At 60.2% G+C, this 54,048-nt stretch carries 58 protein-coding genes, 2 tRNA genes and 2 pseudogenes (2 of these 62 only partly in view); 38 read left to right on the forward strand and 24 right to left on the reverse strand.

Annotation, left to right across the window (positions count from 1 at the left end):
- Positions 1 to 488, forward strand: partial view of a methyl-accepting chemotaxis protein gene (locus PspCFBP13508_RS08025; protein ID WP_137214145.1) — the final stretch only. 1,654 nt of this gene lie to the left of the window's left edge; the window shows 488 of its 2,142 coding nt (coding positions 1,655-2,142); its start codon lies off the left edge, out of view; its stop codon occupies positions 486 to 488.
- 205 nt (positions 489 to 693) lie between these two features.
- Here the strand turns inward: PspCFBP13508_RS08025 and PspCFBP13508_RS08030 are convergent, their stop codons facing one another.
- From PspCFBP13508_RS08030 to PspCFBP13508_RS08040, 3 genes are read right to left on the reverse strand one after another with little or no spacing between them, the layout of a single operon-like run.
- Positions 694 to 1,317 carry an SOS response-associated peptidase gene (locus PspCFBP13508_RS08030; RefSeq protein ID WP_016773240.1) on the reverse strand — a complete coding sequence of 208 codons (624 nt, stop codon included), beginning with the start codon at positions 1,315 to 1,317 and terminating at the stop codon, positions 694 to 696.
- A gap of 35 nt (positions 1,318 to 1,352) precedes the next feature.
- The gene (locus PspCFBP13508_RS08035; protein WP_016773239.1) at positions 1,353 to 1,613 is read right to left on the reverse strand and encodes a DUF2007 domain-containing protein; all 261 of its coding nucleotides are present in this window, start codon (positions 1,611 to 1,613) and stop codon (positions 1,353 to 1,355) included.
- Between the two features lie 9 nt (positions 1,614 to 1,622).
- Entirely contained in the window at positions 1,623 to 1,805 is a 183-nt protein-coding gene (locus PspCFBP13508_RS08040; RefSeq protein ID WP_137214146.1) for a CPXCG motif-containing cysteine-rich protein, read from the reverse strand.
- A 141-nt stretch (positions 1,806 to 1,946) separates the two neighbouring features.
- On the opposite strand from PspCFBP13508_RS08040, the gene PspCFBP13508_RS08045 reads away from it, so the two are divergent.
- A complete protein-coding gene (locus PspCFBP13508_RS08045) occupies positions 1,947 to 3,110 on the forward strand; it encodes a 1-acyl-sn-glycerol-3-phosphate acyltransferase (protein ID WP_174823868.1) in 1,164 nt (387 codons plus the stop codon).
- Between the two features lie 97 nt (positions 3,111 to 3,207).
- Here PspCFBP13508_RS08045 and PspCFBP13508_RS08050 read toward each other — a convergent pair whose 3' ends face one another.
- The gene (locus PspCFBP13508_RS08050) at positions 3,208 to 3,486 is read right to left on the reverse strand and encodes a hypothetical protein (RefSeq protein ID WP_137214147.1); all 279 of its coding nucleotides are present in this window, start codon (positions 3,484 to 3,486) and stop codon (positions 3,208 to 3,210) included.
- A 193-nt stretch (positions 3,487 to 3,679) separates the two neighbouring features.
- Here PspCFBP13508_RS08050 and PspCFBP13508_RS08055 point away from each other — a divergent pair, with 193 nt between their 5' ends.
- On the forward strand, positions 3,680 to 3,886 hold the full coding sequence (locus PspCFBP13508_RS08055; protein WP_016770662.1) for a hypothetical protein: 207 nt from the start codon (positions 3,680 to 3,682) through the stop codon (positions 3,884 to 3,886).
- A 551-nt stretch (positions 3,887 to 4,437) separates the two neighbouring features.
- On the opposite strand, the gene PspCFBP13508_RS08060 is transcribed toward PspCFBP13508_RS08055, so the two are convergent.
- Positions 4,438 to 5,022: a YajG family lipoprotein gene (locus PspCFBP13508_RS08060; protein ID WP_024014276.1), complete on the reverse strand. Its 585-nt coding sequence runs from the start codon at positions 5,020 to 5,022 to the stop codon at positions 4,438 to 4,440.
- Between the two features lie 205 nt (positions 5,023 to 5,227).
- On the opposite strand from PspCFBP13508_RS08060, the gene PspCFBP13508_RS08065 reads away from it, so the two are divergent.
- Both PspCFBP13508_RS08065 and mqo read left to right on the forward strand, forming a co-directional pair.
- Entirely contained in the window at positions 5,228 to 5,461 is a 234-nt protein-coding gene (locus PspCFBP13508_RS08065) for a hypothetical protein (protein WP_137214148.1), read from the forward strand.
- Between the two features lie 704 nt (positions 5,462 to 6,165).
- Entirely contained in the window at positions 6,166 to 7,674 is a 1,509-nt protein-coding gene (gene mqo, locus PspCFBP13508_RS08070) for a malate dehydrogenase (quinone) (RefSeq protein ID WP_024014277.1), read from the forward strand.
- A 150-nt stretch (positions 7,675 to 7,824) separates the two neighbouring features.
- Here the strand turns inward: mqo and PspCFBP13508_RS08075 are convergent, their stop codons facing one another.
- The 4 genes from PspCFBP13508_RS08075 to PspCFBP13508_RS08090 all read right to left on the reverse strand — a co-directional run bounded on the left by PspCFBP13508_RS08075 (position 7,825) and on the right by PspCFBP13508_RS08090 (position 9,754).
- Entirely contained in the window at positions 7,825 to 8,112 is a 288-nt protein-coding gene (locus tag PspCFBP13508_RS08075) for a PA4642 family protein (protein WP_137214149.1), read from the reverse strand.
- Positions 8,113 to 8,175: 63 nt separating this feature from the next.
- Positions 8,176 to 8,655 (reverse strand): hypothetical protein, encoded by a 480-nt coding sequence (locus PspCFBP13508_RS08080; protein ID WP_130910479.1) that lies wholly within the window; start codon positions 8,653 to 8,655, stop codon positions 8,176 to 8,178.
- A gap of 63 nt (positions 8,656 to 8,718) precedes the next feature.
- Positions 8,719 to 9,192, reverse strand: a complete 474-nt coding sequence (locus PspCFBP13508_RS08085) for a WbuC family cupin fold metalloprotein (RefSeq protein ID WP_137214150.1) — start codon at positions 9,190 to 9,192, stop codon at positions 8,719 to 8,721.
- Positions 9,193 to 9,196: 4 nt separating this feature from the next.
- Entirely contained in the window at positions 9,197 to 9,754 is a 558-nt protein-coding gene (locus PspCFBP13508_RS08090) for a hypoxanthine-guanine phosphoribosyltransferase (RefSeq protein WP_016773231.1), read from the reverse strand.
- A 164-nt stretch (positions 9,755 to 9,918) separates the two neighbouring features.
- Between PspCFBP13508_RS08090 and upp the strand changes: the two genes are divergently transcribed.
- Complete coding sequence (gene upp, locus PspCFBP13508_RS08095; protein WP_090286199.1) at positions 9,919 to 10,557, forward strand: uracil phosphoribosyltransferase; 639 nt, start codon at positions 9,919 to 9,921, stop codon at positions 10,555 to 10,557.
- Positions 10,558 to 10,559: 2 nt separating this feature from the next.
- Entirely contained in the window at positions 10,560 to 11,834 is a 1,275-nt protein-coding gene (locus PspCFBP13508_RS08100; protein WP_016773229.1) for a uracil-xanthine permease family protein, read from the forward strand.
- 104 nt (positions 11,835 to 11,938) lie between these two features.
- Here PspCFBP13508_RS08100 and hemH read toward each other — a convergent pair whose 3' ends face one another.
- A complete protein-coding gene (gene hemH / locus PspCFBP13508_RS08105) occupies positions 11,939 to 12,964 on the reverse strand; it encodes a ferrochelatase (protein WP_137214151.1) in 1,026 nt (341 codons plus the stop codon).
- Between the two features lie 13 nt (positions 12,965 to 12,977).
- Positions 12,978 to 13,880, reverse strand: a complete 903-nt coding sequence (locus PspCFBP13508_RS08110) for a TIGR01777 family oxidoreductase (RefSeq protein WP_137214152.1) — start codon at positions 13,878 to 13,880, stop codon at positions 12,978 to 12,980.
- A 197-nt stretch (positions 13,881 to 14,077) separates the two neighbouring features.
- Between PspCFBP13508_RS08110 and PspCFBP13508_RS08115 the strand changes: the two genes are divergently transcribed.
- The 12 genes from PspCFBP13508_RS08115 to PspCFBP13508_RS08170 all read left to right on the forward strand — a co-directional run bounded on the left by PspCFBP13508_RS08115 (position 14,078) and on the right by PspCFBP13508_RS08170 (position 24,201).
- Positions 14,078 to 15,064, forward strand: coding sequence for an NAD(P)/FAD-dependent oxidoreductase (locus tag PspCFBP13508_RS08115; protein WP_130909546.1), 987 nt, complete (start codon positions 14,078 to 14,080; stop codon positions 15,062 to 15,064).
- Complete coding sequence (locus PspCFBP13508_RS08120; RefSeq protein WP_130909547.1) at positions 15,061 to 15,276, forward strand: TIGR02450 family Trp-rich protein; 216 nt, start codon at positions 15,061 to 15,063, stop codon at positions 15,274 to 15,276. Before PspCFBP13508_RS08115 ends, PspCFBP13508_RS08120 begins: the two co-directional genes overlap by 4 nt.
- Positions 15,277 to 15,491: 215 nt before the next feature.
- Entirely contained in the window at positions 15,492 to 16,454 is a 963-nt protein-coding gene (locus PspCFBP13508_RS08125; protein WP_041479992.1) for a DUF523 and DUF1722 domain-containing protein, read from the forward strand.
- Entirely contained in the window at positions 16,454 to 17,395 is a 942-nt protein-coding gene (locus PspCFBP13508_RS08130; protein ID WP_137214153.1) for a MerR family transcriptional regulator, read from the forward strand. The genes PspCFBP13508_RS08125 and PspCFBP13508_RS08130 overlap by 1 nt, the downstream gene beginning before the upstream one ends.
- 16 nt (positions 17,396 to 17,411) lie before the next feature.
- On the forward strand, positions 17,412 to 18,857 hold the full coding sequence (gene phrB / locus PspCFBP13508_RS08135) for a deoxyribodipyrimidine photo-lyase (RefSeq protein WP_137214154.1): 1,446 nt from the start codon (positions 17,412 to 17,414) through the stop codon (positions 18,855 to 18,857).
- Positions 18,850 to 19,272, forward strand: coding sequence for a nuclear transport factor 2 family protein (locus PspCFBP13508_RS08140; protein WP_137214155.1), 423 nt, complete (start codon positions 18,850 to 18,852; stop codon positions 19,270 to 19,272). The genes phrB and PspCFBP13508_RS08140 overlap by 8 nt, the downstream gene beginning before the upstream one ends.
- Positions 19,269 to 20,051 carry an SDR family NAD(P)-dependent oxidoreductase gene (locus PspCFBP13508_RS08145; RefSeq protein ID WP_137214156.1) on the forward strand — a complete coding sequence of 261 codons (783 nt, stop codon included), beginning with the start codon at positions 19,269 to 19,271 and terminating at the stop codon, positions 20,049 to 20,051. Before PspCFBP13508_RS08140 ends, PspCFBP13508_RS08145 begins: the two co-directional genes overlap by 4 nt.
- Entirely contained in the window at positions 20,048 to 21,295 is a 1,248-nt protein-coding gene (locus tag PspCFBP13508_RS08150) for an FAD-dependent oxidoreductase (RefSeq protein ID WP_137214157.1), read from the forward strand. Before PspCFBP13508_RS08145 ends, PspCFBP13508_RS08150 begins: the two co-directional genes overlap by 4 nt.
- Positions 21,292 to 22,107: a DUF1365 domain-containing protein gene (locus PspCFBP13508_RS08155; protein WP_137214158.1), complete on the forward strand. Its 816-nt coding sequence runs from the start codon at positions 21,292 to 21,294 to the stop codon at positions 22,105 to 22,107. Before PspCFBP13508_RS08150 ends, PspCFBP13508_RS08155 begins: the two co-directional genes overlap by 4 nt.
- The gene (locus PspCFBP13508_RS08160) at positions 22,094 to 23,359 is read left to right on the forward strand and encodes a cyclopropane-fatty-acyl-phospholipid synthase family protein (RefSeq protein ID WP_137214159.1); all 1,266 of its coding nucleotides are present in this window, start codon (positions 22,094 to 22,096) and stop codon (positions 23,357 to 23,359) included. The genes PspCFBP13508_RS08155 and PspCFBP13508_RS08160 overlap by 14 nt, the downstream gene beginning before the upstream one ends.
- Complete coding sequence (locus tag PspCFBP13508_RS08165) at positions 23,352 to 23,843, forward strand: DUF2878 domain-containing protein (protein ID WP_137214160.1); 492 nt, start codon at positions 23,352 to 23,354, stop codon at positions 23,841 to 23,843. Before PspCFBP13508_RS08160 ends, PspCFBP13508_RS08165 begins: the two co-directional genes overlap by 8 nt.
- A gap of 52 nt (positions 23,844 to 23,895) precedes the next feature.
- Positions 23,896 to 24,201, forward strand: a complete 306-nt coding sequence (locus PspCFBP13508_RS08170; RefSeq protein ID WP_024014290.1) for a YkgJ family cysteine cluster protein — start codon at positions 23,896 to 23,898, stop codon at positions 24,199 to 24,201.
- Positions 24,202 to 24,334: 133 nt separating this feature from the next.
- Here PspCFBP13508_RS08170 and PspCFBP13508_RS08175 read toward each other — a convergent pair whose 3' ends face one another.
- The 6 genes from PspCFBP13508_RS08175 to hemA all read right to left on the reverse strand — a co-directional run bounded on the left by PspCFBP13508_RS08175 (position 24,335) and on the right by hemA (position 29,694).
- Positions 24,335 to 24,853: an acyloxyacyl hydrolase gene (locus PspCFBP13508_RS08175; protein WP_024014291.1), complete on the reverse strand. Its 519-nt coding sequence runs from the start codon at positions 24,851 to 24,853 to the stop codon at positions 24,335 to 24,337.
- Positions 24,854 to 24,964: 111 nt separating this feature from the next.
- A complete protein-coding gene (gene murI, locus PspCFBP13508_RS08180) occupies positions 24,965 to 25,756 on the reverse strand; it encodes a glutamate racemase (RefSeq protein WP_137214161.1) in 792 nt (263 codons plus the stop codon).
- Entirely contained in the window at positions 25,749 to 26,504 is a 756-nt protein-coding gene (locus PspCFBP13508_RS08185; protein ID WP_137214162.1) for a molybdopterin-synthase adenylyltransferase MoeB, read from the reverse strand. Before PspCFBP13508_RS08185 ends, murI begins: the two co-directional genes overlap by 8 nt.
- On the reverse strand, positions 26,498 to 27,328 hold the full coding sequence (gene prmC, locus PspCFBP13508_RS08190; RefSeq protein ID WP_137214163.1) for a peptide chain release factor N(5)-glutamine methyltransferase: 831 nt from the start codon (positions 27,326 to 27,328) through the stop codon (positions 26,498 to 26,500). Before prmC ends, PspCFBP13508_RS08185 begins: the two co-directional genes overlap by 7 nt.
- Positions 27,329 to 28,411: a peptide chain release factor 1 gene (gene prfA / locus PspCFBP13508_RS08195; protein WP_016773210.1), complete on the reverse strand. Its 1,083-nt coding sequence runs from the start codon at positions 28,409 to 28,411 to the stop codon at positions 27,329 to 27,331.
- The gene (hemA, locus tag PspCFBP13508_RS08200; protein WP_016773209.1) at positions 28,408 to 29,694 is read right to left on the reverse strand and encodes a glutamyl-tRNA reductase; all 1,287 of its coding nucleotides are present in this window, start codon (positions 29,692 to 29,694) and stop codon (positions 28,408 to 28,410) included. Before hemA ends, prfA begins: the two co-directional genes overlap by 4 nt.
- 182 nt (positions 29,695 to 29,876) lie before the next feature.
- Between hemA and PspCFBP13508_RS08205 the strand changes: the two genes are divergently transcribed.
- The 8 genes from PspCFBP13508_RS08205 (at position 29,877) to ychF (ending at position 36,799) form a co-directional block, all read left to right on the forward strand.
- Positions 29,877 to 31,601 (forward strand): tetratricopeptide repeat protein, encoded by a 1,725-nt coding sequence (locus PspCFBP13508_RS08205; RefSeq protein WP_024014295.1) that lies wholly within the window; start codon positions 29,877 to 29,879, stop codon positions 31,599 to 31,601.
- Positions 31,602 to 31,604: 3 nt separating this feature from the next.
- Positions 31,605 to 32,222 carry a lipoprotein insertase outer membrane protein LolB gene (lolB, locus tag PspCFBP13508_RS08210; protein ID WP_130909558.1) on the forward strand — a complete coding sequence of 206 codons (618 nt, stop codon included), beginning with the start codon at positions 31,605 to 31,607 and terminating at the stop codon, positions 32,220 to 32,222.
- 3 nt (positions 32,223 to 32,225) lie between these two features.
- Complete coding sequence (ispE, locus tag PspCFBP13508_RS08215; RefSeq protein WP_137214164.1) at positions 32,226 to 33,077, forward strand: 4-(cytidine 5'-diphospho)-2-C-methyl-D-erythritol kinase; 852 nt, start codon at positions 32,226 to 32,228, stop codon at positions 33,075 to 33,077.
- A 37-nt stretch (positions 33,078 to 33,114) separates the two neighbouring features.
- Positions 33,115 to 33,189, forward strand: a tRNA-Gln gene (locus PspCFBP13508_RS08220).
- 45 nt (positions 33,190 to 33,234) lie between these two features.
- Positions 33,235 to 34,176: a ribose-phosphate pyrophosphokinase gene (locus tag PspCFBP13508_RS08225; RefSeq protein ID WP_003171603.1), complete on the forward strand. Its 942-nt coding sequence runs from the start codon at positions 33,235 to 33,237 to the stop codon at positions 34,174 to 34,176.
- 141 nt (positions 34,177 to 34,317) lie between these two features.
- Positions 34,318 to 34,920, forward strand: coding sequence for a 50S ribosomal protein L25/general stress protein Ctc (locus PspCFBP13508_RS08230; RefSeq protein ID WP_110602994.1), 603 nt, complete (start codon positions 34,318 to 34,320; stop codon positions 34,918 to 34,920).
- A 171-nt stretch (positions 34,921 to 35,091) separates the two neighbouring features.
- Positions 35,092 to 35,676, forward strand: a complete 585-nt coding sequence (gene pth / locus PspCFBP13508_RS08235; protein ID WP_016773203.1) for an aminoacyl-tRNA hydrolase — start codon at positions 35,092 to 35,094, stop codon at positions 35,674 to 35,676.
- A 22-nt stretch (positions 35,677 to 35,698) separates the two neighbouring features.
- Entirely contained in the window at positions 35,699 to 36,799 is a 1,101-nt protein-coding gene (gene ychF, locus PspCFBP13508_RS08240; RefSeq protein WP_016773202.1) for a redox-regulated ATPase YchF, read from the forward strand.
- A gap of 182 nt (positions 36,800 to 36,981) precedes the next feature.
- Here ychF and PspCFBP13508_RS08245 read toward each other — a convergent pair whose 3' ends face one another.
- On the reverse strand, positions 36,982 to 38,199 hold the full coding sequence (locus PspCFBP13508_RS08245) for an MFS transporter (RefSeq protein WP_137214165.1): 1,218 nt from the start codon (positions 38,197 to 38,199) through the stop codon (positions 36,982 to 36,984).
- A gap of 434 nt (positions 38,200 to 38,633) precedes the next feature.
- Here PspCFBP13508_RS08245 and PspCFBP13508_RS08255 point away from each other — a divergent pair, with 434 nt between their 5' ends.
- Both PspCFBP13508_RS08255 and PspCFBP13508_RS08260 read left to right on the forward strand, forming a co-directional pair.
- Positions 38,634 to 40,691, forward strand: coding sequence for a methyl-accepting chemotaxis protein (locus PspCFBP13508_RS08255; RefSeq protein WP_137214167.1), 2,058 nt, complete (start codon positions 38,634 to 38,636; stop codon positions 40,689 to 40,691).
- A 115-nt stretch (positions 40,692 to 40,806) separates the two neighbouring features.
- A tRNA-Met gene (locus tag PspCFBP13508_RS08260) sits at positions 40,807 to 40,883 on the forward strand.
- A 202-nt stretch (positions 40,884 to 41,085) separates the two neighbouring features.
- Here the strand turns inward: PspCFBP13508_RS08260 and PspCFBP13508_RS08265 are convergent.
- Positions 41,086 to 41,280, reverse strand: a pseudogene (locus tag PspCFBP13508_RS08265) (DNA-binding protein); the annotation flags it as partial.
- Between the two features lie 398 nt (positions 41,281 to 41,678).
- Between PspCFBP13508_RS08265 and PspCFBP13508_RS08270 the strand changes: the two are divergent.
- From PspCFBP13508_RS08270 to PspCFBP13508_RS27610, 7 genes and pseudogenes are all read left to right on the forward strand, one after another.
- A complete protein-coding gene (locus PspCFBP13508_RS08270) occupies positions 41,679 to 42,926 on the forward strand; it encodes an S-type pyocin domain-containing protein (protein ID WP_137214168.1) in 1,248 nt (415 codons plus the stop codon).
- Between the two features lie 6 nt (positions 42,927 to 42,932).
- The gene (locus PspCFBP13508_RS08275) at positions 42,933 to 43,208 is read left to right on the forward strand and encodes a bacteriocin immunity protein (RefSeq protein WP_130910067.1); all 276 of its coding nucleotides are present in this window, start codon (positions 42,933 to 42,935) and stop codon (positions 43,206 to 43,208) included.
- A gap of 97 nt (positions 43,209 to 43,305) precedes the next feature.
- Positions 43,306 to 43,572, forward strand: a complete 267-nt coding sequence (locus PspCFBP13508_RS08280) for a bacteriocin immunity protein (protein ID WP_241669500.1) — start codon at positions 43,306 to 43,308, stop codon at positions 43,570 to 43,572.
- Positions 43,569 to 43,838: a bacteriocin immunity protein gene (locus tag PspCFBP13508_RS08285; protein ID WP_076564114.1), complete on the forward strand. Its 270-nt coding sequence runs from the start codon at positions 43,569 to 43,571 to the stop codon at positions 43,836 to 43,838. The genes PspCFBP13508_RS08280 and PspCFBP13508_RS08285 overlap by 4 nt, the downstream gene beginning before the upstream one ends.
- Before the next feature lie 50 nt (positions 43,839 to 43,888).
- Complete coding sequence (locus tag PspCFBP13508_RS08290; protein ID WP_137214169.1) at positions 43,889 to 44,137, forward strand: bacteriocin immunity protein; 249 nt, start codon at positions 43,889 to 43,891, stop codon at positions 44,135 to 44,137.
- A 218-nt stretch (positions 44,138 to 44,355) separates the two neighbouring features.
- Entirely contained in the window at positions 44,356 to 46,188 is a 1,833-nt protein-coding gene (ggt, locus tag PspCFBP13508_RS08295; protein WP_137214170.1) for a gamma-glutamyltransferase, read from the forward strand.
- A 156-nt stretch (positions 46,189 to 46,344) separates the two neighbouring features.
- A pseudogene (locus PspCFBP13508_RS27610) lies at positions 46,345 to 46,494 on the forward strand (transcriptional regulator); the annotation flags it as partial.
- A gap of 5 nt (positions 46,495 to 46,499) precedes the next feature.
- On the opposite strand, the gene PspCFBP13508_RS08305 reads toward PspCFBP13508_RS27610, so the two are convergent.
- From PspCFBP13508_RS08305 to PspCFBP13508_RS08320, 4 genes are all read right to left on the reverse strand, one after another.
- Positions 46,500 to 47,132, reverse strand: a complete 633-nt coding sequence (locus PspCFBP13508_RS08305; RefSeq protein WP_137214171.1) for a LysE family transporter — start codon at positions 47,130 to 47,132, stop codon at positions 46,500 to 46,502.
- Between the two features lie 73 nt (positions 47,133 to 47,205).
- On the reverse strand, positions 47,206 to 47,805 hold the full coding sequence (locus PspCFBP13508_RS08310) for a flavin reductase family protein (RefSeq protein WP_130910071.1): 600 nt from the start codon (positions 47,803 to 47,805) through the stop codon (positions 47,206 to 47,208).
- Positions 47,806 to 47,965: 160 nt separating this feature from the next.
- Positions 47,966 to 49,282, reverse strand: coding sequence for a PAS domain-containing methyl-accepting chemotaxis protein (locus PspCFBP13508_RS08315; protein WP_130929605.1), 1,317 nt, complete (start codon positions 49,280 to 49,282; stop codon positions 47,966 to 47,968).
- Between the two features lie 114 nt (positions 49,283 to 49,396).
- A complete protein-coding gene (locus PspCFBP13508_RS08320; RefSeq protein ID WP_130910073.1) occupies positions 49,397 to 50,710 on the reverse strand; it encodes an MFS transporter in 1,314 nt (437 codons plus the stop codon).
- A gap of 343 nt (positions 50,711 to 51,053) precedes the next feature.
- Between PspCFBP13508_RS08320 and PspCFBP13508_RS08325 the strand changes: the two genes are divergently transcribed.
- On the forward strand, positions 51,054 to 52,472 hold the full coding sequence (locus PspCFBP13508_RS08325) for a TIGR00366 family protein (RefSeq protein ID WP_016773194.1): 1,419 nt from the start codon (positions 51,054 to 51,056) through the stop codon (positions 52,470 to 52,472).
- A 60-nt stretch (positions 52,473 to 52,532) separates the two neighbouring features.
- On the opposite strand, the gene PspCFBP13508_RS08330 is transcribed toward PspCFBP13508_RS08325, so the two are convergent.
- On the reverse strand, positions 52,533 to 52,823 hold the full coding sequence (locus PspCFBP13508_RS08330; RefSeq protein WP_042609686.1) for a nucleotidyltransferase domain-containing protein: 291 nt from the start codon (positions 52,821 to 52,823) through the stop codon (positions 52,533 to 52,535).
- Between the two features lie 217 nt (positions 52,824 to 53,040).
- Here PspCFBP13508_RS08330 and PspCFBP13508_RS08335 point away from each other — a divergent pair, with 217 nt between their 5' ends.
- Positions 53,041 to 54,048, forward strand: partial view of a hypothetical protein gene (locus PspCFBP13508_RS08335; RefSeq protein WP_137214172.1) — the 5' portion only. It continues 165 nt past the right edge of the window; 1,008 of the gene's 1,173 nt are visible here — the first part of the coding sequence; its start codon is at positions 53,041 to 53,043; its stop codon lies off the right edge, out of view.

The raw sequence follows: 54,048 nt of genomic DNA on the forward strand, positions 1-54,048 counted from the left end.
GCATCGCTGAACAGACCAATCTGCTGGCACTGAACGCGGCAATCGAAGCCGCCCGGGCCGGCGAGCAGGGTCGCGGTTTTGCCGTGGTTGCGGATGAAGTGCGCAATCTGGCGCAGAAAACCCAGAAGGCCACTGAAGAAATCCAGAGCATGATCCAGCAGTTGCAACAGGGCACCCGCGATGTGGTGCGTGTGATGGAAGACAGCCAGAACCGCACCGACGAAAGCGTGCAGCACGCGGCGAAAGCGGCCGAGGCGCTGGAGACGATTACCCAGGCCGTGTCGGTGATCAACGACATGAACACGCAAATCGCCAGTGCGGCAGAAGAGCAAAGCGCAGTGGCCGACGACATCAACCGCAATGTGATCAATATCGGTCAGGTGGCGAATGAAGTGGCGGGCGGTGCGGATGAGTCGAGTTCGGCGAGCGCCGGGTTGACCAAACTGGCGGAACAGCAGCGGCGGTTGATCAATCAGTTCAAGGTCTGAAAGATCAAGAGCCCCTCACCCTAGCCCTCTCCCGGAGGGAGAGGGAACCGATTGGGGGATGCTTCAAAAGTTCGTCGATCTGCAGGTCCTCGCTGAATCCATAATCGACTGGTTCTTTCAGATCGATGTCTGACGCGAGACACCTCGGTCGGCTCCCTCTCCCTCCGGGAGAGGGCTGGGGTGAGGGGCTTTTGATCCACGCAAATCAAGCCGGGGTCAAACACTCCGGCCCGTTCAACTTCGGATCATTCACCAGATTCGCCAACACCCGCTCGCGCAGCGCCGCCGGTTCACTGGCGAGCAAACCCTGCAACACATGCAGCGGCGTCTCGGGATCGAGCCATGCCGCCTGCCCCGCTTCATCAAGAATCAACGGCCGCCGCTGACTCGCCGCCGACTGAGTAATCACCGCCGTGCTCAGCCAGACCTGCTCCTGCACCGGATACGCTTCCCAGATCGCCGCGAAAAACAACGACGAGCCCTCCCCCGGCGTTAACCAGTACGGCCGCTTGCGCTGGGTGCCGCGCCATTCGTAAAAGCCGTTGGCCGGCAGCAGGCAGCGACGCAAGCGCAAGGCCTCACGAAACATCGGCTGTTCTGCGACGGTTTCGGCGCGGGCATGGGCCGGGGTCTTCGACAGATCGGTCAGCCACGGCGGCGTCAGCCCCCAGCGCGCACGGGCCAAGGTGCGCTGGCCGTCTTCTTCGGCACGCAGCATCAGCACCGAGTCATTCGGGGAAATGTTCCACTGCGCCTGTTGATCGGCGGGAAAACCTGGCAGGGCCGCGAAGTCGCGGTTCCAGCGAAACAGGGCATAACGTCCACACATGGGGCAACACGACTCTGAATAAAACGAAGGCCAGCCTAACAGACCAGCGTGCCGGGAAAGCTTTCCGGTTCGTCGCCGGGCAGCGGCAGCGCGGCATTGTACGCGGTGATCAACTCGCGGGCGTATTCGGCCTGATCGTTATCCACCGACAGCCAGAGCAGGCCGAAGATCGGCAATTCACCCGCACCGCCCACCAGATCACGGCCGATCAGATGCGCCTCGATCCCCTCAGTGGCAAGCATGCCCTTGAGCATTTCGCCCTCCATCAGGTTCGCCGGTTCGTAGATGCGCTGCATACGCGGCCCTCACTCGTTTTCGCTGAAGACTTCCAAGTGCCACTCTTCTTCATGTACCTGCAGGACAAAGGTGATCGGACGACAGCACACCTGGCAGTCTTCGATATACGTTTGATCGCCGCCGGACAAATCCAGCGTGGTCTCGACTTCCTCACCGCAATACGGACATTCATAGCGTGCATTTTCCAGCATCGCGGTCTCCCCAGTGACTTGTGCGTATAATCGCCGGTCTATTTGCAGGGCTATTTTTGTCTGGCTACTTTTCAGACCGTGCCCCGCGGGTTTTCGATCAAACCCTTTACTTACCCTAGCCGTTTCCAACAAGAGAGCATGATGGGCGAATTCGATGCCATCCGACCTTACGACGACAGCGAAGTACCTGCGGTACTGGCAAGGCTGCTCGGCGACAAGGCGTTTCTAGATATCCTCACCCACTTCCGCTTCCCGCGTTTTGCCGGTGCCTTCGGCTGGATGCTCAAACCTCTTATAGCCCATCGGCTGCGTCGTGAGTTTGCCGACGTGAATTCCGTGGCTACCTTACAGGACAAAGTCGAGTTCTACGTCGACCACACCATCGAGCGCGCCACCGACGGCGTGACCTATACCGGTGTCGAGCAATTCAAGTCCGGCAGCGCCTACCTGTTCATCGCCAACCACCGCGATATCGTCATGGACCCGGCCTTCGTCAACTACGCCGTGTACCACGCCGGCCTGCCGACACCGCGCATCGCGATTGGCGACAACCTGCTGCAGAAGCCGTTTGTCAGTGACCTGATGCGCTTGAACAAGAGCTTTATCGTCCACCGCTCGATCACCGGCCGTCGCGAGAAAATGGCTGCTTATCAGTTGCTGTCGGCGTACATCAACCACTCGATCCGCAACGATTGCGCGTCGATCTGGATTGCTCAGGCGGAAGGTCGGGCGAAGGACGGCGACGACCGCACCGAGTCGGCGATCCTCAAGATGTTTCACATGAGCCGCAAGGACGAGCCGTTCGGCGAAGTGATTCGTTCGTTGAACGTTACCCCGGTGTCGATCAGCTATGAATACGACCCGTGTGACCAGGCCAAGGCCCGCGAACTGTACATCCGCGCCACCACCGGCACCTACGCCAAGGCGCCGGGCGAGGATGACGTGAGCATCGCGAAGGGCATCACCGGTTACAAGGGTCGGGTCCACGTGAATTTTGCCGCGCCGATCACCGAGGTGTTTGAAGACACCAAGCAATTGGCGATCGAAATGGACAAGCAGATTCTCGGCGGCTACCGGTTGTTCCCGGTGCATTACCTGGCGTACGCGCAGTGGGCGGATGCCGATCCGCAACTGAATGTGCCGAAAGCGGCCGAGGTGTTCCCGGCTGACGAACTGGCCAAGGCGCAGGATGAGTGGCAAAGCCGATTGGATGCCTGCCCAGCTGAGCATCGGCCGTACCTGGTGCTGCAATATGCGACGCCGGTGCGTAATCAATACCGGGTCAAGGCTGGGTTGCCGCTGTAAAGCAACAGCAAGATCAAAAGATCGCAGCCTTCGGCAGCTCCTACATGGGAATGATGTACATCCTGTAGGAGCTGCCGAAGGCTGCGATCTTTTGCTTTCAGAAGCGCGTGCTGATCCAGGAGACGATCAGAGCAAGCCCCAGGCAGGCAAAACCAAAACGATAGAAGAATCGGTTCATGCGCAACGTCGCCCAATCGAGGATCGGCTCGGCATTCGGCTGCGCCTGGCGCTGGGCGGCGAGACTGGCCTGGGCGCGTTGCTCACGGCGGCGGGTCGCGTGCAGCAGCCAGCTGCCCGGAAAGGCCAGCAGCAAGGCCAGCAGGTTGATCAACTTGGCGGGATGGGCGGCAAACAGCGTCATCAAGTGCAGCGACATCACAGACCTCGAACTTAACCGGTGTGGCAGACGCCAGACCGACGACCGCGGCGCGGATTCTACCCAAACCGGCCCACCCTGCCCCAGCCTTTGCGACAAATAACCTGACAATCGACCGATGGCTGTCCTGTGTCATGGCATCGTCACGTGGATGCTTCACCCTGCGCGCCTCGAAACCCGAATGGAATGCGACATGCTGCACGCGGAAAACCAGGATCGCCTGTACCTCATCACCCCTTACGACGACCAGCAAAGCCTGGTCGGCAGCCTTGCCTTCAACGTGCAGGATCGACACTGGCTGGTGTATTGCGCGCTGGGCGGGCATCAGCACGCGGACTTGCCCGAGACCGATTTGTTGACTGGCGTGAGTGTGCTCGATTTCTATTCCCAGGCTGCCTGAACGTCAAAAGCACCCTCACCCTAGCCCTCTCCCAGAGGGAGAGGGGACTGACCGAGGTGTTTGCGGTAGATACGCCGACTTAAGATACCGCGCCGAACTCAGGTTTTTGACGCACACGCGATCGGCTCCCTCTCCCTCCGGAGAGGGGACTGACCGAGGTGTTTGCGGTAGATACGCCGACATGAGATACCGCGCCGAACTCAGGTTTTGAAGCACACGCGATCAGCTCCCTCTCCCTCCGGAGAGGGGACTGACCGAGGTGTTTGCGGTAGATACGCCGACATGAGATACCGCGCCGAACTCAGGTTTCGAAGCACACGCGATCAGCTCCCTCTCCCTCGGGAGAGGGGACTGACCGAGGTGTTTGCGGTAGATACGCCGACTTAAGATACCGCGCCGAACTCAGGTTTCGAAGCACACGCGATCGGCTCCCTCTCCCTCGGGAGAGGGCTGGGGTGAGGGGAATCGATTTCCCATACGACACAAATCCCAGATCCAAAAAAAGCCCGGAACCATCACTGGCCCCGGGCTTTTTCACATTCGCTGCAAACTTACTCAGCGAGCACCTGACCCACGGTCGGGTCCTTGAACAGACGCGTCAGCGCATCGCTCAATACATCGCTGACCAGTTTGGTGTTGGTTTCCTGATTTGGCGCCATGCCGAAGCGCTGGTCCAGCGACGCACCGTAACGACCGCTGTAGCGGCGGTTGGCGTTCTGCACGTCAGAGCGGAAGGTTGCGCCGATGGTTGCTTCGGTCACGTACATGCCTTCTTTCGGCGACTGATATTTCAACTCGGCCAGGGTCACGGTCAGCTGCGGCGCGTTGGGTGCGTTAGTGGTCGGGGTGAAGCCGAGCAGACGCACGGCGGCTTCGGCCTGGGCCTGCAGCTTGGGCAGGATCTGCTCGCGCTGCACGGTGATGGCGCTGGTTTCCGGGTACAGACCGCCACGGGTGCCCAGGGTTGGCGACGGACGACCATCGACCACACGCACGATGACAGGCTGGCCACGACCGACCGCTGGCAGTTGCGTGGTCAGCTTCGGCTCCGGATTCAGTTGTTGCGGGCTGTGGGCGCAGCCGGCCAGGGTCAAACCGGCGACAGTGATCAAACCGAACAACAGGCGTTGCAACATGCTCTTCTCTCCAGAATCAGGCACAAACAGGCCGGCAGTATAGCGGTGGGCCACTGCGCGTAACCAGCGCCGCGCAGTGAATACTGAAATGTCTGACAAACCCCGCCGAAAGCGGTTCCTGTCACACATTCTTCACCGTCCATACACCGCGGCGTCATGCCTCGCCGACAAGCTTCAAAGCAGTCCTCCTTCAAGGAACTCTGCCATGCGTTATCTGATCTCGCTGTTCGCCCCTCGCCCGCTGCATCGCAGCTTCGCCCTGCTCGACCGCAACGGTCATTGCCAGGCTTTCAAGCAGTGCAGCCTGCAACCGATGGGCGACGGCTGGGTGGAAATCGAAGAAATCCGCCTGACCTGGTTGAACCAGCCGCTGCCCGCCAGCGCCCGGGTCGTAACGCGACAAATGCGCGCACGGGCTCAGGTGCAGTTGAGCATCTGACCGGATGCCTAATAAAAGTCATTAAACACGAGCAACTGCGCGCATTTCTTCGCTACAATCTCCCCCCGATTATAAGGACGTCTCCTGATCGGGCCCCGCAACAGCGTCAATGCGCATGCATCGACATCAAAATCGCCCACAGAGAGCCGCCCACACAGATCGAGTGAAGTTGGCGCGCTTGCCTGTTCTTCCGGCAAAAACCCGCTTTTCGCGAATCTGCAGAGCTGTCATTCGCTCGGCCACCGCGTTGTTTTGCCCTTGCGGGCAGGTGCCAGGCCAAGGCAGCCCTTTTTTGAGGTTCACGTCTTCAAAAGAGCGTGAAAAAAACGGGTTTTCACAACTTCACAAGAGTGTGGCGAGCAAATGAATAGTTTTGCGTCTGAACATGCACCATTAGCGTCCGAAACAGCCCAACGACACAGGACCGGGTATACCTCGAACATCGGAGCCTGAAGCCTGTCCGCTACGGATTTGGTTGCACGAAAACGGATGTCTCGACCATAAGTCGAATTGCCAGCCCTGCGTGAAAATGCGTTCATGGAACGCTTGAAACCAGGCCGCACGCATCCGTCGAAGTTGCGAAAAATTGCGAAGATTCGGACATGGCCAACCTGACCACGGATAGCCCGGGCCCACTGATCTGCCCTGGAACGCCTGGCAGCCATGCCGACAATTTGGTGCTGCAGATTTGGGAGACGCGTTAAATGGCGCATAACGAAGCAGTCGACGTAGTTCTGGTAGGGGCCGGCATCATGAGTGCCACCCTGGCCGTACTGCTCAAAGAGCTCGACCCCGCGATCAAGCTGGAAGTCGTTGAGCTGATGGATTCCGGTGCTGCCGAGAGTTCCAATCCGTGGAACAACGCCGGTACCGGTCACGCCGGCCTGTGCGAGCTGAACTACACGCCGCAGGCTGCCGATGGCAGCGTCGACATCAAGAAAGCCGTGCACATCAACACCCAGTTCGAGGTGTCGAAGCAGTTCTGGTCGTACCTGACCAAGAAGGGCACGTTCGGCTCGTGCAAATCCTTCATCAGCCCGGTTCCGCACCTGAGTTTCGTTCAGGGCGAGAGCGGTGTGTCGTTCCTCAAGGAACGCTTCAACGTGTTGAGCAAGCACCACGCGTTTGCCGACATGGAGTACACCGAAGACAAAGGCAAGATGGCCGAGTGGATGCCGCTGATGATGCCGGGCCGCTCGCCCGACGAAGTCCTGGCTGCCACCCGAGTGATGAACGGCACCGACGTCAACTTCGGCGCCCTGACCAATCAGTTGCTCAAGCACTTGAGCAGCGCCCCGGACACCCAGGTCAAATACTGCAAGCGCGTGACCGGCCTCAAGCGTAACGGCGCCGGCTGGACCGTCAGCATCAAGGACGTCAACAACGGCAACACCCGCGAAGTCGACGCAAAGTTTGTCTTCCTCGGTGCCGGTGGCGCGGCCCTGCCGTTGCTGCAGGCTTCGGGCATCGAAGAAAGCAAAGGCTTCGGCGGCTTCCCGATCAGTGGCCAGTGGCTGCGTTGCGATAACCCGGAAGTAGTCAAGCACCACCAGGCCAAGGTCTATAGCCAGGCGGCCGTGGGTTCGCCACCGATGTCGGTGCCGCACCTCGATACCCGCGTAGTCGATGGCAAGAAATCCCTTCTGTTCGGGCCGTACGCCGGTTTCACCACCAAGTTCCTCAAGCACGGCTCCTTCATGGACCTGCCGATGTCGGTGCGCGCCGGCAACATCGGGCCGATGCTGGCGGTGGCGAAAAACAACATGGACCTGACCAAGTACCTCGTCAGCGAAGTGATGCAGTCGATGGAACAGCGTCTGGAATCGCTGCGGCGTTTCTACCCGCAGGCGAAAGCCGAAGACTGGCGCCTGGAAGTGGCCGGCCAACGGGTGCAGATCATCAAGAAGGACCCGAAAAAGGGCGGCATCCTGCAGTTCGGTACCGAACTGGTCGCAGCGAAGGACGGCTCCCTCGCTGCCCTGCTCGGCGCATCGCCAGGTGCGTCGGTGACCGTTTCGATCATGCTCGAGCTGATCGAGAAGTGCTTCCCGGCCAAGGCGTCCGGCGAGTGGGCAAGCAAACTGGCGGAGATCTTCCCGGCCCGTGAAAAGGTTCTGGAAACCGATGCTGCGCTGTATCGCAAGATCAACACGCAGAACAACATCGCCCTGGAACTGGTTGAAGAAAGCAGCGAGACACCAAGCTTCGCTTGATCTTGCGGCATGAAAAAACGCCCCAATCGGGGCGTTTTTTATGGACGCCAGAATCAAAAGATCGCAGCCTTCGGCAGCTCCTACAGGGCCAACATAAATCCCATGTAGGAGCTGCCGAAGGCTGCGATCTGTTGATCTTGTCTTTTGCCCTTAACCGCGGGACTTTTCGATCAGTTCAATGTATTCCGGGGCGTTGCGCTGATCGGCGATCAGGTCAACGAAGGTCTGGCCCTGCTCATCCTTGCCATCAACGTCATAACCCGCCGCAACGAAGAAGCCCAGAAAGCGCTCGAAATCATCGATGCGCAAACCACGATAGGCCTTGATCAGTTTGTGCAGCGACGGCGAAGTGGCGTCGACCGGCTCAAAATCGAGGAACAGCTTGATCTGCTCATCGCCGATCTCGTCACCAACCACTTGTTTCTTATCTTTACGCATTGCCGACTCCAGCTCGCAGACATGACACGGGGCGGGCAGTTTACCCCTGCCCGACCGCCCGGCTCAACGCGGACGAATCGCCCCGGTGTGCAAATCCGCCCAGATGTGGCCGTTGGCATAACTGAGGAACTGCACATACACCGTGTCGTTGCGCAGCAGATCCATCACCACGCGGTATTGCGCCAATGGATAGAACAGCGTCAGGGTTTTGCTTTTGTCATCGTAGGCCGGCTTTTTCAGGCTTTTGCTTTCGCCGTCAAAACTCACCAGCACCTGGCTGATCGTCGCGCCCTTGTTCAGCGACTTGCCTTTGAGGCGGATCAACAAGGATGAGGTGACCGGAATCGGCTGCTGATTGGACTGGCGCTGCGCACCGACCACCACCGAATACTCGCTGACCTGCAGCAGTTGCTGCTGCTCGGGGTCAGCATCACGCAGGGTCAGATCGTCCGGCGGCAGGAACTGGCTGTGCATCGGCGCAGCGGACAACGGCAGGCAGAGGGTCAGCAACAGGGCGGCGAGACTGCGGATCAAGAGGCGCATGACAGACTCCGGAGGGCGGGGCCAAGAACTCTAGCATGCACCTGCGCAAATCAATGCGCCGATTCAATCGAACTGCTTGCGCATCCAGGCCTGATAGTCAGCGACACCGGGCTCGCCATCACGCGGTGCCCATGGGGCGAGTTCGCCTTCACCGACCGGGCGATAGGGTCCGGCCTTGCATTCGAACATCAGGCTGTCGGCTTCCAGTACGACCAGTCCGTGAAAGACGTTCGTCGGCAGATCCACACCGACACAGTCCCCGCCGGCCTGCAGAACCTGCTTTTTCAACACGCTACCGTTTTCGTCGAAAATCAGCAGCCCCAGCCGCCCCTTGAGCACCAGCAACGTTTCAGCCTTGTTATCACCCAGATGACGATGAGGCTGGATGTAGGTGTGCGGTTGCAGCCCCACCGCCATGCGATGACAGGCTTCTTCCATCTGATGGAAGTTGTGATGCTGGCGTCCGCGGGGATTGTGCGCGGCTTTCTCGGCCAACTCAGCGAACAGCGTTTGATCAAGAAAGCCAGGCGTACCCATCGCTTTACATTCCTTTAACCGCGTAAATCCCGTTGGCGTTGCGCCAGTAGCCCTTGTAGTCCATGCCGTAGCCGAAGATGTAGCGGTCGATGCACGGCAGGCCGACGAAATCGGCTTTCAGGTCCGGGCGCGCCTTGCGGTCGTGGTCCTTGTCGATCAGCACGGCGGTGTGCACTTTGCGTGCGCCGGCGTGTTTGCAGAAGTCGATAATCGCGCCCAGGGTATGACCTTCATCGAGAATGTCGTCGATGATCAGCACGTCGCGGTCGATAAACGAAACTTCCGGCTTGGCTTTCCAGAACAGATCGCCGCCGCTGGTTTCGTTGCGATAACGGGTCGCGTGCAGGTAGGACGCTTCCAGCGGGAATTGCAGATGCGTCAGCAGTTTGCCGGAGAAGATCAGGCCGCCGTTCATCACGCAGAACACCACCGGATTGCTGTCAGCCAGTTGTTCGTTGATTTGTGCACCGACGCGGGCGATGGCCGCCTCGACTTCAGACTCGGTGTACAGGCAGTCAGCCTCTCGCATGATTTGACGGATATGCTCAAGATCAGCGGACATGGCGCTCTCCAGGGGTTGGCGGAATTGGAAAAGCGGGCAAAGGTACGCATCCCGCGAGGTCGAATCAAGCTCTTATGGACTAACGTACAGAATGTCCTATAGGACATCACCCTCGGATAGATTAATCTAGGCCGGTTTTTTTGCCCGCCGCCGGAGCCTTTCCCATGCCCATCCTCGAGATCCGCCATCCGCTGATCCGTCATAAACTCGGCCTGATGCGCCGCGCTGACATCAGCACCAAGAATTTCCGCGAGCTCGCTCAGGAAGTCGGCGCCCTGTTGACCTATGAAGCTACAAAAGACCTGCCGCTCGAATCCTACGACATTGCCGGCTGGTGCGGCACCGTGTCGGTGGAGAAGATCGCCGGCAAGAAGATCACCGTCGTGCCGATCCTGCGTGCCGGCATCGGCATGCTTGAAGGCGTGCTCAGCCTGATCCCGGGCGCCAAGGTTTCTGCTGTGGGCGTTGCCCGCAACGAAGAAACCCTGCAAGCGCACACCTACCTGGAAAAACTGGTACCGGAAATCGACGAACGCCTGGCGATGATCATTGACCCGATGCTCGCCACCGGCAGTTCCATGGTTGCCACCATCGACCTGCTGAAAAAGGCCGGTTGCCGCGACATCCGCGCCATGGTCCTGGTGGCCGCGCCGGAAGGCATTGCTGCCGTAGAAAAGGCGCACCCGGACGTGACCATCTACACCGCGTCCATCGATGAACGTTTGAACGAGCACGGCTACATCATTCCTGGGCTTGGCGACGCCGGTGACAAGATCTTCGGCACCAAGCAGAAGGACGCGTAACCATGCAGCAAGAGTTCAACGATCCGCTCTGGCGCACGGTACTGTCCGGCGCGCAGATGCTGTTCGTGGCCTTCGGCGCCTTGGTGCTGATGCCGCTGATCACCGGCCTGGACCCCAACGTGGCACTGTTCACCGCGGGTCTGGGGACGATCCTGTTCCAGATCGTCACCGGGAGACAGGTGCCGGTGTTCCTCGCGTCGAGCTTCGCTTTCATCACACCGATCATTCTCGCCAAGGGCCAGTTCGGCCTCGCCGCGACCATGGGCGGGGTGATGGCGGCCGGTTTCGTCTACACCTTCCTCGGCCTCGCCGTGAAGATCAAAGGCACGGGCTTCATTGACCGTTTGCTGCCACCGGTGGTGATTGGTCCGGTGATCATTTCCATCGGCCTGGCCATGGCGCCGATTGCCGCGAACATGGCGATGGGCAAGGCCGGCGACGGCACCGAGCTGATTCACTATCAAACAGCGATGATGATTTCCATGCCGGCGCTGCTGACCACGCTGATCGTGGCAGTGTTCGGCAAGGGCATTTTCCGTCTGGTGCCGATCATTTCCGGGGTGCTGGTGGGCTTTGCCATGTCGTTCTATTTCGGCGTGGTCGACACCGCGAAAATTGCTGCAGCGCCGTGGTTCGCCCTGCCGCACTTCACCGCGCCGGAGTTCAACTGGCAGGCGATTCTGTTCATCGTTCCGGTGGCACTGGCCCCGGCGATCGAGCACATCGGCGGCGTGATTGCCGTGGGCAGCGTGACCGGTCGCGATTACCTGAAGAAGCCGGGCCTGCATCGCACCCTGCTCGGTGACGGCATCGCCACCACTGCTGCCGGCCTGTTCGGCGGCCCGCCCAACACCACTTACGCCGAAGTGACCGGCGCGGTGATGCTGACCAAGAACTACAACCCGAAAATCATGACCTGGGCGGCGATCTTCGCCATCACCCTGGCGTTCATCGGCAAATTCGGCGCGCTGCTGCAGAGCATTCCGGTGCCGGTGATGGGTGGGATTCTGTGCCTGTTGTTCGGTTCGATTGCGGCGGTGGGCATGAACACCCTGATCCGCCACAAGATCGACCTGGGCGAAGCGCGCAACCTGGTGATTGTTTCGGTGACGCTGGTGTTCGGTATCGGCGGTGTGCTGGTCGGAACCGGCACCGGCCCGGATGACTTCGGCCTCAAAGGCATCGCGCTGTGCGCGGTGGTGGCGATTGCGCTGAACCTGATCCTGCCGGGCAATGATGGCTGGAAGCAGAAGAAGGCGGATGAGCCGCTGATCTAAGGCTTTCAGATCTTCATCGCCTGACAGATAGCATTCGCGAGCAGGCTCGCTCCCACAGATTGGAATGTATTTCCCCTGTGGGAGCGAGCCTGCTCGCGAAGCTTTTAAAGGGCCAGCGGCGCTCTTTCGCAGAGGGTCGCCAGCGCCTTGGCCCATTGCGGGTCGTCGTTCAGGCACGGCACCAGTACCAGTTCCTCGCCCCCCGCTTCGCGGAACTGTTCCCTACCGCGATCGCCAATCTCTTCCAGCGTCTCGATGCAGTCAGCGACGAACGCCGGGCACATCACCAGAATCTTTTTCACCCCGCTTTTCGCCAGTTCATCCAGCCGCGCTTCGGTATACGGCTCGATCCATTTCGCCCGGCCCAGGCGTGACTGAAACGACACCGACCATTTGCCGTCCGGCAGGCCCATGGTTTTGGCGAAGGCGGCGGCGGTACGGAAACACTGCGCGCGGTAACAGGTTGCCAATACCGCCGGCGAGGCGGTCTGGCAGCAATCGGCGCCCTTGAGGCAGTGATTGCCCGTCGGGTCGAGTTTGCTCAGATGCCGCTCCGGCAAGCCGTGAAAGCTCAGCAGCAGATGATCGTAATCCTGCTGCAGATGCGGACGCGCGCTGGCGGCCAGTGCTTCGATGTATTCCGGCTGATCGTAGAACGGTTGCAGGATCGACAACTGCACATCGAGCTTCTTCTCGCGCAGTACGCGCCGGGCTTCTTCGATCACGGTGGTCGTGGTGCTGTCGGCGAACTGCGGATACAGCGGCGCCAGCGTGATCTTCTTATGTCCCGCTTTGACCAGACGCAGCAGACAGGTTTCGATCGACGGCTCGCCATAACGCATCGCCAGATCCACCGGGCCGTGTTTCCACGTCCGGGTCATCTGCTCCTGCAAGCGGCGGCTGAGCACCACCAGCGGCGAGCCCTCCTCCCACCAGATCGAGGCGTAGGCATGGGCCGATTGCTCGGGGCGCTTGATCAGGATCAGCGACACCAGCAACCGCCGCAGCGGCCATGGCAGGTCGATCACGTACGGGTCCATAAGAAATTGATTGAGGTAGCTGCGCACATCGGCCACCGAGGTGGAGGCCGGAGAGCCCAGGTTGACCAGAAGCAAAGCGTGATCGGTCATGCAACGTCCTATTTCAGAGGCGGCTGGAGAGATCATCCAGAGCCGCGCGTAAATCCGTAAAGCGGAAAGCGAACCCCGCTTCGAGCAAGCGTGCCGGCGTGGCGCGCTGGCCGCCGAGCAATAACAGTGACAGTTCGCCGAGCATGACCTTCAGCGCCAGGGTCGGCATCGGCATGAACGCCGGGCGGTGCAACACACTGCCCAGCGTCTTGGCAAATTCGCGGTTGCGCACAGGTTTCGGCGCGCAGGCATTATAAGGACCGCTCGCCTGATTCCGGTGCAGAAGAAAATCAATCAGGGCGATTTGATCGTCGATGTGAATCCATGGCATCCACTGCCGACCATTGCCCAAAGGCCCGCCCAGCCCGAGCTTGAACGGCAGCAACAGCCGCGACAAAAAGCCGCCCTCGGCCGACAGCACCAGACCGGTTCGCACCAGCACCACACGGATGCCGAGATTCTCGGCACGCAGCGCGGTTTCTTCCCAGGCGATGCACAACTGACTGGCGAAGTCGTCGATGCCGGGCGGCGATTCTTCAGTCAACTCGCGTTCGCCAGCGTCGCCGTACCAGCCGATCGCCGAGCCGGAAATCAGCAGCGCCGGTTTCTGCGCGCGGGTTTCCAGCCACGCCAGCAGCGTTTCCGTCAGGGTGATGCGGCTGCTCCACAGCAACGCCTTGCGTCGATGGGTCCAGGGGCGGTCGGCAATCGGCGCGCCGGCGAGATTGACGATCGCATCCAGCGGCTCTTCGCCGAGGTCTTCCAGACGGGCAATCCCGCGCACTTGCGCGCCGCAGATCTGCGCGACTTTTTCCGCGCGGCGACTCCACACCGTCAGGCGATGGCCCTGCTCCAGCCAGTGCCGGCAGAGCTGACGTCCGATCAAACCAGTACCGCCGGTCAGCAATATGTGCATGACATCTTCCTCGCGTGGCGTTTAACCCGGATCACTAGTCTATTTTTATAGGCAGGGATCTTTTCTATCGGGCAGGCTCTATGGTTTAACAATAGGCCAAGCTGTCAGAACGAGAACGCTAGAAGTTATACCAAAAAACAGAATTGTACAGGTTTGATCGACGGCGTAGTCTGTACAGAAAGGTAAACGAGGCCCCTATGACTGTACCTATCGCAATCATCGGCACCGGCATCGCCGGGCTCTCCGCCGCCCAGGCTCTGACAGAGACCGGGCATACCGTTCAACTGTTCGATAAAAGCCGCGGCAGCGGCGGGCGCATGTCGAGCAAGCGCAGCGACGCTGGCTCGCTGGACATGGGCGCTCAATACTTCACCGCGCGCGACAGGCGCTTCGTCACCGAGGTGCAGCGCTGGCAGAGCCAGGGCTGGGCCGCCGAATGGACGCCGCAGTTGTACACCTTCCAGGGCGGGCAACTGAACATGTCGCCGGACGAGCAGACCCGCTGGGTCGGCACGCCGCGGATGAGCGCCATCACCCGTGGCCTGCTCGATGGTCTGGATGTGCAGTTCGCCTGCCGCATCACCGAAGTCTATCGCGGTGAAGAACACTGGCATCTGCAGGACGCCGACGGCTGCACCCACGGCCCCTTCAGCCATGTGGTGATCGCCACACCGGCACCGCAAGCCACCGCGTTGCTGGCCGCCGCACCGAAACTTGCCGGCGTCGCAGCCGGGGTGAAAATGGAGCCGACCTGGGCCGTCGCCCTCGCCTTCGAAACTCCACTCGATACGCCGATAGAAGGCTGCTTCGTGCAGGACAGCCCGCTCGACTGGCTGGCGCGCAACCGCAGCAAACCCGGGCGCGACAGCACTCTCGACACCTGGGTGCTGCATGCAACCAGCGCCTGGAGCCGGCAACATATCGATCTGTCCAAGGAAGCAGTGATCGAGCATTTGCACGGTGCTTTCGCCGAACTGCTGCACAGCGCCATGCCTGCGCCGACCTTCAGCCTCGCCCACCGCTGGCTCTACGCCCGCCCCGCTACCGGCCATGAATGGACCACGCTGGCCGATGTCGATCTGGGCCTGTACGCCTGTGGCGACTGGTGCCTGTCGGGCCGCGTTGAAGGCGCCTGGCTGAGCGGTCAGGAGGCTGCACGTCGCTTGCACGAACACCTGCAATGAATCGCATCAATCCGCGCAAATTGCTGCTGTCGAAGTGGACAGCAGCCCAGCCGCAAAACCGCGAAAAACATTTTTTGGTGACCGAACTGATCCGCGACGAGGAAGGTACGGTGCTGGAAGTTGAATTGCAGGCGGTGCTGACCCAGCGTAGCGAGCGACTGGATTGGCAGGTGCTGAAAGACAGCGAAAACTGGTTACTCGGCTGGAAATAGATTTCCCTTGTGGGAGCGAGCCTGCTCGCAAATGCGCTGTGCCAGATGCGGATTCACTGACTGACACACCGCTTCGCGAGCAGGCTCGCTCCCACAGTGTTCTTGGTGAACCCAAAAAAGTTATACAAATCATTTGACTTGTACATCCATCGATCTATGCTGAGGAAAAGTTGTACAGAGATAACTCTCTGTACAGGTATAGATTCGAGGTGCTCATGTCTACTGCTTCCCTGTCCAAGCCGAAGATCGCCATCAGCGCCTGCCTGTTGGGCGAAGAAGTGCGCTACAACGGTGGGCACAAGGAATCGCGGCTGTGCAGCCGTACCCTCACCGAATATTTCGATTTCGTCCCGCTGTGCCCGGAAGTCGCCATCGGCATGGGCATTCCCCGTGAGCCGATCCGGCTGGTCGGCGACCCGGAGCAACCCGAGGCCGTCGGTACCGTCGACCGCACTATCAACGTCACCAGGCCGCTGGCCGAGTACGGCGAGAAAATGGCCGCCGAGTTGCAGGACCTGTCCGGCTACATCTTCATGCAGCAGTCGCCCTCCTGCGGGCTGGAACGGGTCAAGGTCTATCACGACAACGGCGCGCCAGTGAATGGTGGCGGACGCGGCATCTATGCGCAGGCATTCTGTGCACAGCATCCGGATCTGCCGGTGGAAGAAGCCGGGCGCCTCAACGATCCGGTGCTGCGGGAAAACTTCATCACTCGCGTGTTGGCCTACAGCGCCTGGCAGCAAGTGCTCGCCGAGGGCCTGAGCCGCCGCGCCCTCACCGAATTCCATTCGCGCTACAAGTACCTGCTGATGGCGCACAACCCGCTGCAATACAAAAACCTCGGCAAGATGCTCGGCAATATGGCTGACAGCGATCCCGCCGAACTCGGCCCACGCTACTTCAGCGAACTGATGGCCGCGCTGAAGAAATGCGCCACGCGCGGCACCCATTGCAACGTGCTGCTGCACCTCAGCGGTTATTTGAAACAATCGCTGAGCGCCGAAGACAAACAGGAAATGCAGCAGATCATCGGCCAGTACCGCCAGGGCATCGTGCCGCTGGTGGTGCCGTTGACGCTGCTCAAACACCATTTTCGACTCCATCCGGACCCGTACATCGCGCAGCAGGTTTACCTGCAGCCGCATCCGGAAAACCTCAGTCTGCGAAACGCGATCTAATGAACGATAAAACCGACAGCAGCGCCCGGGAAGACCTCGGCGCCGACTTCAAGAAAGCCCTCGACGAGGGCTGGTTGCCGATTCGCGAAGTCGCGCGGCAGACCGGCGTCAACGCCATCACCCTGCGCGCGTGGGAACGTCGCTACGGCCTGGTGGTGCCCCAGCGCACGCCCAAGGGTCATCGGCTCTACAGCGCTGAACATGTGCAGCGGATCATGGCCATCCTCACTTGGCTCAACCGTGGGGTGGCGGTCAGCCAGGTCAAGCCACTGCTCGACGCGCCGCAAGCCTTCACCGAAACCGTGGAGAACGACTGGCAGCGTCTGCGCCAGACTTTGCTCTCGGCAGTCACCGCACTGAATGAGCGCACGCTGGATGACAGTGTCAATCAGGCCATCGCCCTGTACCCGCCACGGACCTTGTGCGAGCAATTGCTGATGCCGTTGCTGGCCGAGCTCGAACAGCGCTGGCAGGGCCAGTTCGGCGCGCAGATGGAGCGCACGTTTTTCTATTCCTGGCTGCGCAGCAAGTTCGGCGCACGCATCTACCATAACAACCGCCAGCTGCATTCGGCGCCGCTGCTGTTGATCAATAATTCCGACCTGCCGCTGGAGCCGCATCTGTGGCTGTGCGCGTGGCTGATCAGCAGTGCCGATTGCCCGGTGCAAGTGTTCGACTGGCCGCTGCCTGCCGGTGAGCTGGCGCTGACCGTCGAGCATCTGCAAGCCCGTGGTGTGCTGTTGTATTCGAGCAAAGCCATGCAATTGGCGCAGTTGCCCAAGCTGTTGGCGAACGTCAATTGCCCGACCCTGATTGCCGGCCCCACGGTGCATATCCACCACGCCGAGCTGTCAGCACGCACCGCCCAAGCCACCGATCTGTTCCTGGCCGAAGATCCGCTAGCAGCCCATCAGGCGCTGCTCGAGCGCGGATTGATTTGATGATGGGTTTAATCACATGCAATTGATCTGGCTGCGCAGCGACTTGCGCCAACATGACAACACTGCCCTCGCGGCCGCCGCAGCGCGCGGCCCGACGGTGGCGGTGTATCTGTTGAGTCCGCAGCAGTGGCTGGAACACGATGATGCACCGTGCAAGGTGGATTTCTGGCTGCGCAACCTGCGCGAACTGAGCCAGAGCCTCGGCACGCTGAATATCCCGTTGTTGATTCGCAGCGCGCCGCACTGGGATCAGGCACCGGCAGAGTTGCTCAAGCTCTGTCGGCAATTGAAGATCGAAGCAGTGCATGTCAACGAGGAATACGGCGTTCACGAAAGCCGCCGCGATGAAGCCGTGGCCGACACGTTGCGAGCCGAGAGCATTGAGTTCCACAGCTATCTGGATCAGTTGCTGTTCAAACCCGGGACGGTGCTGACCAAGACCGGCACCTATTTCCAGGTGTTCAGTCAGTTCCGCAAGGTCTGCTACGAGCGCCTGCATCGCTCGATGCCGGCCTTGGTCAAAGCACCGGGCAAACAGGCCGCCCTGGATATTGCCAGCGATGCGATTCCCGAGGCTGTCAAAGGCTTCGCCACACCGAGCGAATCCCTGCGCGCCTTGTGGCCGGCCGGCGAGCAAGAAGCGCGGCGCCGGCTCGACACCTTCACCGATGCGCAGATCGATTATTACCGCAGCGAGCGCGACTTCCCGGCCAAACCGGGCACCAGCCAACTGTCGGCGTACCTCGCCGCGGGGGTGATCTCGCCACGCCAGTGCCTGCACGCCGCACTGCAAAGCAATCAGGGCGAGTTCGAAAGCGGCAAGGTCGGCGCGGTCACATGGATCAACGAGTTGCTGTGGCGCGAGTTCTATAAACACATTCTGGTCGGCTACCCACGCGTCTCCCGGCATCGCGCCTTCCGCCCGGAAACCGAAGCGCTGGCCTGGCGCGATGCGCCGGAAGAACTCAAGGCCTGGCAGGAGGCACGCACCGGACTGCCGATCATCGACGCTGCGATGCGCCAATTGCTGGAAACCGGCTGGATGCACAATCGCCTGCGCATGGTCGTGGCGATGTTCCTGACCAAAAATCTGTTGATCGACTGGCGCGAGGGTGAACGCTTTTTCATGCGTCACCTGATCGATGGTGACCTGGCGGCGAACAATGGCGGCTGGCAATGGAGCTCGTCCACAGGCACCGACTCGGCGCCGTACTTCCGCATTTTCAACCCGCTGAGCCAGTCGGAAAAATTCGATGCCGAAGGCGTGTTCATCAAGCACTGGTTGCCGGAACTGGCCGGGCTCAACAAGAAGGAAGTGCACAACCCAGCGGCAGCCGGAGGACTGTTCGGCGTGGCCGATTATCCGGCCCCGATCGTCAACCTCAGCGCTTCACGCGAGCGCGCGCTGACGGCGTTCAAGAACCTGCCGTCGCGCCAGCCAGTGGGCGGCAGCGATGAGTGACTTCCTGCGCAGCTTCGCCCGCGAGTTTTCCGGGTTGAACAAAGACAACCTGCATCGCCTCGGCGAGCTGTACAGCGACGACATTCATTTCACCGATCCGCTGCACGAAGTTCAGGGCCTGGCACAGCTGCAGGTTTACTTCAGTGAGCTGTACGCCAACGTCAGCGATCTGCGTTTCGATTTTCACGGCTTTGACCAGATCCGCGAAGGTGAGGGTTACCTGCGCTGGGTCATGAGTTATCGCCATCCGCGCCTGGCCAAGGGGCGGGAAATCAGGGTCGGTGGCTGTTCGCACCTGCTCTGGCGCGACAAGGTTTATCGCCATCGGGATTATTTCGATGCCGGGGCGCTGCTGTATGAACACTTGCCAATATTGGGCCGGGTGATTGCCTGGCTGAAAAGGAGAATGGGATGAGTCGTACACCTCCACGGCGGTATTGGTTGACCGGCGCCAGCAGTGGCATCGGTGCAGCATTGTGTGAGGACATCTTGAAAAGCGGCGCGCATCTGGCGGTCAGCTCGCGCTCGACTGCGCCGCTGAAAGTCTTGTCCCAGCGTTATCCGGGACAGGTGCTGGTGGTGCCCGGCGATCTGACCAACAGTCAGACCGTGCGCGAAATCGGTGAGCAGATCGGCGCGGCCTGGGGTTCGCTGGACAGCGTGATTCTCAACGCCGGCACCTGTGAATATGTCGACGCGCGCCAGTTCGATTCGTCGATCATCGAGCATGTGGTGCGCACCAATCTGCTCGCCAGCAGCTATTGCATCGAAGCCGCCTTGCCGCTGCTGCGCAAAGGCACCGCGCCGCACCTGGTCGGCATGGCCAGCTCGGTGACCTACCTGCCGCTGCCACGGGCCGAAGCCTATGGCGCATCGAAGGCCGGGCTGCGTTACCTGTTCGAATCGCTGCGCATCGATCTGGCGGATGAAGGCATTGAAGTCACCATCATCAGCCCGGGTTTTGTCGAAACGCCGCTGACCGAGAGGAACGATTTCCCGATGCCGCTGAGCTGGCCTGCGGATAAAGCGGCGCGGCACATCTTCGCCAAACTCAAGGACCGTCCGCTGGAAATTGCCTTCCCGGGGCTGTTCATGGCCGCGCTGTGGCCGCTGTCGAAACTGCCCGCCCGCGCGCAACTGGCGATCGGCAAACGCATGGTGCGCAAGAACCCTCCGCAGCGGGACCCGATATGAAAATCGCCGTAATTGGCAGCGGTATCGCCGGGCTCACCTGCGCCTACCTGCTGAACCGCCGCCACGACATCACCGTGTTCGAAGCGAGTGACTGGGTCGGCGGCCATACCCACACCGTACCGGTCAGCGTGGCCGGGCAGTCGTTCGCCATCGACACCGGTTTCATCGTGTTCAACGACTGGACCTACCCGAACTTCATTCGTTTGCTCAACCAGCTTGGCGTGGCGTTCAAGCCGACCGAAATGAGCTTTTCGGTAACCGATCCGGACACCGGCGTGGAATACAACGGCAACAACCTCAACAGCCTGTTCGCCCAGCGCAGCAATCTGTTGTCGCCGGGGTTCTGGGGCATGCTGCGCGACATTCTGCGCTTCAACAAAGAAGCCCAGCGCGACCTGATGGAACTACGGATTGCCGCCGACACCACCCTCGACGATTACCTCAAGGCCGGCGGCTACGGCGAGCGTTTCGTCCTGCATTACATCGTGCCGATGGGCGCGGCGATCTGGTCGATGCCGATGGCGGAAATGCTCAACTTCCCGCTGCAATTCTTCCTGCGCTTCTTCAAGAATCATGGCCTGCTTTCAGTCAGCGATCGTCCGCAGTGGCAGGTCATTGAAGGCGGTTCCAGTGCCTATGTGGCGCCGCTGACCGCTTCGTTCAGCGACAGGATCCGCCTGAACTGCCCGGTCAAGCGCGTCGAGCGCAACCAGCACGGCGTGGTTATCCACAGCCCGGCCGGCCTCGAACATTTCGACAAAGTGGTGTTCGCCTGTCACAGCGATCAGGCGCTGAACCTGCTGGCCAACCCGAGCGACGCCGAGCGTTCGATTCTCGGTGCCCTGCTCTACGCCGACAACGACGTCGTGCTGCACACCGACACGCGCCTGCTGCCAACGCGCAAACTGGCCTGGGCCAGCTGGAACTATCGCCTCGGCGGCGCCGGCCATACGCGCGCGGCGGTCACCTACAACATGAACATCCTGCAAGGCATCGAAAGCGACACCACGTTTTGCGTCAGCCTCAACCAGACCGCCGGCATCAGCCCCGATAAAGTGCTGGCCCGTTACACCTATGCCCACCCGCAATACACGCTCGCCGCAGCGGCCGCGCAAAACCGTTGGGGCGAACTCGATGGCGAGCAGCACACGTATTATTGCGGCGCCTACTGGGCCAACGGCTTTCATGAAGATGGCGTGGTCAGCGGGCTGCGCGTGGCCGCCGCGTTCGGTGAAACCCTGTGAACAGCGCTCTGTACAGCGGCGTCATCGGCCACCGACGTTTTGCCCCGCGCCGCCACGAATTCCGCTACCGCATCGGCCTGCTCTATCTCGACCTGAGCGAACAGGACGCCGTACTGGCCCTGTCGCCACTGGCGGGGCGCAGCCGCTTTGCGCCGTTCTCGTTTCGCGAAACCGATTACCTCAAAGCCTTCACCGGCAAGGGCATGCGCCTGATCGACGCCGTGCGCCAGCAGGTCGGCGCAGCTATCGGTCATGAGCCACAAGGCGCGGTGTGCCTGCTGACCCAGCCGCGCAGCTGGGGGCTGTCGTTCAATCCGGTGAGTTTCTTCTATTGCCATGAAGCCGACGGACAACTGGCGGCGATCGTTTGTGAAGTAACCAATACGCCCTGGCGCGAGCGTTATCACTATGTGCTGCCGGCGCAGGTGCCGACCAGCCTGGTGGATTTCCATCAGCATTTCGCTGTGGCCAAGGCGTTTCACGTCTCGCCGTTTCTGCCCCGCGACCTCGAATACCGCATGAGCTTCAGCCCCGCTGCGCAAAGCCTTGGCGTGCACATGGCCGATTGGCAGGGCAACGAGAAACTGTTCGACGCCACGCTGAATCTGCGCCGCGAGCCGCTCGATCGGCGCAGCCTGCACCGCTACCTGCGGCGCTTCCCGTGGATGACCGCAAAAACCGCTTTGGCGATTTATTGGCAAGCACTGCGACTGCTACTCAAGCGCGCGCCGATCTTCGCTCACCAGGCTGCCGACGGCAGCTTTCAAACCGCCACTGTGCCTCCGAAGGAGCCGCACCATGAAATCCTCTAGCCTGCCGCTCGGTCGCTTCAGCACCAACGGTTTGACCGGCTCGCTGCTGCGCCGTGGCGTGTTGCGCCAGTTGGCGCAGCTCAAACACGGACAATTGATGGTCGTCGAGGATGGCGAACAAATGCTCTTCGGCACGCCGGGCAGCGCCCTGCTCGGCGAAGTCCATGTACTCGACCCGGCCCTGTGGGGCATGGTCGCCGGCAACGGCTCGATCGGCGCCGGCGAAGCATTCATCCACGGCTACTGGAGTTCGCCGGACCTGACGGCTGTGGTGCGCGTATTCGTCAGCAATCTCGATGTGCTCGATGCAATGGAGGGTGGCCTGGCGCGACTCGGCCGCCCCTTTGTGCAAGGGCTGCACTGGCTCAATCGCAACACGCGCAAGGGTTCGCAGAAAAACATCGCCGCGCATTACGACCTCGGCAATGAACTGTTCGAACAGTTTCTCGACCCGACCATGATGTATTCCGCCGCCCAGTTCCTTTCGCCGAGCGACACCCTGGAACAGGCGCAATTGAACAAACTCGAGCGCATCTGCCAGAAACTCGCGCTCAAGCCCAGCGACCACCTGCTGGAAATCGGCACCGGTTGGGGCAGCATGGCCCTGTACGCAGCGCAGCATTACGGTTGCCGCGTGACCACTACGACGCTGTCGAAAGAGCAGTTCGCGTTCACTGCCAAGCGCATCGAACAACTTGGCTTGCAGGATCGCGTCACCCTGCTGCTCAAGGACTACCGCGACCTCAGCGGCGAGTACGACAAACTGGTGTCGATCGAGATGATCGAAGCGGTCGGCCATCGGTTCCTGCCCACCTACTTCAAACAATGCGCGCAGTTGCTCAAGAGCAATGGCCTGATGCTGCTCCAGGCGATCACCATTCGCGAGCAACGCTACGAACAGGCCAAACGCAGCGTCGACTTTATCCAGCGCTACATCTTCCCCGGCGGCGCCCTGCCCTCGGTGCACAAGATGCTCGATGTGGTCAGCCGCGAAACCGACATGAACCTGCTGCACATGGAGGATTTCGGCCTGCATTACGCCAAGACCCTGCGCCTGTGGCACGAGAACTTTCGCCTCGCCCATGGTCGCCTGAGCGAACTGGGCTACGACGATTATTTCCTGCGTTTGTGGGAGTTCTATCTGTGCTACTGCGAGGGCGGATTCCTCGAACGCACCATCGGCACCGCGCAATTGCTGCTGGCCAAACCGGCGGCGATGACCGCGCCGCTGCTCGGTCGCTTCGATGCGTGAACGTGTCGCCAACGCCGTGCTGTTTCAGCTCGGCTGGCTGGCCTGCGTGCTCGGCGGCAACAGTTTGTGGCTGCTGCTGGCACTGGCGGCACTGGTGATTCATCTGCGCTGGATCAGCAGTTGGGCGGCAGAAGGTCGTTTGATTCTGTGCGTAGTGATTGTCGGCACGGCGGTGGACAGTGTCTTGCGTTACCTCGGCGTGTTCCGCTTTGCAGACGCCTCACCGCTGATTCCGCTGTGGCTGATGCTGCTGTGGGCGCTGCTCGCCACCACGTTGCGCCACTGCCTGGCCTGGAGCGCGCGGCCATGGTGGCTGGCCAGCGGGCTTGGCGCAATCGGTGGCGCATTGTCGTACTACGCTGGCGGACGCCTGGCCGGCGTGCAATTTCCCTATGGCGAGGCGGCGACGCTGATCGTCATCGGGCTGCTCTGGGCAGGGCTGTTCCCACTGTTGCATTTGATGGCGCGGCGTCTGGCACCATGAGCGTCCGTCAGCGCTTTCACACCCACAGCGATCACTGCCTTACACTGCCACGATGAAAACCATCCCCCACACCCAAATCGCCGAACCGGCGGTCACCTGCTCGACCTGTGCGGCGTGCTGCTGCCAGCTCGAAGTGATGCTGATCACGGACACCGGCGTGCCTGATCGCTTTATCGATACCGATGAATGGGGCGGTGAAGTGATGCTGCGTCTGGACGACGGCTGGTGCGCGGCGCTGGATCGCGACAGCATGATGTGCACGATCTATGAACGACGCCCGCTGATTTGCCGCGAGTTTGAAATGGGCGCGCCGGAGTGCATCGAAGAGCGCCGGGGTATTGCGACAGCCTACCGCTGATTCTTTGACAACGCAGAAACAACTGTGGGAGCGAGCCTGCTCGCGAAGCGGTGTGTCAGCCACCATTTGAATTGACTGACACTCAGCTTTCGCGAGCAGGCTCGCTCCCACGTTGGTTCCGCGTAGCGGCGTGTTACAACGGCATTGTGTAATGCAGCGCGTAGCTTTCTACACCATCGTTGTCGCTGGACAGGCCGGCGTTGGAGTAGTGCGTGGCGCGGATGCCGACTTCGTGGCCGCCGTTGAAGCGCAGGCCGAAACCGATACGGTCTTCGAACTGGAAGGAACCGCCCAGCTTGTTGCTCTCATATTCGGTGTTGGAGAAGAACGCCGCGCCGATACCCGCTTCAACGTACGGTTTGACCGACTGACCGGCAAATTCGTAAACGAAGACAGGCGAGAACGACAGGCTGTTGTTGCTGGAAGTCTTGTCACCTTCCCAATACGTGTAGGCACCGCTCCAGTAGCCGGTCAGGCGACCAACGTCGCTCTGCAGCCAGCTCTTGTCCCAGTCGAAATTCATGCCCAAGCGATACGTCATTGTCGAATCGCTGGTACCGCCGACGGCGAATTCAACGCCAGCGGCTTGTGCAGAAATGCTTTGCCCCATCAGTGCGGCCGCAATCGCGGCCAAGCAGAATAGTCGCTTCACTTTGAAACTTCCTTTTCCGGAACGATCGTTTGGTTTTTAGTTGCTGCTGTCGCTATAGAAATCCGCGCTTGGTCAGAAGTTCAGCGTTTTTTCAGTTATTTCACATTTTTTTTACAAGTCGAAGTTTTGCACATTCGACGCAGTTTGGCCCAGCAACGGTAGGATTTTTCTGAGGGATTGCGGATCGCCGCTGGTCCAGAACTTCACAGGCTGGCTCGGACGTTGCGCCAGCAGATCACGCTCGGCGAGCAAGCGCTGCAACTGCCGGGCCACGGCAGCTCCGGTATCGATCAGGCTGACATCGTCGGCGATCATCGACCTGAGTAACGGCTTGAGGAAGGGATAATGGGTGCAGCCAAGAATGATTGTGTCGCAGTTTTGCGCCAGCAATGGAGCGACGTAACCTTGCAATAAAGTGCGTAATTCGGCGCTGTGCAGATCACCCGTTTCGATCAGTTCGACCAGTCCCGGACAGGGCTGGGTGATGACTTTTATGTCAGCCGCGAAACGATCGAGCAACGCGGCAAACTTTGCGCTCTGCAACGTGCCGGTCGTGGCCAGAACGCCAACCACGCCGCTTCGCGTGGCCGCTGCGGCCGGTTTCACCGCCGGCTCCATGCCGACAATCGGCCAGTCCGGGAAATCACGACGCAGGTCGGCAACAGCGGCCACGGTCGCGGTATTGCATGCCAGTACCAAAGCCTTGGCACCCTGCTCGCGAAAAAATCCTGCCATCGCACTGCAACGCTGGCGGATGAATTCCGGGGTTTTCTCGCCGTAAGGAATGTGCCCGCAATCGGCGACGTAAAGCAGCGATTCGTTGGGCAGCAAGCGCTGGATTTCGCCGAGGACCGACAAGCCGCCGACCCCGGAATCGAACACGCCGATCGGCGCTTCACGCATGGCGCGCGCCACAGACGCTGCAGCCCGGATCACGCTTGACCCGTAATTCACGGAAGCGCGAGCCCAAGGCGTCGATCAACAACAGTCGCCCCACCAAGGGTTCGCCAAAGCCGACCAGCACCTTCAACGCTTCCAGCGCCTGCAAGCTGCCGACCAGACCGACCAATGGCCCGACCACGCCGGCCTCGCTGCAGGTCAGTTCGGCTTCGCTGCCGTGTCCGTACAGGCAGTGGTAGCAAGGGCTTTCGGCACGCCGTGGATCGAACACCGACAGCTGCCCTTCCAGACGAATCGCCGCGCCGCTGACCAATGGCTTGCGCGCAATAACACAGGCGGCGTTGACCGCCTCACGCGTAGAGAAATTGTCCGAGCAATCGAGCACCAGATCCACCGCCGCCACCGCTGCGGCGAGGCAATCCTCGTCCAGCGCCTGTCGGTGAGCGACCAGTTCAATTTCGGGATTGATCGCGCCCAGGCGCTTGAGCGCCGAGTCGACCTTGGACATGCCGACACTGTCGGTGTCGTGAATGATCTGCCGTTGCAGGTTGGTCAGGTCGACCGTGTCGAAATCCGCCAGATGCAACTCGCCGACGCCCGCTGCCGCCAGATACAACGCCACCGGCGCGCCGAGACCGCCGAGGCCGACGATCAGCACGCGGCTGGCCTTGAGCTTCAGTTGCCCGTCGATATCGATGTGTTGCAGCAGAATCTGCCGGCTGTAGCGCAGCAATTCCTGATCATTCAGCACGGCAGGCGCCCCAGACTGATGCGTTGATGGCCGCCCAGATCGGTGCGGCTATGGACTTCTTCAAAGCCACGAGTCAGCAGCAGATCACGCACGGCTTCGGCCTGATCATAGCCGTGTTCGAGCATCAGCCAGCCTCCGGCATCAAGATGATCCGGCGCCTGCGCAACAATCAGGCGCAGATCGTCGAGGCCATCTTCACCGGCGACCAGCGCACTGGCCGGTTCGAAGCGTACATCGCCCTCGACCAGATGCGGATCGGCGGCGGCAATGTACGGCGGGTTGCTGATGATCAGATGGAAGCGCTGGCCTGCAAGTGCGCTGAACCAATGGCTGCTCAGCACCGTAGCGTTGTTCAGGTGCAGACGCTGGCGATTGCGTTCGGCCAGTGCCACGGCTTCAAGCACACGATCCACGGCGGTGACTTTCCAGGCCGGGCGCTCGCTGGCCAAAGCCAAAGCAATCGCGCCACTGCCGGTGCCCAAGTCGAGCACCTTGGCCGGGGTTGCCGGCAGCAGCTCAAGGGCTGCCTCCACCAGCAATTCGGTGTCCGGGCGCGGAATCAGCGTGTGCGGCGCGACTTCCAGATCGAGTTTCCAGAATCCCTGCTGGCCGAGAATGTAGGCCACCGGCTCGCCACTGCGGCGGCGTTGCAAATACTCGGCAAAGGTCAGCGCAGCCTCGCTCGGCACGATGCGCTCGGGCCAGGTGTGCAGAAAGCTGCGCGACTTGCCCAGTGCGGCGGCGAGGAGCAATTCAGCGTCCAGACGCGCAGTCGGCGAGTCCGGCAACTCGGCAGCGCGCAACAGGCTGGCGATGATGGTCATTTATTCACCTATCGCTGCGAGTTGGTCAGCCTGATATTCGGCCAGCAACGGCTCGATCACGGCTTCGACGCCACCGGCGAGAATTTCATCCAGGGAATACAGGGTCAGGTTGACGCGATGGTCGGTGACCCGGCCCTGGGCATAGTTGTAGGTGCGGATACGCTCGGATCGATCACCGGAGCCGACCAGCAACTTGCGCTCACTGGCAATCGCGTTGGCCGCCGCTGCGTTCTGCTGATCGTTGAGTTTCGCCGACAGCCACGCCATCGCCCGGGCGCGGTTCTTGTGCTGGGAACGCTCTTCCTGACACTCGACGACGGTGCCGGTCGGGATGTGGGTAATGCGGATCGCCGAATCGGTGGTGTTGACGTGCTGACCACCGGCCCCGGAGGAACGGTAAGTGTCGACACGCAGATCCGCCGGGTTGATCTCGATGGCTTCGCGCTCGTCCGGCTCGGGCAACACCGCCACGGTGCAGGCCGACGTATGGATCCGGCCCTGGGATTCGGTGGCGGGTACGCGCTGGACGCGGTGTGCGCCGGACTCGAATTTCAACTTGCCGTAAACGTTGTCGCCTTCAATGCGCGCTATGACTTCTTTATAGCCGCCGTGTTCGCCTTCGTTTTCCGAGAGGATCTCGACGCGCCAGCCACGCCGCTCGGCATAGCGCGAGTACATGCGGAACAGGTCGCCGGAGAAGATGGCCGCCTCGTCGCCACCGGTGCCGGCGCGGATTTCGAGGAACACGTTACGCCCGTCATTCGGATCTTTAGGCAGCAGCATGCGCTGCAGATCGGATTCCAGCGTGACCAGCAACTCCTTGGCTTCGCGAACTTCTTCCACGGCCATTTCGCGCATGTCCGGGTCGTTGTCCTTGAGCAGCGCCTGCGCGCCTTCAAGATCGCTTTGTACGCCGAGCAGCTTTTTATAGGCGGCCACTACCGGCTCGAGTTCGGCGTACTCCTTGGAATAGGCGCGGAATTTGGCCTGATCGGCAATGACTTCACCGTCGCCGAGCAGCGCGGTCAGTTCCTCGAAACGGTCCTGGAGAATGTCCAGCTTGTTGAGCAGTGACGCTTTCATTGCGGTTTTTTATCCGAAAAACTATCCGGTGAGCCCTCAAGGGCAAAGAGTTCCTGGGCCATGGCCAGCGCATCGAGGCGGCCTTCGGCAGACAGCTTTTTCAACTGCACGCTGGGCGCATGCAAGAGTTTGTTGGTCAGGCCACGGGCCAGTTGTCCGAGCACGTCTTCGGCGTTGCCGCCGTTGGCCAACAGACGCAGGGCCTTCTGCAATTCTTCGTCTCGCAAGCGTTCGCTCTGTTGACGATAGGCCTTGAGCACATCGACTGCCGCCAGTTCGCGCAGGCGCACCATGAAATCGTCGGCGCCGACCGAGACCATCTCCTCCGCTGCCTGGGCTGCACCCTGGCGGCTCTTGAGGTTCTCGGCGACCACTTCGTGGAGATCGTCGACGCTGTACAGATAAACGTCGTCCAACTCGCCGACTTCCGGCTCGATATCGCGCGGTACCGCAATGTCGACCATGAAGATCGGCTTGTGCTTGCGCAGCTTCAGCGCACTTTCCACCGCACCCTTGCCGAGGATTGGCAACTGGCTGGCGGTCGAACTGATGACGATATCGCTGCGCACCAGCTCCGCCGGAATGTCCGAGAGCAGCACCGCGTGAGCGCCGAACTGCTCGGCCAACTGACTGGCGCGCTCCAGCGTGCGGTTGGCAACGACGATGCGCTTGACCCCCAGCTCATGCAAATGGCGCGCGACTAAAGTAATCGTCTCACCGGCACCGATCAGCAGCGCCTGGCTGCGTTGCAGATCGCTGAAAATCTGTTTCGCCAGGCTCACTGCGGCAAACGCCACCGACACCGGGTTCTCGCCAATCGCAGTATCGGTACGCACCTGCTTGGCGGCATTGAACGTTGCCTGGAACAGCCGCCCCAGCAACGGACCGATGGTGCCGGCCTCGCGGGCCACGGCGTAGGCCGATTTCATCTGACCGAGAATCTGTGGTTCGCCCAGCACCAGCGAGTCGAGCCCGGAAGCGACGCGCATCATGTGACGAACAGCCGCATCGTCTTCATGCACATAGGCACTGGCGCGCAGCTCGTCGAGGCTCAGATGGTGATAATCGGCCAGCCAGCGCAGCACGACATCGGCCGACAGCTGATCCTGTTCTATATAAAGCTCACTGCGATTGCAGGTGGAGAGGATCGCGGCTTCGCGGCTGTCGGTCAGTCGGCAGAGCTGCTGCAAGGCCTCCACCAGCTGCTCAGGGGTAAAGGCCACGCGCTCGCGGACGTCTACTGAAGCAGTCTTGTGGTTGATACCGAGTGCAAGGAAGGCCATTCAAGGTCGCTGGTGGTGACGTGAAGCCGGCAATTGTCCTACTTCGAAAGATTCAGAACAACTACCGCTGACTATTGTCCCAATCGTCAGCCCCTATAATGGCCACAATTGAGTCTCGGTTATGTTTGGCCGAAGGCTTGTGTCATGATGATCCGACCGCAGGTTAGTCGTCCTCTTCCTATATGAATAGATCTTCCGCGTTGCTCCTCGCTTTTGTCTTCCTCAGCGGCTGCCAGGCCATGGCGCCCGTTGCGCCGGACGGCACCCCACCGGTCGAAGACACCACGCCCGCCCCTGAAAAGCCCAAGGTTTACGGCTCGTTCAGCGAGGAAACCGTGTTCAGCCTGCTGAGCGCCGAACTCGCCGGCCAGCGCAATCGTTTCGACATTGCCCTGGACAATTACGTGACCCAAGCGATCAACACCCAGGATCCGGGCGTCTCCGAGCGCGCTTTTCGCATTGCCGAATATCTGGGCGCCGATCAACCGGCCCTCGACACCGCGCTGATCTGGGCGCGCAACGCGCCGGACGATCTCGAAGCGCAACGCGCCGCCGCCGTGCAACTGGCCCGCGCCGGGCGCTACGACGACTCCATGGTCTATATGGAGAAAGTCCTGCAGGGCAAGGGCGACACCCATTTCGATTTCCTTGCGCTGTCGGCCGCCGACACCGATCAGGAAACCCGCAACGGTCTGATGAAAAGCTTTGACCGTTTGCTCCAGCGCCACCCGAACAACAATCAGCTGATTTTCGGCAAGGCTCTGCTGCTCCAGCAAGACGGCGACAATCAAGGCGCGCTGACTCTGCTCGAAGACAACCCACCGGAAGACGGCGAAATCGCACCGATCCTGCTGCGTGCGCGCCTGCTTCAATTGCTCAACCGTGGCGACGAAGCGCTGCCGCTATTGCAGAAAAGCATCAGGAAATACCCGGAAGACAAGCGCCTGCGCCTGACTTACGCGCGCATGCTGGTCGAACAGGACCGCATGGACGACGCCAAGGCCGAATTCTCCACCCTCGTTCAGCAATACCCGGAAGACGACGAACTGCGTTATTCGCTGGCGCTGGTGTGCCTGGAAGCCAAGGCGTGGGATGAGGCCAAGGGTTATCTGGAAGACCTGATCGCCCGCGAAAGCCACGTCGATTCAGCGCATCTGAACCTTGGCCGGATTGCCGAAGAGCGCAATGACCCGCAAGGCGCGCTCATCGAATACGCCCAGGTCGGCCCGGGCAATGACTATCTGCCGGCACAGCTGCGTCAGGCCGATATCCTGATGAGCAACGGCAAGACCGCCGAAGCGCAGAGCAAGCTGGCCGCCGAGCGTGACGAGCAACCGGATTACGCGATTCAGCTGTATCTGATCGAATCGGAAAGCCTGTCGGCCAACAAACAGGACGACAAGGCCTGGAAGGTTCTGCAACAAGCGCTGCAGAAGTATCCGGACGATCTCAATCTGCTTTACACCCGCGCCATGCTCGCGGAAAAACGCAATGACCTGGCGCAGATGGAGAAAGACCTGCGTCTGATCATCAAGCGCGACCCGGACAACGCCATGGCGCTGAATGCGCTGGGCTACACCTTGTCCGATCGCACCACCCGCTACGCTGAAGCGAAAACGCTGATCGAGCAGGCGCACCAGATCAATCCGGAAGACCCGGCGGTTCTCGACAGCCTCGGCTGGGTCAATTATCGCCTGGGCAATCTGGACGACGCGGAGAAATACCTGCGCCAGGCGCTCGAGCGTTTCCCCGACCACGAAGTCGCCGCGCACCTTGGCGAAGTCCTCTGGGCCAAGGGCAATCAACGCGAAGCCAAACAAGTGTGGGGCAAGTTCCTCAAGGATCAGCCCGACAGCACCATTCTGCGCAGCACCATCAAGCGCCTGACCGGATCCGAGAATCTTTAAACCATGCTTTTGCGCCACGTTATTGTTTTCAGCTTCATCGCCCTGCTCGCCGGCTGTTCGGGTTTCGGCACTCGCGAATCGGTCGAGGGTCACGGCAGCCCGGCCCAGTGGGCGGCAAACAAACAGCGACTGACCGGCCTTGATGGCTGGCAGATCGACGGCAAGATCGGCATCCGCGCGCCGAAGGATTCCGGCAGCGGCACGCTGTTCTGGCTGCAGCGTCAGGACTATTACGACATTCGCCTGTCCGGCCCGCTGGGCCGTGGCGCGGCACGCTTGACCGGGCGTCCGGGCAAGGTGTCGCTGGAAGTCGCCAACCAGGGCCGCTACGAATCGCAATCTCCTGAAGCCTTGCTCGAAGAGCAACTGGGCTGGAAATTGCCGGTGTCGAATCTGGCCTGGTGGGTTCGCGGCCTGCCCGCTCCGGAAAGCAAGAGTCGCTTGAACCTGGACGCCGACAGCCGCCTGGCCAGCCTTGAGCAGGACGGCTGGAAAGTCGAATACACCGCCTACACCGAACAGAATGGTTACTGGCTCCCCGAGCGCATCAAGCTGCACGGCACCGACCTCGACGTGACGCTGGTGATCAAGACCTGGCAACCGCGCAAGTTGGGGCAATAACGCATGACCGCTGCACGCCTGACCCTGCCCTCGCCGGCCAAACTCAACTTGATGCTGCACATTCTCGGTCGCCGTGAAGACGGTTATCACGAATTGCAGACGCTGTTTCAGTTCCTCGATTACGGCGATGAAATCACTTTCGCCGTGCGCGATGACGGCGTGATCCGGCTGCATACCGAGTTTCCCGGCGTGCCCCACGACAGCAACCTGATCGTGCGCGCGGCGAAAATGTTGCAGCAACAATCCGGCTGCGCGCTCGGCATCGACATCTGGATCGACAAAATCCTGCCCATGGGCGGCGGCATTGGTGGCGGCAGTTCGAATGCGGCGACGACTTTGCTCGGCCTCAATCATTTGTGGCAACTGGGCTGGGATGAAGATCGTCTCGCCGCACTGGGCCTGTCACTCGGTGCCGACGTACCGGTGTTCGTCCGTGGCCATGCGGCATTTGCCGAGGGTGTTGGCGAGAAACTGACCCCGGTCGACCCCGAAGAACCGTGGTATCTGGTGCTCGTGCCGCAAGTCGCTGTTAGTACGGCAGAAATTTTTTCCGATCCTTTGTTGACACGTAACACACCGCCCATTAAAGTGCGCCCCGTTCCCGAGGGAAACAGTCGAAATGACTGCTTGCCGGTGGTAGCAAGGCGTTATCCAGAGGTACGTAACGCATTGGATTTGTTAGGTAAATTTACCGAAGCAAAGCTCACCGGAACTGGAAGTTGTGTGTTTGGGGGCTTCCCAAGCAAAGCTGAAGCTGATAAAGTCTCGGCCCTTCTGACAGAGACCCTTACAGGGTTTGTAGCGAAAGGAAGCAACGTTTCGATGTTGCATCGCAAGCTGCAAAGTCTGCTCTAAAGGAATCAAGTGCCCGGCACTTGAAAGCAACAGATACAGGGGCGTCGCCAAGCGGTAAGGCAGCAGGTTTTGATCCTGCCATGCGTTGGTTCGAATCCAGCCGCCCCTGCCATTTTCTCTACTCATCCAGGTTACCCTCAGCCTCTAGGTACTGCGCGTGTCCAAGATGATGGTCTTTACGGGGAATGCCAACCCCGATCTGGCTCGGCGTGTCGTACGTCAGCTGCATATCCCTCTCGGTGACATCTCTGTCGGCAAGTTTTCCGACGGCGAAATCACAGCCGAGATCAATGAAAACGTTCGCGGTAAAGACGTCTTCATTATTCAGCCGACCTGCGCTCCGACCAACGATAACCTGATGGAACTGGTAGTGATGGCTGACGCCTTCCGCCGCTCCTCGGCTACTCGTATCACTGCTGTTATTCCTTATTTTGGTTATGCCCGTCAGGATCGCCGTCCGCGTTCCGCACGTGTGGCTATCAGCGCGAAAGTCGTTGCTGACATGCTTACCGTAGTCGGCATCGACCGTGTTCTCACGGTTGATCTGCATGCTGACCAGATTCAGGGTTTCTTCGATATTCCGGTAGATAACATCTACGGCTCCCCGGTTCTGGTGGATGACATCGAAGATCAGCGCTTCGAAAACCTGATGATCGTGTCCCCGGACATTGGTGGCGTCGTGCGTGCACGGGCTGTTGCCAAGTCGCTGGGCGTCGATCTTGGGATCATCGACAAACGCCGTGAGAAAGCCAATCACTCTGAAGTGATGCATATCATCGGTGATGTCGAAGGGCGTACCTGTATTCTCGTCGATGACATGGTCGATACCGCCGGCACCCTGTGCCACGCGGCCAAGGCCCTGAAAGAGCATGGCGCAGCCAAGGTCTTTGCCTACTGCACACACCCTGTGCTGTCGGGCCGGGCCATCGAGAATATCGAAAATTCCGTGCTGGACGAGCTGGTGGTGACCAACACCATCCCGCTGTCCGCTGCAGCACAAGCCTGTGCACGTATCCGCCAACTGGATATCGCACCGGTTGTTGCCGAAGCGGTTCGCCGCATCAGCAATGAAGAATCGATCAGCGCGATGTTCCGTTAAGGGCCCTGCCCTTCGCGAAATGTCTCGTTGACGAAAAGCGCCCCGCCCCGGCATTCCTGTCGGGGCGGGGCTTTTTTGCCCATACCGTGTTCGGCGCTGGTCGCAAACGCCACTCGGTCATGGCTATTTTGGAGATACAAAATGAACGATTTTACTCTGAATGCTGAAGTGCGTTCCGACCTGGGGAAAGGTGCGAGCCGCCGCCTGCGTCGTCTCGCAAGCCTGGTTCCAGCTGTAGTTTACGGTGGCGACAAAGCCCCTGAATCCATCAGCATGCTGGCCAAAGAAGTTGCCAAACTGCTCGAAAACGAAGCGGCTTACAGCCACATCATCGAGCTGAACGTTGGTGGCACCAAGCAGAACGTCATCATCAAGGCTCTGCAGCGTCACCCGGCCAAAGGCCACGTGATGCACGCTGACTTCGTACGCGTTGTTGCCGGCCAGAAACTGACCGCCATCGTGCCTGTACACTTTGTTGGCGAAGAAGCTCCAGTGAAGAAAGGCGGCGAAGTTTCGCACGTTGTTGCTGAAATCGAAGTGACCTGCCTGCCAAAAGATCTGCCTGAGTTCATCGAAGTCGACCTGTCGAAAGCAGAAATCGGCACCATCATCCACCTGTCGGACCTCAAAGCTCCTAAAGGTGTTGAGTTCGTTGCTCTGGCACACGGCGATGACAAGGCTGTTGCCAACGTCCACGCTCCACGTGTAGCTGCAGAACCTACCGAAGAAGGCGCAGCAGAGTAATTCACTCTGTCATGCCGGAGTGAGCAAGTAACATCGCGGACTGGAACGTAGCGAGAAAGCGGGCGAGAACGCGGAGTTTACATCCATGGTAAATGAGCATTTTTCGTCCACTTTCGCCGCTTTCCCCGATCGCGGCGATGTTATCAACCACTCCAAGGAAGGGCCCCTATCGTGACTGCCATCAAACTGATCGTTGGCCTGGGAAATCCAGGCGCTGAATACGAACAGACCCGGCATAACGCAGGGGCCCTTTTTGTTGAGCGCATCGCCCACGCACAGAATGTGAATCTTGTGGCCGATCGCAAATATTTCGGCCTGACCGGGCGCTACTCGCATCAGGGTCAGGATGTTCGTCTGCTGATTCCCACCACCTACATGAACCGCAGCGGCCAGGCCGTGGCGGCACTCGCCGGTTTCTTCCGCATCAAGCCTGAAGAAATCCTCGTGGCGCATGACGAACTCGACTTGCCTCCGGGCGTTGCCAAGCTCAAGCAGGGCGGCGGCCATGGCGGTCACAACGGGTTGCGCGACATCATTGCGCAACTGGGCAATCAGAATACGTTCTACCGCCTGCGGCTTGGCATCGGCCACCCGGGCGTTGCCAGTATGGTTTCAAATTTCGTCCTGGGTCGTGCGCCACGCGCCGAACAGGAAAAACTCGATGCCAGCATCGACTTTGCCCTCGGCGTGCTGCCGGATATCCTCGCCGGGGAATGGAACCGCGCGATGAAAAACCTGCACAGCCAGAAGGCCTGACTTTTACCCGAGGGGAAACACCATGGGATTCAATTGCGGCATCGTCGGCCTGCCTAACGTCGGCAAGTCCACCCTGTTCAACGCCCTGACCAAATCCGGTATCGCGGCCGAGAACTTCCCCTTCTGCACCATCGAGCCGAACAGCGGCATCGTGCCGATGCCGGATCCGCGCCTGGAAGCTCTGGCGGCCATCGTCAATCCGAAGCGCATCCTGCCGACCACCATGGAATTCGTCGACATCGCCGGCCTCGTTGCCGGTGCCTCGAAAGGTGAAGGCCTGGGCAACAAGTTCCTGGCCAACATCCGCGAAACCGATGCTATCGCTCACGTGGTGCGCTGCTTCGAAGACGACAACGTGATTCACGTGTCCAACAGCGTCGACCCGAAACGCGACATCGAAATCATCGACCTGGAACTGATCTTCGCCGACCTCGACAGCTGCGAGAAGCAACTGCAGAAAGTCGCGCGCAACGCCAAGGGCGGTGACAAGGACGCCGTGGTTCAGAAGGCTCTGCTCGAGCAACTGATCGCGCACTTCACCGAAGCCAAGCCGGCGCGCAGCCTGATGAAGAACATGAGCGCGGATGAGAAAGCCGTGATCAAGGGCTTCCACCTGCTGACCACCAAACCGGTCATGTACATCGCCAACGTGGCTGAAGACGGCTTCGAGAACAACCCGCACCTGGACGTGGTCAAGGCCATTGCCGAAGAAGAAGGCGCCATGGTCGTTCCGGTGTGCAACAAGATCGAAGCGGAAATCGCCGAGCTCGACGACGGCGAGGAGAAGGACATGTTCCTCGAGGCCCTGGGCCTGGAAGAACCTGGCCTGAACCGCGTGATCCGCGCCGGCTACGAAATGCTCCACCTGCAGACCTACTTCACCGCCGGTGTCGAAGAAGTCCGCGCCTGGACCGTCAAGGTCGGTGCCACCGCACCACAGGCCGCTGGCGTGATCCACACCGACTTCGAAAAAGGCTTCATCCGCGCCGAAGTCATCGCCTACAACGACTTCATCCAGTACAAGGGCGAAGCCGGCGCCAAAGAAGCCGGCAAATGGCGTCTGGAAGGCAAGGATTACATCGTCAAGGACGGCGACGTAATGCACTTCCGCTTCAACGTCTAAGCAACAGCCGCACACGAAAAAGCCGCGTTTGATACGCGGCTTTTTTGTGCCTGAAATTCAGTGACTGAGTACATTTCCCTGTGGGAGCGAGCCTGCTCGCGAATGCGGCGTGTCAGCTAAGCATTCGTCAACTGACACACCCATTCGCGAGCAGGCTCGCTCCCACAGTTCGATTCGTCTGTTCAGGCCTTTCTGGTACGCGGTAAAAAGATCGCCAACACACCAAACAACGGCAGGAAGGAGCACAGGAAATACACATACTCAATCCCGTGCACATCCGCCAGATGCCCAAGCAGCGCCGCGCCAATTCCGCCAAAACCAAACATCAGACCGAAGAAGATCCCGGCAATCATCCCGACATTGCCCGGCACCAGTTCCTGCGCGTACACCACAATCGCCGAGAATGCCGACGCCAGAATGAAGCCGATCACCACGCTGAGAATGCTGGTCCAGAACAGATCGACATGCGGCAGGATCAGGGTGAAAGGCGCCACCCCCAGGATTGAAAACCAAATCACAGCCTTGCGCCCGATCTTGTCGCCAATCGGTCCGCCGAAGAATGTTCCCGCCGCCACTGCGCCCAGGAAAAGGAACAAGTGCAGCTGCGAGCTGGCCACCGACAGGTCGAACTTCTCGATCAGGTAGAAAGTGAAGTAACTGGTGAAACTGGCCATATAGAAATACTTGGAGAACACCAGCAGCCCCAGCACCACCAGCGCACTGGTCACCCTGCCCTTCGACAAGCCGTGCGTCGCCGCCTGGCCGGCCTTGAGTTTGAACAGGTTGAGGTGATTGGCGTACCAAAGGCTGATGCGGTACAGCACGAACAGCGCAAACACTGCGAACAGACCGAACCACGCTACATTGCCCTGGCCGAAGGGAATGATGATCGCCGCCGCCAGCAACGGGCCGAACGCGGAACCGGCATTGCCGCCGACCTGAAAGGTCGATTGCGCCAGACCAAAGCGGCCGCCCGAGGCAAGTCGTGCAACACGCGAGGCTTCCGGGTGAAAGGTCGACGAGCCGATACCAATCAGCGCCGCCGCCAGCAGAATCAATGGGAAGCTGCCGACCACCGACATCATCAGAATGCCGATCAAGGTACACACCGTGCCCGCCGGCAGCAGCCACGGTTTGGGGTGGCGATCAGTGTGATAACCGACCCACGGCTGCAACAGCGACGCGGTCAACTGGAAGGTCAAGGTGATCAGGCCGACCTGGGTGAAGGTCAGGCCATAGTTGGCCTTGAGCATCGGGTAGATCGACGGCAGAACCGACTGGATCAGGTCGTTGATCAAATGCGCCAGCGCCACCGCGCCGATGATGCGCATCACCAAGGGGCTGCTTTGCGGAGCAGCGGTCGCCGAGGCAGCGGCGGTCTGAACGTTGCTGATAGCCATGGAAAATTCCGGACAGCAGATGGGTGCCCGCAGGCAGGTGCGTCAATGTGCCATTTTTCGGTGCGCTCGCGCTATCCCCTTAGGCAGCTAACTAAGTTATTGGACACACCACCGTGTAGGAGCTGCCGAAGGCTGCGATCTTTTGATCTTGCTTTTAACCATCAAAGTCAAAAGATCGCAGCCTTCGGCAGCTCCTACAGGGGATCGTTGGCAGCGAAGGTGATAGCGCAACGCCATGGTCTGAATCTTGCCTTGCTTCTGCCCTTGAACACGATCGCCTTACAAAGGCGCTCGACAATGGGAAGTTTCGCTACAGAGCCGGCCTACAGAGCGGGCATGGGTGAACTTTCGAGGCCTTTTAGAGGGCACAGGTCGCAGCCGAAAGGTTCGCGATGCACGCCAATGGTGCGTGGTGTCCAGAGGAGTCATGAGGCATGCAGGCTTTCCTTTCACCGGGGATCAAATTGCTGGGGCGGTTTGGCTTCGCAGGTAAATTCCAATTGTTGTTTCTGCTGTTCATTCTGCCGCTGGCCGGCAGCCTGTTGATGATCGGCCATGACTATCGCGAGAAGCTCAATCTGATCGCCGGCGAACGTGCCGGTGTGCGTCAATTGCTCGCGCTGGATGCGCTGGACAACCTGCTCGCCGCGCAACGCGACCGCGCCGCCCGCTGGCGCGCCACCGAGACCAATCGTCAGCCGACACCGGCCACCCTCGCCGCCATGGCTGCCTTCGACGGCGTGCAACCGGCGGTACTGCAAGCCACCACGGAGCTGGGCAATGCCCTGAACCAGCAAGGCGCCGACGGCGCAATCCTCGAACGCTTTCAGGCGCTGCAAACCGCACTCAATGGCCTGGATACGAAAAGCCTCAGCAATGTCGGCTGGTGGCCGGACGGTTATGACCGCTTCACCAATGCCCTGGGCGCGCTGCAAGCCTTGCGCGAGCAGATCGTCATGGACAATCGCCTGACCCTCGCGCCGTGGTTGGAAACCTACCTGCTGACGCAGATTTCCACGCAGCACGCACCGGACCTGATCGAGCGGGTCGGCCGTCTCGCCGCGGTCGGCCAGGCTTCGGTGGTCTCCGGGCAGTTCACCCTGCAGAGCCGCCTGCAGTTGCGCGACCTGCGCAGTCGCATCGGCGACGCCCGCGAGCAACTGGTGAAAACCGCCGGCCTGCTGGAGGCGCGTCTGCCAGCCGAGCTGCAAGCCTGGGCCGGTCAGTATCACGACAGCCTGAAACACCTCGACAGCGGCCTGAAAGTCCTCGACGACGGTGTGTTTGGCGGCAGCATCAACCTCAAGCCAGAGGACTTCGAACGCAGCCTCGACGCGCTGCTCACCGACCTCGCTTCCCTGCGCCAGCAATCCCTGGTGGCGCTGGATCAGCGGCTCGATGCGTATTACAGCTCGGCGATCCGCCAGTTCATTGTTGTCGCCGCAATCTTCGGTTGCCTGCTGCTGGCCGCGTTGTACCTGTTCGTCTGCCTGCAAGCCTCGATCCGCCGCAGTGCCAGCGGCATCACCTTGCTCGCTGAGGCCTTGCGCGACGGTAACCTGAGCCTGCAAGTGCCAGTGGTGGGGCGCGATGAGCTGGCGGCGATCAGCACCGCGCTCAACGTCGCCGTGGTGCAACTGCGCAGCAGCATGCTCGGCGTCGACCACGAGACCTCGCAGTTGAGCAACGCGGTACGCAGCCTCAACCAACACTCCAGCGGCGCCCTGAGTGAAGTCGAGGCGCAGCAGTTGCAGATCAGCCAGATCGCCGCTGCCGCCACGCAATTGGCCGCCACCTCGCAAGGCGTCGCGCAGAGTTGCGAACAGGCCTCGGGCAGCGCCCAGCAGACCCGGCGCATCGCCGCCGACAGCAGCCGCGACAGCCAGCGCACCACGGCCAGCATTCAGCAGCTCAATCAGCGCCTGAACGACACTGCCGCCGCACTCGGCCGGGTCAGCGAGCAAGGCCAGCAGATTCAACTGGTCGTGGACACCATTCGCGGCGTCGCCGAGCAGACCAACCTGCTCGCGCTCAACGCCGCCATCGAAGCCGCCCGCGCCGGCGAACAGGGTCGCGGCTTTGCCGTGGTCGCCGACGAGGTGCGCAGCCTCTCGCAACGCACGCAATCGTCCACCGCGCAGATCGCCGGCACCGTCGACAGCCTGCGCGCCACGGTCAACGAAGCGGTGAGCCTGATGGAAGCCGCCTGCGGCCAGGCGCAATCGGATGCCGAGGCGGTCACCGGACTCGGCGAACGCCTGGGAGAAATCGCCAGCGCCGTACAGAGCGTCACCGACACCTTGGCGCAAATCGCCACGGCGGTTGAAGAACAGGCCAGCACCGCCGACGAAGTCAGCGGCAATATCCAGCAGGTCGATCAAGCGGCGGTGCGTTTGCTTGAAGGCGCACGCGCGGTGAACCTCGCGGCCGACACCTTGAGCCAGGGTAGCGAAGCCCTGAGCGCCAATACCGCCAGATTCCAACTGCGCTGACGCCCTCCCCGGCCCCGATTTTCGGGGCTGGAGGATAAGCGGTTGAAAACAGGAAGAAATATTTTCGATTTACGCTTGACGCTTTGCCATTTCAGGGGAATAATGCGCGCCACTTGGCTACATAGCTCAGTTGGTTAGAGCATAGCATTCATAATGCTGGGGTCCGGGGTTCAAGTCCCTGTGTAGCCACCAAGTACTAAAAACGGCTTACCGAAAGGTAGGCCGTTTTTTTATGCCTTGAGAAAAGTTGCGCTCTGCTTCACTCGCAACCTACCGCTTAATGTCAGCGGATCAATTCCACGTGCCCCATCAGAGAAATGCCGCAGGGAAAAAATCAGAAAGCCCGACATCGAGCCGGGCTTCTTATTACCACGGTGGATCACGCTGCTGTGTGAAGTCCGGTTGCGTTGGAGACAGCGGCAAAACCGCCTCTCGCTTCCACCACACGTCGCACCGCGGTGAGAAACACAGACTCACCGCCCTCTTCATCAATTTCTTCCAATGCTGCAACGAGATATTCGAGAGCGAAATTCTCGTCCGTGCGCAGCATTTCGAGAACACTGTCCTCGTGATTGCTTACGCTTTTCATTGAGCTACCTCTTCAGCGCCTTCCAGATTTCTTTTGATTGATCGATGTCGTGTTGCTGCCTTTGTTTTGTTCCACCGCCCAGCAAAAGTGAAGCCCCTCCTGGCAACCGTACAGAAAACATCCTCAGGCAACGCCGCGTAGGCTGTCGACCTGAATAATCTGTACGAGAAATCCGGCGTAATCAGCCATTCAAACGAAAAGACTACAGCCGCGACCGACGACAATTTCGCCTGAACCAGGCGCAAGACCTCTGGACTGAGATAGCCCTGTAGGAAGCAGGCTTTGCTCACGTAAGAACTGGATTTTTCATTACTTCAAGCACCCGCCGCTCTCTCCCTGAATTGCCCTTCGACCGACAAGCTCCCCTGGCTCGATTCAGCGCCATGCAGGGAGTGGGCATGCCTCAATACAAATACCTTCTCGACGATGACTGGTTATTAAATCCGTATAGCGGTGGCAGGGCCTGGTTTACTTTGCTTCCACCGAAAGCGCCGGAGCCGGTGTACATCGAGAAGGATGAGTGGCCTGCGCCCAAGCCACGCGAAGACAGGGTCTTTGCCAAATCCTGCACGCCGGACAACTGGTGTCGCACGGACGCTGGCACTGCCGAGGAGCCAGCCAGCAACTTCGGCAAGATCATGGTCGCCGGCGCCATGCTCATGCCATCCGCCAGTACCGCTGTCGCGACGGCAATAGGCGCCGACCTGGCTTTGGGGCGTCTGGCCGGCGGCGGGATTTTGCAACAGCGCCTGAACTGGGCCATCCGCGGCGCCGGCGGGCCGGCCAGCGTGTTCGTGCTGGGAATGCTGCCGAGCAAAATGGCCGACGGCACGCTTCACACCGACGAAGAACTACGCCGCATGAGCCGTGCCACCACGCGCGTGCGCTTCCAGTTTCGTCGTGATGCCGAAGGTGTTCTGCGGGTCTACGGCATCCACTCCGGCGCCTCTGGCGACGACGCCGTACGCACGGTGAACGTCAAGTGGAACGCCGACAAGACCGCCATGGAGGCCAAGCTCAACGGCATCACCATTCTCTGGACGCCGCAACGCGGGCCGTTGGGGTCGATGCCTCCGCTGGTTTATCCCGACCACGGTGAGGCACTCGACCCGATCCTCGTCCACCCGATTCCGGAGAACACCGATAGCCAGATTGAGGGTCTGCCGGGCGAGGATGTAACAGCCGAGGATTGTATTCTGGTGTTCCCGGCGGACACCGGGCTGAAGTCGTTGTATGTGGTTTATTCGAGGCCGGCGAGGCAGACGCCGGGGATCGTTACGGGGGTGGGTGAGGATGTGTCGGGGATATGGCTTGCGGGGGCTGATTCGGGCGTGGGGGTTCCGATTCCAACAGACGTTGCCAACTCTCTACGAGGACGAGAATTCAAAAACTTCGACTCATTCAGAGCAACCTTTTGGAAAACGGTTGCAGAGTCAGCATCGGGGGGTGAGTTGATTGAACAGAATGTTGGTCGCATGCGTAAGGGTAAGGCGCCACGTGTGCGTAAAGCCGATAGAGTCGGCGGTAGAAAGTCTTATGAAATTCACCATCTCGAAAAAATATCCAAGGGCGGTGGCGTATATGACCTAGATAACCTTCGAGTAAATACTCCTCGGAACCATATAGATATACACCGGCGTGAATAGGCAAATATGAAAGACACCTTATTAAAAGCCAGCATTTCTGAGTACACAGAGGCCGAATTCGTCGCGCTACTACAAGAGCTCGCGAAAGAGGATGAAGAGGCTGAAAACGATGATCGTGCTGATTTACTGTTGGCACACTTCGAGACAATCAGCGAGCATCCAGCAGGATCGGACTTGATCTACTACCCGGAGCCTGGTGCTGATAACTCGCCTGTGGGGGTAATGCAAAGTGTCAGGGACTGGCGAGCAGCACAGGGATTATCCGGGTTCAAAGACTCTTGATAAGTCGTGTCGTTGAGGGTTCGAGCCATCGAGTTAACTTTGGCTCTCACGATTTATTGCGTCTCAACACATCCAAGATTCGTGCATGAGATAGGCAATGGCAACGGAATTCCTTATTAAAGACGAATTGTCAGATTACACCGAGCAAGAATTCATCAACCTCCTTGAGCGCATTGTCGGAAATGAGGGGAGCGAGAAAGAAGAAAGCAAGCTCGTTCTTCACTTCAATTTGATTTGTGGACATCCAAGAGGATCCGATTTGATTTTTTACCCTGAAAATGGCGCCGATGACTCGGCACAGGGAATCATTGAGTCATTGAAGAAATGGCGTAGTGACCATGGGCTGTCGGGCTTCAAGCAATGATAAGAAAACGCACCAAGCAAAGCATAGCTGACTACACAGAATCAGAATTCATCTGTTTCGTGAAAAATATAAGAGCAGTCAACAGAAGTGGGTCTGACAAGGAGCTTGGCAGATTGCTGGCGGAATTCAGGGCTTTGACCGGCCACCCCGCTGGAACAGACCTGATCTTCTACCCCGAGCCCGGAGCAGATACAACATCTGCCGGAATAGCTCGTACAGTCATGGCATGGCGCGAAGCGAATCGACTACCCGGATTCAAGACATGAATCCAGCCGCCCGTTTCATTTGAACTGTGGAACTACAACTTGGGAATGTCATGACTAACATATCCGACTACATCGAAGCAGAATTCTTGAAATTTGTGCAATCTGTTCTTGCAGCCAACACAAGCCCAGACGAGATTCTCGATCCGCTGTTGTTTGAATTTGTACGTCTGTGTGAGCACCCAGCGGGCACTGACCTTATCTATTGGCCCGAGGACATGAAACAACAAACAGCCGAGAGCATTACCGAAATCGTGAAAAAGTGGCGCTCTACCCATGGTCTACCCGGCTTCAAGCAATAAGTTTCTGACTCACTAACCCCTGCATAACTCTCAAGAAGATCGCATCGCCTGAGTTACCCCTTTCGCGAGCAGGCTCGCTCCCACAAGGGCATCGTTTTCGGCCAATCGATTGGCGCGGCCGCTGAGCGGGAGGGCTGTAATCCTCACGCAGTTTGCACCCCGCCGGCCCGCTCGATAAAGTCCCCGAAGACTTCTACCCCCACGGACGGAGAGCCCGCGTGTTTCCAGCCCAGCCCTTGAAGCGCTTTCGCCTGCCAGCCCTGACACTGCTTGTCAGCGCTCTGACCCTCACCGCATGCAACGCCCCGCCCTCTTCTTCGTTGCCGCTGGCACCGGAAGCCGCTTCCGGTTACCGCACTGATCTGCAAACCCGACACGCCAATAAACACATGGCCGCTGCTGCCAATCCACTCGCGGCCGAAGCCGGGCGGGAGATGTTGCGTCAGGGTGGTTCGGCGATTGATGCGGCGATTGCGATGCAGGCGGTGTTGACGCTGGTTGAGCCGCAGTCTTCCGGGATCGGTGGCGGGGCGATGATTGTGTTGTGGGATGGCAAGCAGGTGCGCACCTATGACGGCCGCGAAACGGCGCCGGCCGGGGCCACTGAGAAGCTGTTCCTGAAGGCTGACGGTAAACCGATGGCTTTCACGCAAGCGCAGATCGGCGGGCGCTCGGTCGGTACGCCCGGGGTATTGCGCGCGCTGGAGCTGTCGCATCGACAACACGGTCGCTTGCCATGGGCGAAGCTGTTTGAGCCAGCGATCAAACTGGCCGAGCAAGGCTTTGCGATTTCCCCGCGCCTGCATTCGCTGCTGACTGCCGATCCACTGATACGCCAGTCGCCAGACATGGCTGCGTACTTCCTGAATGACGATGGCAGCGTCAAAGCCGTCGGCACGCGCCTGCAAAACCCGAAGTTGGCCGCCGTGTTCAAACGCATCGCCAGCGAAGGTGCCGATGCGCTGTACAACGGTCCGATCGCCGAAGAGATCGTCGCCAAGGTTCAACAGCACGCCAACCCCGGCAGCCTGTCGCTGAACGATTTGCAGCGTTATCAGGCCAAGGAGCGCGCGCCGCTGTGTACCGACTACAAGCGTTGGCAGGTCTGCGGCATGCCGCCACCGTCGTCAGGCGGGATCGCCGTGGCGCAGATTCTCGGCACGTTGCAGGCGCTGGAGACTCGCGATCCACGCCTGTCGCTGACCCCGCTCAAACCAGTGAACAGCAATAGGCCGGCCGGCATAGAACCGGCGCCGCAAGCGGTGCATCTGATCGCCGAGGCTGAACGTCTGGCCTATGCCGACCGTGCGCAATACGTGGCCGACACCGACTTCGTCCCGGTGCCGGTCAAAGGGTTGCTCGATCCTGCCTATCTGGCCAGCCGCGCCAGCCTGATCGGCGAGCGCAGCATGGGCAGCGCCAAACCGGGCACACCACCGGGCGTGCAGGTTGCCTACGCACCGGACCGCTCGCCGTTGCGCATCTCGACCTCGCAAGTGGTCGCGGTGGATGATCTCGGCGGCGCCGTGTCGATGACCACCACCATCGAAGCCGCGTTCGGCTCGCACCTGATGGTTCAGGGTTTTCTGCTGAACAACCAGATGACCGACTTCTCGTTCATCCCCGAAGAGAACGGGCAGAAAGTCGCGAACCGCGTCGAACCGGGCAAACGCCCACGCTCGTCGATGGCGCCGACGCTGATCTTTGATCGCAACACCGGTGAATTTGTCGCCACGGTCGGCTCCCCCGGCGGCTCGCAGATCATCGAATACGTGGCGAAAACCACCATCGGCCTGCTCGACTGGAACCTCGATGCACAAAGTGCGATCAACCTGCCCAACTTCGGCAGCCGCAATGGCCCGACCGAACTGGAACAGGGGCAGTTCAGCCCGGCGCTGATTCAGGCGTTGAAAGACAAAGGGCATGCGGTGAATGAAATCGATATGACCAGCGGCACCCAAGCAATCGTGCGGGTGAAGGATGCGCAGGGCAAAGCGACATTGACGGGGGGTGCCGATCCTCGGCGTGAGGGAGAGGCGTTGGGGGATTGAGTATTACGAAGTGGGCAGAAAAGGCTTACCGGGAGGTAGGCCTTTTTTTTCGGCGATTGGCTCTGTTCATATGTCCCTAGTCGCCTTTTCCTACCCCGAAAAATAGTTGCTTGGCTTAAATTCAATCAGCAAAGATCGTAAGAAAATGGAGCAACCATTAATCCGAGCCCGATCCATACCGAAGAAGATTACAGACTGGCACTCAAAAAGGTTTCTGCGCTGTTCGACAGTGAGCCGGAACCTGGCACCTCTGAGGGTGATTATTTCAACGAAATGATTAACCTCATCGAAGCCTATGAAGCCCGGCAATGTCAGCGATTCGCCACCAAATGCACCCCAAACAACAAATAGCACCCACCTGCCAATCGATCCAGCCACTGGCGTGACCGCTCGTAGACACTAGCAACCCGGCGGCTGGCGAAGAACAGAGCGACGCTGCAATACCAGCTGAACGACAGCGTGGCCATGGTCAGCACGGCCAGCGCCAGCAGGAGCGGCGGTACGTGGGGCGGCATGGCGGTGGCGAAGATGGTGGCGACAAAGAGTGCCGATTTCGGGTTGGTCATGTTGCCGAGGAAACCGCGAGCGTAGACGCCGGAATAAGTCTGCCGGGGCGCAGCCGGTGTACGGGGGGCAACCGTAGCCTTGCGCTTGAATTGTTTCAGCCCCAGATAAATCAGGTAGCAACCGCCGACAATCTTGAAGCCCAGATAGAGGGTCGGCGCGGCGCTGAACAGCGTCTTGATTCCCAAGCCGCCGGCAAGGCCCCACAGCACCGTGCCGGTGGCCACGCCCAGCGCAGCCACCACGCCATGTCGGCGCGAGTGACTGGCCGCGAGTTGCGCAATGTTGAAGAAATTTGGCCCGGGCGTGACCACCGCCACCGTCCACAACAGCGCCAGCGACAGCAACGGGGCAAGATAACCGGCAACAGAAACGTCCATGAGCGTTGCGCCTGAGCAGTGAAATGAAGCCTCTACCTTGCTACATCCGCTGACGGTTTTCCATCAACGTCATTTAAACCGCCAACGTCTTGCCATCCACCCCATCCCCAATCTTCAGGAAATGCCCGCCCGCAACGTGATGCAGCGTGCGCAATCCATCCTGCCCTTCGAAATGCCAGCGCCCATCGCTGAACACACGCTCATCGGCCTGGGCAGCAATGACTTCGGCAAGGAACAGGTCGTATTGCTCGTGATTGCGCGGCTCCGGCAGCAGGCGGCATTCGAGCCAGGCGACACAGCCGTCGAGCAGCGGCGCTTCAACCTGTTCGCCAGCGAAGGTGTGTAGGCCGTACGCCTGAAACTTGTCCCGGCCCTGGTTGCGGGTGATTTCCAGGCCGGAGGTGTTGCCGACGGTTTGCACGATATCGGCCTGATTGACGCAAGGCACGTTCAACACAAAAGTGCCGGAGGCTTCGAGCAACTGGCGGGTCCAGGTGGATTTGTCGAGGACGACGGCGACTTTTGGTGGTTCGAAATCCAGCGGCATGGCCCAGGCGGCGGCCATGATGTTGCGCTGGCCGTCGTGAGCGGCGCTGACCAGCACGGTCGGCCCGTGGTTGAGCAGGCGGTAGGCTTTGTTCAGGGGCACCGGACGGCGGTGGGAGACGCTCATGGGAATCTGCTCCGGAGGAAAAGGAGCCGATTGTAGCGTTGTCACTGGCGAAACACAGAACCTGTGGGAGCGAGCCTGCTCGCGAAAGCGGCGTGTCAGCCAACATTAATGTTGAATCGCCTTCGCGAGCAGGCTCGCTCCCACAGTTGATCAGTGTCGATCAGTGAGACAGCTGATTGGCAAACTGCCCCACCGCATCCACCACTTTCTGCGCACCGTCCTGAATCTCGACGATCACCGTGCCCGCCTCCGCCGCCAGCGCCAGGCCCTGTTCAGCCTGAAGCTTGCCGTCGGTCATCAGGGCCACGGCGTTGCGGGCCATTTCCTGGTTCTGTCGTACCACGCCGACGATTTCGTCCGTCGCCTGGCTGGTGCGCGAGGCCAGTTGCCGGACCTCGTCCGCGACCACGGCAAAACCACGGCCCTGCTCGCCGGCCCGGGCGGCTTCGATCGCGGCGTTGAGCGCCAGCAGGTTGGTCTGTTCGGCAATGCCGCTGATGGTTTTGACGATCGTGCCGATCACCAACGACTGCTCGTTGAGCGCCTCGATACCTTCGCCAGCGGCTTGCATGTGCCGCGACAAATCACGCATCACGTTCACCGCTTCGGTGACGACCGTGGTGCCCCGTTGTGCGGTGCTGTCGGTCTGTTGCGAGGTGCTGTAAGCGATGCTGGCCGCGTCGGCAACCGCCTGCTCGCGGTTGACCTGATCGGTGATCACCGTGGCGAACTTCACCACTTTGTACAGTTTGTCGTTGGCATCGACCACCGGGTTGTAGGACGCTTCCAGCCACACCGTACGACCATGGCTGTCGATACGCTTGAAGCGGCCAGCGACGAATTCGCCGCTGTTCAAGCGCCGCCAGAAATTCTGGTACTCGGCGCTGTTGTACTCTTCCGGGGCGCAGAACGTGCGGTGATGTTTGCCTTTGATCTGCGCCAGGCTGTAACCCATGCCGTTGAGGAAGCGATCATTGGCACTGAGCACATTGCCGTTGAGATCGAACTCGATCACGGCGGTAGAGCGCACCAGCGCGCCGATCAGGTTCTCATGCTCGCGGGAGGCTTCGATGGTGCGGGTCAGGTCGCTGGCGTAGAAGGAAATGTGTCTGATCCGGCCATCGGACGAGCGCACCGGTTGCACGATGGAACGCAGCCACGCCTCGTCGCCATTGCCGCGCAACAGGCGCACGGCGCCGGCGAAGTGCTCACCACGGCTCATCGAGTTTTTGAAGCGCTGATGGAATTCGTCGGTTTTGACGTGGGCCGGCACGATGTCTTCAATTGCCCGGCCGACCAGGTCCTGGCTCTTGTAGAGCATTTCATCGAGAAAATTCTGGTTGACCGAACGAATCCGCCCGTCGGGCTCAAGGGTCAGCGCGAGCATTTCGCTTTCCAGGCTTTCCTTCACTTGTACAAGGCTGGAGAGTTCTTCGCGCAGAGCGGCCAGCTCTTGTTTCAAGCGTTTATTGAACATGGGAAAGCACCGATGGCAGGGTAGTTAGCGGATACAACCTAGCCATCGGCCTTGCGCAGCTTTTCTGAAGCCAGCGCCAGATCCGTCAGTCGAAAATAATCCGGCGCTTGCGGCTCAGGCAGCGCCGGCAGCCTGACACGGTCCGGTACGTGGCATGCGCGCACCGAAATACGCCGCTGTCAGAACTCCCACCGCGCCCATCACTGCACAGAAGATTACGCAGACCCACGGGCTCCACGGCATCAGACCAATCAGCAACAGCGGCGTGATACTCGCCCACGCCGCGTAGGCAATGTTGTAGGTGAAGGAAATGCCCGACACGCGAATCCGCGCCGGGAACAACCCGACCATCACCGAAGGCACCGCACCCACTACCCCACAAGCGAGACCGGCGACCGCATAGGCCATGCCGATCCAATGCCCGCCCATGATCAGACAGCCATACAACACGCCAATGCCCAATGGCAGCAACAGGCTGTAGAGCATGACCGTGCGCCAGGCGCCGATGCGATCGACCAGCAGCCCCGCGATCACGCAGCCAATGTTGAGAAAGACGATGCCCAAGGCACTGAGGCCGAAGGTGTGGCTGGCGGTCATGCCGAAGGTTTTCTGCATCATGGTCGGGGTAATGACCACGAAGACCACCACCGCCGAGGTGAGTACGCAGGTGAGCAACATGGCCGGCAGCATGGCCAGACGATGTTCACGCAGCACCGTGCGCAGCGGCAGCTCGACCCGCGCCTCGCGTTGCGCTTCCATGGCCATGAACACCGGGGTTTCGCTGAGCCAGCGGCGCAGGTAAACGCCCACCACGCCGAACACGCCACCGAGCAGAAACGGATAGCGCCAGGCGTAATCGAGAATTTCGCCAGGCGTGAACACCTGCGCGAGGAAGGTCGCGGTGAGTGCGCCGATCAAGTAACCGAAGGTCAGGCCGGCCTGCAGAAAGCCCAAGGCGTAGCCGCGATGGCCGGTCGGTGCATGCTCGGCGACGAACACCCAGGCACTCGGCACTTCACCACCCACCGCCGCGCCTTGCAGAATGCGCAGCGCCAACAACAATAACGGGGCGAAATAGCCGATCTGTGCGTAGGTCGGCATGATCCCGATCAGCAGGCACGGCAGCGCCATCATCAGGATGCTCAGGCTGAACACCTTTTTGCGGCCCAGACGGTCGGCGAAATGCGCCATCAGAATCCCGCCCAGCGGCCGCGCCAGATAACCGGTGACGAAGATGCCGAAACTCTGCAGCAAACGCAGCCACTCGGGCATTTCCGGGGGGAAGAACAACTGACTCAGGGTCAGTGCGAAGAATACGAAAATGATGAAATCGTAGATTTCCAGCGCCCCGCCGAGCGCCGCAAGGCCGAGGGTCTTGTAATCGGCACGGCTGAACGGCGCCGGTCGGGCTGGAGAATTGGCAGTCATGACAAGGAACTCAGGCATCGGCAAAAACCAAGGCGCTCATGGTCTACGCAAAAGCGCGGATCGACAACCCGTCAGACCATAGTCTCGGTTTGCGAAAACCTGCTCAACAAAAGGGCGGCGCTTGATTTACTGTTAGCGCCTGTCCAAGGGACCACGCCAACACCGACCAGCCGCCCATGTGGGAGCGAGCCTGCTCGCGAAAGCGTCAGTTCAGACAACCTGATGCTGAATGTGCCGACGTCTTCGCGAGCAGGCTCGCTCCCACAGGGGATCTCTGTGGCTGTCGAGCCGGGCGACTGCTCCCACGGATCAAAATAACCATAAAAAATCCGAGGTACTTCCCGTGGCCGTTGATATCGAAGATAGCCGCTCCGCGCGCTTTGCCCTGCGCTGTTCCAGTTTTGCCGAACGCTGGTTTCCCGACTCCTGGGTATTCGCCGCGTTGGCCGTGATCATCGTTGCGCTGGCCACTTTGGCCATGGGCGCCAAACCCACCGCTGCAGCGATGGCCTTCGGCGACGGCTTCTGGAGCCTGATCCCGTTCACCATGCAGATGGCCTTCGTGGTGATCGGCGGCTACGTCGTCGCTAGCTCTCCGCCCGCAGTCAAGCTGATCGACAAACTGGCACGCATCCCGAAAAACGGCCGCTCCGCCGTGGCTTGGGTAGCGTTGATCTCAATGGTCGCCTCGCTGCTCAATTGGGGTCTGTCGCTGGTATTCGGCGGACTGCTGGTACGCGCCCTCGCCCGGCGCACTGACCTGAAAATGGATTACCGCGCGGCCGGTGCTGCGGCATATTTGGGACTTGGCGCGGTGTGGGCGCTGGGCTTGTCATCGTCAGCCGCACAGTTGCAGGCCAACCCGGGCAGCCTGCCGCCGTCGATCCTGTCGATCACTGGCGTAATCCCGTTCACCGAAACCATTTTTCTCTGGCAGTCCGGGGTCATGCTGCTGGCGCTGATCGTGATTTCGATCATCATCGCCTACGCCACCGCGCCCGGGCCGAATTCGGCACGCGACGCCAAGGCCTGCGGCATCGACCCGGCGTTCAACCTGCCGCCGCTGCAACCGCGCACGCGCCCCGGCGAATGGCTGGAACACAGCCCTTTGCTGATCATCGTGTTGGTGCTGCTGGCGGCGGGATGGCTGTTTCACGAGTTTTCGACCAAACCGGCGATTACCGCGATTTCCGGCCTGAACACCTACAACTTCCTGTTCATCATGCTTGGCGCGCTGCTGCACTGGCGCCCGCGCAGCTTCCTTGATGCGGTGGCCCGTGCGGTGCCGACCACCACTGGCGTGTTGATCCAGTTCCCGCTGTACGGCTCGATCGCCGCGCTGATGACCACGGTCAAAGGCGCCGATGCGCAAACCCTCGCGCATCACATCTCGACCTTCTTCGTCAGCATCGCCTCCCACGATACCTACGCGCTGCTGATGGGCGTGTATTCGGCGATCCTCGGTTTCTTCATCCCGTCCGGCGGCGGCAAATGGATCATCGAAGCGCCCTACGTGATGCAAGTCGCCAATGACTTGCAATACCACCTTGGCTGGGCGGTGCAGATCTACAACGCCGCCGAAGCACTGCCGAACCTGATCAACCCGTTCTACATGCTGCCGCTGCTGGGCGTGCTCGGGTTGAAGGCGCGGGATCTGATCGGCTTCTCGTTCGTGCAACTGCTGGTGCACACGCCACTGGTGCTGCTGCTGTTGTGGGCGCTGGGGACGACATTGGCGTATACGCCGCCGGTGATGCCGTAAGTCGATAAAAACGCACCTGCTCAAGGGCAGGTGCTCTTAAAACTTGGTTTGATCGCTGCTTTAGACGGGTCGCGCCTGATCAAGCACCTGCTGACGAAATTTCACTGGCAGGTCGCCGGGGGTCAGCACCTCGACCGCAACACCCAGCAGGTCTTCAAGCTCAACCTGAAGCCCGCCCAGATCAAAAAGCGTCGTGCCGGGCAGCGGGTCAACCAGCAGATCGAGATCGCTACCGTCCAGATCCGTCCCCAGCAATGCTGAACCAAATACACGCGGGTTGGCCACACGAAAGCGCCCGATCACTTCGCGGACGGCGGACCTTTGCATGTCGAGAGCAGTAGAAGGCTTCATGACTCACCCTTGGAAAATTCGATGTCGCTGCAGTCTAGCAGTGCGGACGCGCACCAGGCAGCGTGCTTGTTGGCACAGCCGTAACAATATGTGCGCTGCTTGGGTCATACCGCATTCAGGCAAGAATCCACACTCAACCGCTTTTCTGTCAAACACCACTGATCCAATATGAAGCGCCCCCAAATCGAGGGAAACCCACGCTGAAAAGGATCTGAGCATGTTCAAACTCGCAGGACTTACCCTCGTTGCACTGACGCTAAGCGCCGCCGCTCACGCCGATGTCGACGTGAAACTGGGCAGCACCGAGCGCGTCACCCGGCTCTTCGCCTACCCCAACAATTGCAGCGTGATCTGCTTCCGCAACTGGACGCTGGAGCAGACCGTCGCTCATTACTTGAGCCAGAGCGTCCAACGCGACGGTTACACCGATGCCAAGGTGCTGGTGAAGACCGACAACGATCAGCTCTACGCCGAGATCACCGGAGTGCCGGACGGCTATGACAGGTCATTGTCCGCGCTGCTCGACGCCGGGGATCTGGCTTATGCCGGCGCCAGCAAGCTCAATGCCGATGGCAAGTGGGCCTACAGTTGGTATCTGTTCCTGCCACTGGGCATGGCGCTGGAGAATCGCAAGAGCGTCGAGTTGCTGCACTTCCCGCCTGACTACTCGCTGACCCAGGCGCAGGATTATCTGCGCTCGAACACCACCGACCGCTGGGCGACTTTGCTGACCGATAACGGCATCCCTGCCGGGCAGACGCCGGCTTATCAGACCATCATCGACATCGCGCCGATCGCCGCGCCGTCCAACGCCGGCGGGGATCTGGAGGACGTCTATGACTACTTCAAGGATTACCAGACCACGCTGGTCAAGCAGTTCAGTAAGACCGCCAGCGGCACGACGCTGCCGATGGTTGCGTTCGGGGCGCCGGTGCGCAACTGGATCAAGGAACAGTATGGGCCGACGGTGGGCGTATTGGGTCTGGCAAGCATCAGTCCGAGCGAAGGGGTGAACGTGCCGGTGCTCGGTTCCAACCATCCGAGCTATATCTGGTACGCCGCCGATCCGAAGAGCTATACCGGCGACGATGCCCAGGCCAAGGCTGACGCGGCGGGCCTGAAAGTCATGGGTCAGGATCTGAGCGCGGCCTGCTGGCAGGCCGGGATGGGCAGCAAACCGGGCAGCGATGCGCAGGCCACGCTGAACAGTTGCACGCAAACATGG

Origin of the sequence: Pseudomonas sp. CFBP13508 (assembly GCF_005233515.1) — a bacterium.
In the GTDB taxonomy this organism is placed as follows: Bacteria; Pseudomonadota; Gammaproteobacteria; order Pseudomonadales; family Pseudomonadaceae; genus Aquipseudomonas; species Aquipseudomonas mercuritolerans.

Bases quoted from the DNA above. Each gene is read 5' to 3' on its own strand.
- PspCFBP13508_RS08030 (WP_016773240.1), bottom strand. From the start codon at position 1,317: ATGTGTGGACGTTATGCCCTGTTTCGCTGGAACCGCGACTTCGCGGCC.
- PspCFBP13508_RS08035 (WP_016773239.1), bottom strand. From the start codon at position 1,613: ATGCAGCGCATCTACGAACCGGCGAACCTGATGGAGGGCGAAATGCTC.
- PspCFBP13508_RS08040 (WP_137214146.1), bottom strand. From the start codon at position 1,805: ATGCTGGAAAATGCACGCTATGAATGTCCGTATTGCGGTGAGGAAGTC.
- PspCFBP13508_RS08045 (WP_174823868.1), top strand. From the start codon at position 1,947: ATGGGCGAATTCGATGCCATCCGACCTTACGACGACAGCGAAGTACCT.
- PspCFBP13508_RS08050 (WP_137214147.1), bottom strand. From the start codon at position 3,486: ATGTCGCTGCACTTGATGACGCTGTTTGCCGCCCATCCCGCCAAGTTG.
- PspCFBP13508_RS08055 (WP_016770662.1), top strand. From the start codon at position 3,680: ATGCTGCACGCGGAAAACCAGGATCGCCTGTACCTCATCACCCCTTAC.
- PspCFBP13508_RS08060 (WP_024014276.1), bottom strand. From the start codon at position 5,022: ATGTTGCAACGCCTGTTGTTCGGTTTGATCACTGTCGCCGGTTTGACC.
- PspCFBP13508_RS08065 (WP_137214148.1), top strand. From the start codon at position 5,228: ATGCGTTATCTGATCTCGCTGTTCGCCCCTCGCCCGCTGCATCGCAGC.
- mqo (WP_024014277.1), top strand. From the start codon at position 6,166: ATGGCGCATAACGAAGCAGTCGACGTAGTTCTGGTAGGGGCCGGCATC.
- PspCFBP13508_RS08075 (WP_137214149.1), bottom strand. From the start codon at position 8,112: ATGCGTAAAGATAAGAAACAAGTGGTTGGTGACGAGATCGGCGATGAG.
- PspCFBP13508_RS08080 (WP_130910479.1), bottom strand. From the start codon at position 8,655: ATGCGCCTCTTGATCCGCAGTCTCGCCGCCCTGTTGCTGACCCTCTGC.
- PspCFBP13508_RS08085 (WP_137214150.1), bottom strand. From the start codon at position 9,192: ATGGGTACGCCTGGCTTTCTTGATCAAACGCTGTTCGCTGAGTTGGCC.
- PspCFBP13508_RS08090 (WP_016773231.1), bottom strand. From the start codon at position 9,754: ATGTCCGCTGATCTTGAGCATATCCGTCAAATCATGCGAGAGGCTGAC.
- upp (WP_090286199.1), top strand. From the start codon at position 9,919: ATGCCCATCCTCGAGATCCGCCATCCGCTGATCCGTCATAAACTCGGC.
- PspCFBP13508_RS08100 (WP_016773229.1), top strand. From the start codon at position 10,560: ATGCAGCAAGAGTTCAACGATCCGCTCTGGCGCACGGTACTGTCCGGC.
- hemH (WP_137214151.1), bottom strand. From the start codon at position 12,964: ATGACCGATCACGCTTTGCTTCTGGTCAACCTGGGCTCTCCGGCCTCC.
- PspCFBP13508_RS08110 (WP_137214152.1), bottom strand. From the start codon at position 13,880: ATGCACATATTGCTGACCGGCGGTACTGGTTTGATCGGACGTCAGCTC.
- PspCFBP13508_RS08115 (WP_130909546.1), top strand. From the start codon at position 14,078: ATGACTGTACCTATCGCAATCATCGGCACCGGCATCGCCGGGCTCTCC.
- PspCFBP13508_RS08120 (WP_130909547.1), top strand. From the start codon at position 15,061: ATGAATCGCATCAATCCGCGCAAATTGCTGCTGTCGAAGTGGACAGCA.
- PspCFBP13508_RS08125 (WP_041479992.1), top strand. From the start codon at position 15,492: ATGTCTACTGCTTCCCTGTCCAAGCCGAAGATCGCCATCAGCGCCTGC.
- PspCFBP13508_RS08130 (WP_137214153.1), top strand. From the start codon at position 16,454: ATGAACGATAAAACCGACAGCAGCGCCCGGGAAGACCTCGGCGCCGAC.
- phrB (WP_137214154.1), top strand. From the start codon at position 17,412: ATGCAATTGATCTGGCTGCGCAGCGACTTGCGCCAACATGACAACACT.
- PspCFBP13508_RS08140 (WP_137214155.1), top strand. From the start codon at position 18,850: ATGAGTGACTTCCTGCGCAGCTTCGCCCGCGAGTTTTCCGGGTTGAAC.
- PspCFBP13508_RS08145 (WP_137214156.1), top strand. From the start codon at position 19,269: ATGAGTCGTACACCTCCACGGCGGTATTGGTTGACCGGCGCCAGCAGT.
- PspCFBP13508_RS08150 (WP_137214157.1), top strand. From the start codon at position 20,048: ATGAAAATCGCCGTAATTGGCAGCGGTATCGCCGGGCTCACCTGCGCC.
- PspCFBP13508_RS08160 (WP_137214159.1), top strand. From the start codon at position 22,094: ATGAAATCCTCTAGCCTGCCGCTCGGTCGCTTCAGCACCAACGGTTTG.
- PspCFBP13508_RS08165 (WP_137214160.1), top strand. From the start codon at position 23,352: ATGCGTGAACGTGTCGCCAACGCCGTGCTGTTTCAGCTCGGCTGGCTG.
- PspCFBP13508_RS08170 (WP_024014290.1), top strand. From the start codon at position 23,896: ATGAAAACCATCCCCCACACCCAAATCGCCGAACCGGCGGTCACCTGC.
- murI (WP_137214161.1), bottom strand. From the start codon at position 25,756: ATGCGTGAAGCGCCGATCGGCGTGTTCGATTCCGGGGTCGGCGGCTTG.
- prmC (WP_137214163.1), bottom strand. From the start codon at position 27,328: ATGACCATCATCGCCAGCCTGTTGCGCGCTGCCGAGTTGCCGGACTCG.
- prfA (WP_016773210.1), bottom strand. From the start codon at position 28,411: ATGAAAGCGTCACTGCTCAACAAGCTGGACATTCTCCAGGACCGTTTC.
- hemA (WP_016773209.1), bottom strand. From the start codon at position 29,694: ATGGCCTTCCTTGCACTCGGTATCAACCACAAGACTGCTTCAGTAGAC.
- PspCFBP13508_RS08205 (WP_024014295.1), top strand. From the start codon at position 29,877: ATGAATAGATCTTCCGCGTTGCTCCTCGCTTTTGTCTTCCTCAGCGGC.
- lolB (WP_130909558.1), top strand. From the start codon at position 31,605: ATGCTTTTGCGCCACGTTATTGTTTTCAGCTTCATCGCCCTGCTCGCC.
- ispE (WP_137214164.1), top strand. From the start codon at position 32,226: ATGACCGCTGCACGCCTGACCCTGCCCTCGCCGGCCAAACTCAACTTG.
- PspCFBP13508_RS08230 (WP_110602994.1), top strand. From the start codon at position 34,318: ATGAACGATTTTACTCTGAATGCTGAAGTGCGTTCCGACCTGGGGAAA.
- ychF (WP_016773202.1), top strand. From the start codon at position 35,699: ATGGGATTCAATTGCGGCATCGTCGGCCTGCCTAACGTCGGCAAGTCC.
- PspCFBP13508_RS08245 (WP_137214165.1), bottom strand. From the start codon at position 38,199: ATGGCTATCAGCAACGTTCAGACCGCCGCTGCCTCGGCGACCGCTGCT.
- PspCFBP13508_RS08255 (WP_137214167.1), top strand. From the start codon at position 38,634: ATGCAGGCTTTCCTTTCACCGGGGATCAAATTGCTGGGGCGGTTTGGC.
- PspCFBP13508_RS08270 (WP_137214168.1), top strand. From the start codon at position 41,679: ATGCCTCAATACAAATACCTTCTCGACGATGACTGGTTATTAAATCCG.
- PspCFBP13508_RS08275 (WP_130910067.1), top strand. From the start codon at position 42,933: ATGAAAGACACCTTATTAAAAGCCAGCATTTCTGAGTACACAGAGGCC.
- PspCFBP13508_RS08280 (WP_241669500.1), top strand. From the start codon at position 43,306: ATGGCAACGGAATTCCTTATTAAAGACGAATTGTCAGATTACACCGAG.
- PspCFBP13508_RS08285 (WP_076564114.1), top strand. From the start codon at position 43,569: ATGATAAGAAAACGCACCAAGCAAAGCATAGCTGACTACACAGAATCA.
- PspCFBP13508_RS08290 (WP_137214169.1), top strand. From the start codon at position 43,889: ATGACTAACATATCCGACTACATCGAAGCAGAATTCTTGAAATTTGTG.
- PspCFBP13508_RS08305 (WP_137214171.1), bottom strand. From the start codon at position 47,132: ATGGACGTTTCTGTTGCCGGTTATCTTGCCCCGTTGCTGTCGCTGGCG.
- PspCFBP13508_RS08310 (WP_130910071.1), bottom strand. From the start codon at position 47,805: ATGAGCGTCTCCCACCGCCGTCCGGTGCCCCTGAACAAAGCCTACCGC.
- PspCFBP13508_RS08315 (WP_130929605.1), bottom strand. From the start codon at position 49,282: ATGTTCAATAAACGCTTGAAACAAGAGCTGGCCGCTCTGCGCGAAGAA.
- PspCFBP13508_RS08320 (WP_130910073.1), bottom strand. From the start codon at position 50,710: ATGACTGCCAATTCTCCAGCCCGACCGGCGCCGTTCAGCCGTGCCGAT.
- PspCFBP13508_RS08330 (WP_042609686.1), bottom strand. From the start codon at position 52,823: ATGAAGCCTTCTACTGCTCTCGACATGCAAAGGTCCGCCGTCCGCGAA.